Origin of the sequence: Pseudomonas sp. KBN12P06040 (assembly GCF_037574965.1) — a bacterium.
In the GTDB taxonomy this organism is placed as follows: Bacteria; Pseudomonadota; Gammaproteobacteria; order Pseudomonadales; family Pseudomonadaceae; genus Pseudomonas; species Pseudomonas aeruginosa.
On the sequence record NZ_JBBELS010000001.1, the window covers coordinates 4,713,407 to 4,770,482 of the forward strand.

At 67.0% G+C, this 57,076-nt stretch carries 50 protein-coding genes (2 of these 50 cut by a window edge); 23 read left to right on the forward strand and 27 right to left on the reverse strand.

Features of this window, described 5'->3' with window-relative positions; genetic code table 11:
• Positions 1–426: the 5' portion of a class I SAM-dependent methyltransferase gene (locus tag VQ067_RS22190; protein WP_073656955.1), read on the reverse strand. Its footprint begins 225 nt before the window's first position; only the first 426 of its 651 coding nucleotides appear in the window; it begins with the start codon at positions 424–426; its stop codon lies beyond the left edge, outside the window.
• A 117-nt stretch (positions 427–543) separates the two neighbouring features.
• Here VQ067_RS22190 and VQ067_RS22195 point away from each other — a divergent pair, with 117 nt between their 5' ends.
• The 6 genes from VQ067_RS22195 (at position 544) to prpD (ending at position 9,055) form a co-directional block, all read left to right on the forward strand.
• Positions 544–1,266 carry a GntR family transcriptional regulator gene (locus VQ067_RS22195; protein WP_003085635.1) on the forward strand — a complete coding sequence of 241 codons (723 nt, stop codon included), beginning with the start codon at positions 544–546 and terminating at the stop codon, positions 1,264–1,266.
• Positions 1,267–1,276: 10 nt separating this feature from the next.
• Positions 1,277–2,173: a methylisocitrate lyase gene (gene prpB, locus VQ067_RS22200; protein ID WP_003103044.1), complete on the forward strand. Its 897-nt coding sequence runs from the start codon at positions 1,277–1,279 to the stop codon at positions 2,171–2,173.
• Between the two features lie 92 nt (positions 2,174–2,265).
• Complete coding sequence (prpC, locus tag VQ067_RS22205) at positions 2,266–3,393, forward strand: bifunctional 2-methylcitrate synthase/citrate synthase (RefSeq protein ID WP_003085628.1); 1,128 nt, start codon at positions 2,266–2,268, stop codon at positions 3,391–3,393.
• Between the two features lie 130 nt (positions 3,394–3,523).
• The gene (gene acnD, locus VQ067_RS22210) at positions 3,524–6,130 is read left to right on the forward strand and encodes a Fe/S-dependent 2-methylisocitrate dehydratase AcnD (RefSeq protein ID WP_023092178.1); all 2,607 of its coding nucleotides are present in this window, start codon (positions 3,524–3,526) and stop codon (positions 6,128–6,130) included.
• A 118-nt stretch (positions 6,131–6,248) separates the two neighbouring features.
• Positions 6,249–7,436, forward strand: a complete 1,188-nt coding sequence (prpF, locus tag VQ067_RS22215; RefSeq protein WP_034019589.1) for a 2-methylaconitate cis-trans isomerase PrpF — start codon at positions 6,249–6,251, stop codon at positions 7,434–7,436.
• A gap of 134 nt (positions 7,437–7,570) precedes the next feature.
• Positions 7,571–9,055, forward strand: coding sequence for a 2-methylcitrate dehydratase (gene prpD, locus VQ067_RS22220; RefSeq protein WP_003109750.1), 1,485 nt, complete (start codon positions 7,571–7,573; stop codon positions 9,053–9,055).
• Here prpD and VQ067_RS22225 read toward each other — a convergent pair.
• Positions 9,033–9,821, reverse strand: a complete 789-nt coding sequence (locus tag VQ067_RS22225; RefSeq protein WP_009875980.1) for an AraC family transcriptional regulator — start codon at positions 9,819–9,821, stop codon at positions 9,033–9,035. The genes prpD and VQ067_RS22225 overlap by 23 nt on opposite strands.
• Before the next feature lie 106 nt (positions 9,822–9,927).
• Here VQ067_RS22225 and VQ067_RS22230 point away from each other — a divergent pair, with 106 nt between their 5' ends.
• Positions 9,928–10,743 carry a sulfite exporter TauE/SafE family protein gene (locus VQ067_RS22230; RefSeq protein ID WP_023092180.1) on the forward strand — a complete coding sequence of 272 codons (816 nt, stop codon included), beginning with the start codon at positions 9,928–9,930 and terminating at the stop codon, positions 10,741–10,743.
• A 121-nt stretch (positions 10,744–10,864) separates the two neighbouring features.
• Here the strand turns inward: VQ067_RS22230 and VQ067_RS22235 are convergent, their stop codons facing one another.
• The 3 genes from VQ067_RS22235 to VQ067_RS22245 form a co-directional block, all read right to left on the reverse strand.
• Positions 10,865–12,280 (reverse strand): amino acid permease, encoded by a 1,416-nt coding sequence (locus VQ067_RS22235; RefSeq protein ID WP_023092181.1) that lies wholly within the window; start codon positions 12,278–12,280, stop codon positions 10,865–10,867.
• 322 nt (positions 12,281–12,602) lie between these two features.
• Positions 12,603–13,268 carry a class I SAM-dependent methyltransferase gene (locus VQ067_RS22240; RefSeq protein ID WP_023092182.1) on the reverse strand — a complete coding sequence of 222 codons (666 nt, stop codon included), beginning with the start codon at positions 13,266–13,268 and terminating at the stop codon, positions 12,603–12,605.
• A gap of 4 nt (positions 13,269–13,272) precedes the next feature.
• Positions 13,273–13,482, reverse strand: a complete 210-nt coding sequence (locus tag VQ067_RS22245) for a hypothetical protein (protein ID WP_009875978.1) — start codon at positions 13,480–13,482, stop codon at positions 13,273–13,275.
• A gap of 154 nt (positions 13,483–13,636) precedes the next feature.
• Between VQ067_RS22245 and VQ067_RS22250 the strand changes: the two genes are divergently transcribed.
• Positions 13,637–16,762 (forward strand): transglycosylase domain-containing protein, encoded by a 3,126-nt coding sequence (locus VQ067_RS22250; protein ID WP_003140922.1) that lies wholly within the window; start codon positions 13,637–13,639, stop codon positions 16,760–16,762.
• Between the two features lie 4 nt (positions 16,763–16,766).
• Here VQ067_RS22250 and VQ067_RS22255 read toward each other — a convergent pair whose 3' ends face one another.
• Genes VQ067_RS22255 through azoR1 form a run of 3 tightly spaced genes read right to left on the reverse strand, consistent with a single transcriptional unit; the run spans position 16,767 to position 18,939 of the window.
• Positions 16,767–17,930: an AAA family ATPase gene (locus VQ067_RS22255; protein WP_015503444.1), complete on the reverse strand. Its 1,164-nt coding sequence runs from the start codon at positions 17,928–17,930 to the stop codon at positions 16,767–16,769.
• Positions 17,931–17,985: 55 nt separating this feature from the next.
• Positions 17,986–18,291: a DMT family transporter gene (locus tag VQ067_RS22260; RefSeq protein WP_003085598.1), complete on the reverse strand. Its 306-nt coding sequence runs from the start codon at positions 18,289–18,291 to the stop codon at positions 17,986–17,988.
• 9 nt (positions 18,292–18,300) lie between these two features.
• Complete coding sequence (gene azoR1 / locus VQ067_RS22265) at positions 18,301–18,939, reverse strand: FMN-dependent NADH-azoreductase AzoR1 (protein WP_033990003.1); 639 nt, start codon at positions 18,937–18,939, stop codon at positions 18,301–18,303.
• A gap of 126 nt (positions 18,940–19,065) precedes the next feature.
• Between azoR1 and VQ067_RS22270 the strand changes: the two genes are divergently transcribed.
• Positions 19,066–19,995, forward strand: a complete 930-nt coding sequence (locus VQ067_RS22270; protein ID WP_023875769.1) for a LysR substrate-binding domain-containing protein — start codon at positions 19,066–19,068, stop codon at positions 19,993–19,995.
• A gap of 144 nt (positions 19,996–20,139) precedes the next feature.
• On the opposite strand, the gene putP is transcribed toward VQ067_RS22270, so the two are convergent.
• Both putP and putA read right to left on the reverse strand, forming a co-directional pair.
• Complete coding sequence (gene putP / locus VQ067_RS22275; protein WP_003085592.1) at positions 20,140–21,660, reverse strand: sodium/proline symporter PutP; 1,521 nt, start codon at positions 21,658–21,660, stop codon at positions 20,140–20,142.
• Between the two features lie 311 nt (positions 21,661–21,971).
• Complete coding sequence (putA, locus tag VQ067_RS22280; protein ID WP_023092186.1) at positions 21,972–25,154, reverse strand: bifunctional proline dehydrogenase/L-glutamate gamma-semialdehyde dehydrogenase PutA; 3,183 nt, start codon at positions 25,152–25,154, stop codon at positions 21,972–21,974.
• A gap of 463 nt (positions 25,155–25,617) precedes the next feature.
• Between putA and VQ067_RS22285 the strand changes: the two genes are divergently transcribed.
• On the forward strand, positions 25,618–27,681 hold the full coding sequence (locus VQ067_RS22285) for a TonB-dependent receptor (RefSeq protein ID WP_015503446.1): 2,064 nt from the start codon (positions 25,618–25,620) through the stop codon (positions 27,679–27,681).
• A gap of 121 nt (positions 27,682–27,802) precedes the next feature.
• Here VQ067_RS22285 and VQ067_RS22290 read toward each other — a convergent pair whose 3' ends face one another.
• Positions 27,803–28,555 carry an AraC family transcriptional regulator gene (locus tag VQ067_RS22290; protein WP_003085585.1) on the reverse strand — a complete coding sequence of 251 codons (753 nt, stop codon included), beginning with the start codon at positions 28,553–28,555 and terminating at the stop codon, positions 27,803–27,805.
• 190 nt (positions 28,556–28,745) lie between these two features.
• Here VQ067_RS22290 and lon point away from each other — a divergent pair, with 190 nt between their 5' ends.
• The 6 genes from lon (at position 28,746) to cmoB (ending at position 35,025) form a co-directional block, all read left to right on the forward strand.
• Positions 28,746–31,145, forward strand: a complete 2,400-nt coding sequence (lon, locus tag VQ067_RS22295; RefSeq protein ID WP_023092187.1) for an endopeptidase La — start codon at positions 28,746–28,748, stop codon at positions 31,143–31,145.
• A 110-nt stretch (positions 31,146–31,255) separates the two neighbouring features.
• Positions 31,256–31,660 carry a protease inhibitor I42 family protein gene (locus VQ067_RS22300; RefSeq protein ID WP_023092188.1) on the forward strand — a complete coding sequence of 135 codons (405 nt, stop codon included), beginning with the start codon at positions 31,256–31,258 and terminating at the stop codon, positions 31,658–31,660.
• 98 nt (positions 31,661–31,758) lie between these two features.
• Positions 31,759–32,511, forward strand: a complete 753-nt coding sequence (locus VQ067_RS22305; RefSeq protein ID WP_003110243.1) for a substrate-binding periplasmic protein — start codon at positions 31,759–31,761, stop codon at positions 32,509–32,511.
• A 131-nt stretch (positions 32,512–32,642) separates the two neighbouring features.
• Positions 32,643–33,215 (forward strand): hypothetical protein, encoded by a 573-nt coding sequence (locus VQ067_RS22310; protein WP_003085577.1) that lies wholly within the window; start codon positions 32,643–32,645, stop codon positions 33,213–33,215.
• A 104-nt stretch (positions 33,216–33,319) separates the two neighbouring features.
• The gene (gene cmoA, locus VQ067_RS22315) at positions 33,320–34,060 is read left to right on the forward strand and encodes a carboxy-S-adenosyl-L-methionine synthase CmoA (RefSeq protein ID WP_003123029.1); all 741 of its coding nucleotides are present in this window, start codon (positions 33,320–33,322) and stop codon (positions 34,058–34,060) included.
• Positions 34,057–35,025, forward strand: a complete 969-nt coding sequence (cmoB, locus tag VQ067_RS22320; RefSeq protein ID WP_003085573.1) for a tRNA 5-methoxyuridine(34)/uridine 5-oxyacetic acid(34) synthase CmoB — start codon at positions 34,057–34,059, stop codon at positions 35,023–35,025. Before cmoA ends, cmoB begins: the two co-directional genes overlap by 4 nt.
• Before the next feature lie 90 nt (positions 35,026–35,115).
• On the opposite strand, the gene pdxJ is transcribed toward cmoB, so the two are convergent.
• From pdxJ to rpoE, 12 genes are all read right to left on the reverse strand, one after another.
• Complete coding sequence (gene pdxJ / locus VQ067_RS22325; RefSeq protein ID WP_003101974.1) at positions 35,116–35,862, reverse strand: pyridoxine 5'-phosphate synthase; 747 nt, start codon at positions 35,860–35,862, stop codon at positions 35,116–35,118.
• Positions 35,855–36,556: a DNA repair protein RecO gene (gene recO / locus VQ067_RS22330; protein WP_023096058.1), complete on the reverse strand. Its 702-nt coding sequence runs from the start codon at positions 36,554–36,556 to the stop codon at positions 35,855–35,857. Before recO ends, pdxJ begins: the two co-directional genes overlap by 8 nt.
• A 60-nt stretch (positions 36,557–36,616) precedes the next feature.
• Positions 36,617–37,534 carry a GTPase Era gene (gene era, locus VQ067_RS22335; protein WP_003085566.1) on the reverse strand — a complete coding sequence of 306 codons (918 nt, stop codon included), beginning with the start codon at positions 37,532–37,534 and terminating at the stop codon, positions 36,617–36,619.
• On the reverse strand, positions 37,527–38,216 hold the full coding sequence (gene rnc / locus VQ067_RS22340) for a ribonuclease III (RefSeq protein WP_003085565.1): 690 nt from the start codon (positions 38,214–38,216) through the stop codon (positions 37,527–37,529). The genes era and rnc overlap by 8 nt, the downstream gene beginning before the upstream one ends.
• Positions 38,213–38,590 carry a DUF4845 domain-containing protein gene (locus tag VQ067_RS22345; protein ID WP_003085562.1) on the reverse strand — a complete coding sequence of 126 codons (378 nt, stop codon included), beginning with the start codon at positions 38,588–38,590 and terminating at the stop codon, positions 38,213–38,215. Before VQ067_RS22345 ends, rnc begins: the two co-directional genes overlap by 4 nt.
• A 168-nt stretch (positions 38,591–38,758) precedes the next feature.
• Positions 38,759–39,613, reverse strand: coding sequence for a signal peptidase I (gene lepB, locus VQ067_RS22350; RefSeq protein WP_003085558.1), 855 nt, complete (start codon positions 39,611–39,613; stop codon positions 38,759–38,761).
• Positions 39,614–39,618: 5 nt separating this feature from the next.
• A complete protein-coding gene (lepA, locus tag VQ067_RS22355) occupies positions 39,619–41,418 on the reverse strand; it encodes a translation elongation factor 4 (RefSeq protein ID WP_003085555.1) in 1,800 nt (599 codons plus the stop codon).
• Between the two features lie 149 nt (positions 41,419–41,567).
• The gene (mucD, locus tag VQ067_RS22360) at positions 41,568–42,992 is read right to left on the reverse strand and encodes a serine protease MucD (protein ID WP_004364147.1); all 1,425 of its coding nucleotides are present in this window, start codon (positions 42,990–42,992) and stop codon (positions 41,568–41,570) included.
• Between the two features lie 39 nt (positions 42,993–43,031).
• Entirely contained in the window at positions 43,032–43,487 is a 456-nt protein-coding gene (mucC, locus tag VQ067_RS22365; protein WP_033990006.1) for an alginate biosynthesis regulator MucC, read from the reverse strand.
• Positions 43,484–44,434 (reverse strand): sigma factor AlgU regulator MucB, encoded by a 951-nt coding sequence (mucB, locus tag VQ067_RS22370; protein WP_015503450.1) that lies wholly within the window; start codon positions 44,432–44,434, stop codon positions 43,484–43,486. The genes mucC and mucB overlap by 4 nt, the downstream gene beginning before the upstream one ends.
• Positions 44,435–44,442: 8 nt before the next feature.
• Positions 44,443–45,027, reverse strand: coding sequence for an anti-sigma factor MucA (gene mucA / locus VQ067_RS22375; protein ID WP_003101958.1), 585 nt, complete (start codon positions 45,025–45,027; stop codon positions 44,443–44,445).
• A gap of 31 nt (positions 45,028–45,058) precedes the next feature.
• Positions 45,059–45,640 (reverse strand): RNA polymerase sigma factor RpoE, encoded by a 582-nt coding sequence (gene rpoE / locus VQ067_RS22380; protein ID WP_003085543.1) that lies wholly within the window; start codon positions 45,638–45,640, stop codon positions 45,059–45,061.
• A 408-nt stretch (positions 45,641–46,048) separates the two neighbouring features.
• Between rpoE and nadB the strand changes: the two genes are divergently transcribed.
• The gene (gene nadB / locus VQ067_RS22385) at positions 46,049–47,665 is read left to right on the forward strand and encodes an L-aspartate oxidase (RefSeq protein WP_003110247.1); all 1,617 of its coding nucleotides are present in this window, start codon (positions 46,049–46,051) and stop codon (positions 47,663–47,665) included.
• Here the strand turns inward: nadB and VQ067_RS22390 are convergent.
• Both VQ067_RS22390 and VQ067_RS22395 read right to left on the reverse strand, forming a co-directional pair.
• Positions 47,634–48,086 (reverse strand): protein YgfX, encoded by a 453-nt coding sequence (locus VQ067_RS22390; protein ID WP_003454678.1) that lies wholly within the window; start codon positions 48,084–48,086, stop codon positions 47,634–47,636. The genes nadB and VQ067_RS22390 overlap by 32 nt on opposite strands.
• Positions 48,070–48,324 carry an FAD assembly factor SdhE gene (locus VQ067_RS22395; RefSeq protein ID WP_003085532.1) on the reverse strand — a complete coding sequence of 85 codons (255 nt, stop codon included), beginning with the start codon at positions 48,322–48,324 and terminating at the stop codon, positions 48,070–48,072. The genes VQ067_RS22390 and VQ067_RS22395 overlap by 17 nt, the downstream gene beginning before the upstream one ends.
• A 272-nt stretch (positions 48,325–48,596) precedes the next feature.
• Between VQ067_RS22395 and ygfZ the strand changes: the two genes are divergently transcribed.
• Both ygfZ and VQ067_RS22405 read left to right on the forward strand, forming a co-directional pair.
• Positions 48,597–49,541 carry a CAF17-like 4Fe-4S cluster assembly/insertion protein YgfZ gene (ygfZ, locus tag VQ067_RS22400; protein ID WP_033990008.1) on the forward strand — a complete coding sequence of 315 codons (945 nt, stop codon included), beginning with the start codon at positions 48,597–48,599 and terminating at the stop codon, positions 49,539–49,541.
• A gap of 100 nt (positions 49,542–49,641) precedes the next feature.
• Complete coding sequence (locus tag VQ067_RS22405) at positions 49,642–50,478, forward strand: HDOD domain-containing protein (RefSeq protein ID WP_003085528.1); 837 nt, start codon at positions 49,642–49,644, stop codon at positions 50,476–50,478.
• A gap of 6 nt (positions 50,479–50,484) precedes the next feature.
• On the opposite strand, the gene VQ067_RS22410 is transcribed toward VQ067_RS22405, so the two are convergent.
• Positions 50,485–51,867 (reverse strand): sensor histidine kinase, encoded by a 1,383-nt coding sequence (locus VQ067_RS22410; RefSeq protein ID WP_003085526.1) that lies wholly within the window; start codon positions 51,865–51,867, stop codon positions 50,485–50,487.
• Positions 51,860–52,531: a response regulator gene (locus tag VQ067_RS22415; protein WP_003085524.1), complete on the reverse strand. Its 672-nt coding sequence runs from the start codon at positions 52,529–52,531 to the stop codon at positions 51,860–51,862. Before VQ067_RS22415 ends, VQ067_RS22410 begins: the two co-directional genes overlap by 8 nt.
• 210 nt (positions 52,532–52,741) lie before the next feature.
• Between VQ067_RS22415 and VQ067_RS22420 the strand changes: the two genes are divergently transcribed.
• The 4 genes in view from VQ067_RS22420 to VQ067_RS22435 are tightly spaced (at most 48 nt apart) and all read left to right on the forward strand, a layout consistent with a single transcriptional unit that may run on beyond the window.
• Positions 52,742–54,025 (forward strand): OprD family porin, encoded by a 1,284-nt coding sequence (locus tag VQ067_RS22420; RefSeq protein ID WP_003140943.1) that lies wholly within the window; start codon positions 52,742–52,744, stop codon positions 54,023–54,025.
• A 29-nt stretch (positions 54,026–54,054) separates the two neighbouring features.
• Positions 54,055–55,038, forward strand: coding sequence for a tripartite tricarboxylate transporter substrate binding protein (locus VQ067_RS22425; protein WP_003085519.1), 984 nt, complete (start codon positions 54,055–54,057; stop codon positions 55,036–55,038).
• Positions 55,039–55,086: 48 nt separating this feature from the next.
• On the forward strand, positions 55,087–55,557 hold the full coding sequence (locus tag VQ067_RS22430; RefSeq protein ID WP_003085516.1) for a tripartite tricarboxylate transporter TctB family protein: 471 nt from the start codon (positions 55,087–55,089) through the stop codon (positions 55,555–55,557).
• 10 nt (positions 55,558–55,567) lie between these two features.
• Positions 55,568–57,076 carry the 5' portion of a tripartite tricarboxylate transporter permease gene (locus VQ067_RS22435; RefSeq protein ID WP_003110251.1) on the forward strand. Its footprint extends 9 nt past the window's final position, so the window shows 1,509 of its 1,518 coding nt (coding positions 1–1,509); the start codon lies at positions 55,568–55,570; its stop codon lies beyond the right edge, outside the window.

A 57,076-nucleotide genomic window follows, 5' to 3' on the forward strand; every position in this document is an offset into this window, starting at 1 on the left:
GCCACGCTTCAGCACCCGACGCATCTCGCCCAGCGCCGGCAGCGGCGCGGCGATGGAGCAAAGGGTGAAAGTGCAGACGATGGTGTCGAAGCTTTCCGCCTCGGCGCGGATCTCGCCAAGCTCGAGGGCGACCATTTCCACCGGGATGCCGATTTGCGCCGCGCGCTCGCGGGCCAGCGCCTGCATTTGCGCGGCCGGGTCGACGCCGACGATCGCCGACACCTTCGCCGCATCGTAGAAGCCCAGGTTGAGCCCGGTGCCCAGACCGACCTCCAGCACCCGCCCATGGGCGCGCGGCACCAGCAGCGAACGCTGCTTCATCACGTCGCCCATGCCGCAGGCGAAGTCGATCAGGCGCGGCAACACGTAACGGTCATAGATGCCCACGAAACTCTCTCCTGGCACAGCGACTGGAGGGGAAAGCATAGACCAGCGATGCATTAGACGATTGTCGACAATCAAGCGACGAATGATTGACCCCACGCAATCCAGGCGGTAGCTTTCGCAAACATTGTCGACACATCGACCCGGACAGCCAGTACCATGACCCAGAACCCGCCCCCTCTCGAGATTGCCCATGACGACGGCGAGACCTTGTCGGAACACGTCTTCCGCAAGATCCAGAGCGCCATCGTCAGCGGCGAGATCGCGCCGGGCAGCAAGATCTCCGAGCCGGAGCTGGCGCGCACCTACGGCATCAGCCGCGGCCCGCTGCGCGAGGCGATCCACCGCCTGGAAGGCCTGCGCCTGCTGGTGCGGGTGCCGCATGTCGGGGCGCGGGTGGTGTCGCTGAGCCACGCCGAGCTGATCGAACTCTACGAGATCCGCGAGTCCCTGGAAGGCATGGCCTGCCGACTGGCCGCCGAGCGCATGAGCCAGGCCGAGATCGACGAGTTGCGCCGGGTGCTCGACACCCACGAGCGCGACGAGGCGTTCCAGGCCGGGCGCGGCTATTACCAGCAGGAAGGCGACTACGACTTCCACTACCGGATCATCCAGGGCAGCGGCAACGCCACCCTCACCCGCATGCTCTGCGGCGAGCTCTACCAACTGGTGCGGATGTACCGCATCCAGTACTCGACCACACCGAACCGGCCGCGCCAGGCCTTCGCCGAACACCACCGCATTCTCGACGCCATCGCCGACCGTGACGGCGAACTGGCCGAGCTGCTGATGCGCCGCCACATCAGTGCGTCGCGCCGCAATATCGAGCGCCAGCTGGAACCCCAGCCGGCGAAGCTCGCCTCCGCTTCCTCCACCGTCTAAGAGGTCCGTGATGAGCCAGACGTCCCTTACCCCCGGCCAGCGCTTCCGCGAAGCCGTGGCCACCGAGCACCCGCTGCAGGTGGTCGGCACCATCAACGCCAACCACGCCCTGCTGGCCAAGCGCGCCGGCTTCAAGGCCATCTACCTGTCCGGCGGCGGCGTCGCCGCCGGTTCCCTGGGCCTGCCGGACCTGGGCATCAGCGGCCTCGACGACGTGCTCACCGACGTGCGCCGGATCACCGACGTCTGCGACCTGCCACTGCTGGTGGACGTCGACACCGGCTTCGGCTCCTCGGCGTTCAACGTCGCCCGCACGGTGAAGTCGATGATCAAGTTCGGCGCCGCCGCGATGCATATCGAGGACCAGGTCGGTGCCAAGCGCTGCGGCCATCGGCCGAACAAGGAGATCGTCTCGCAGCAGGAGATGGTCGACCGCATCAAGGCCGCCGTCGATGCCCGCAGCGACGACTCCTTCGTGATCATGGCGCGCACCGACGCGCTGGCCGTGGAAGGCCTGCAGGCCGCCATCGACCGCGCCTGCGCCTGCGTCGAGGCCGGCGCCGACATGATCTTCCCGGAAGCCATGACCGAACTGGCCATGTACAAGGAGTTCGCCGCCGCGGTGAAGGTGCCGGTGCTGGCCAACATCACCGAGTTCGGCGCCACCCCGCTGTTCACCACCGACGAACTGGCCTCCGCCGACGTGTCCCTGGTGCTCTACCCGCTGTCGGCCTTCCGCGCCATGAACAAGGCGGCGGAGAACGTCTACACCGCGATCCGTCGCGACGGCACCCAGAAGAACGTGATCGATACCATGCAGACCCGCATGGAGCTGTACGATCGCATCGATTACCACAGCTTCGAGCAGAAGCTCGACGCGCTCTTCGCGCAGAAGAAGAACGCCTGAGCATCGAGCCCGGCGTGCGCCTGAGCGCCGGTCCGCGAACCCCGTGAAACCGAGTTGCAGCATCCAGAAAAAATTCAAGAAAGGAGAGAGCAATGGCTGAAGCAAAAGTACTGAGTGGCGCCGGCCTGCGTGGCCAGGTGGCCGGCCAGACAGCCCTGTCCACCGTCGGCCAGGAAGGCGCCGGCCTGACCTACCGTGGCTACGACGTCCGCGACCTGGCGGCGGCGGCGATCTTCGAGGAAGTCGCCTACCTGCTGCTCTACGGCGAACTGCCGAACAAGCAACAGCTCGACGCCTACCTGAAGAAGCTCCAGGGCCAGCGCGACCTGCCGCAGGCGCTGAAGGAAGTTCTCGAACGGATTCCGAAGGACGCCCACCCGATGGACGTGATGCGCACCGGCGCCTCGGTCCTCGGCACCCTGGAACCGGAGCTGAGCTTCGACCAGCAGCGCGACGTCGCCGACCGCCTGCTCGCCGCCTTCCCGGCGATCATGACCTACTGGTACCGCTTCACCCACGAAGGCCAGCGCATCGACTGCAACAGCGACGAGCCGACCATCGGCGGGCACTTCCTCGCCCTGCTCCACGGCAGGAAGCCCAGCGAGCTGCACGTGAAGGTGATGAACGTCTCGCTGATCCTCTACGCCGAGCATGAGTTCAACGCATCCACCTTCACCGCGCGGGTTTGCGCCTCGACCCTGTCCGACCTCTACTCCTGCGTCACCGGCGCCATCGGCTCGCTGCGCGGCCCGCTGCACGGCGGCGCCAACGAGGCGGCGATGGAACTGATCGAACGCTTCTCTTCGCCGCAGGAAGCCACCGCCGAGCTGCTGAAGATGCTCGAGCGCAAGGACAAGATCATGGGCTTCGGGCATGCCATCTACAAGGATTCCGACCCGCGCAACGAAGTGATCAAGGGTTGGTCGAAGCAGCTCGCCGACGAGGTCGGCGACAAGGTCCTGTTCGCGGTTTCCGAAGCCATCGACAAGACCATGTGGGAGCAGAAGAAGCTGTTCCCCAACGCCGACTTCTACCACGCCTCGGCGTATCACTTCATGGGCATCCCGACCAAGCTGTTCACGCCGATCTTCGTCTGCTCGCGGACCAGCGGCTGGACCGCCCACGTCTTCGAACAGCGCGCCAACAACCGCATCATCCGCCCGAGCGCCGAGTACACCGGCGTCGAACAGCGCGCGTTCGTGCCGCTGGAGCAACGCTGATCCACGCCGTCCGGCGCGCCGAACGCGAGCGCGCCGGACGGTTGCCGCACCCAGAATTCGAAAGGCCGGCGTGGGCTGCGCCACGGCGCGAGCGACACGCTTCCGAACACCCCGTGATTGAGTCCGAGCCATGAACAGCGCACACCGCAAACCGCTCCCCGGCACCCGCCTGGACTACTTCGACGCCCGCGAGGCGGTCGAGGCGATCCAGCCCGGCGCCTACGCCAAGCTGCCCTATACCTCCCGCGTGCTCGCCGAGAACCTGGTGCGCCGCTGCGCCCCGGCGACCCTGGAGGCTTCGCTGCGCCAACTGGTCGAGCGCAAGCGCGACCTCGACTTCCCCTGGTACCCGGCGCGGGTGGTCTGCCATGACATCCTCGGGCAGACCGCTCTGGTCGACCTCGCCGGCCTGCGCGACGCCATCGCCGACAAGGGCGGCGACCCGGCCCAGGTCAACCCGGTGGTGCCGGTGCAACTGATCGTCGACCACTCGCTGGCGGTGGAATGCGGCGGCTACGACCCCGAGGCCTTCGCCAAGAACCGCGCCATCGAGGACCGCCGCAACGAGGACCGCTTCCACTTCATCGACTGGACCAAGCAGGCCTTCCGCAACGTCGACGTGATCCCGCCGGGCAACGGCATCATGCACCAGATCAACCTGGAGAAAATGTCGCCGGTGATCCAGGCGCGCGACGGCGTGGCCTTCCCCGATACCTGCGTGGGTACCGACAGCCATACCCCGCACGTCGACGCCCTGGGCGTGATCGCCATCGGCGTCGGCGGCCTGGAAGCGGAGAACGTGATGCTCGGCCGCGCCTCCTGGATGCGCCTGCCGGACATCGTCGGCGTCGAGCTGAGCGGCCGTCGCCAGCCGGGCATCACCGCCACCGACGTGGTGCTGGCCCTGACCGAGTTCCTGCGCAAGCAGAAGGTGGTCGGCGCCTACCTGGAGTTCTACGGCGAAGGCGCCTCCAGCCTGACCCTCGGCGACCGCGCGACCATCTCCAACATGGCTCCGGAATACGGCGCCACCGCGGCGATGTTCGCCATCGACCAGCAGACCATCGACTACCTGCGCCTCACCGGCCGCGACGACGAGCAGGTCGCCCTGGTGGAGGCCTATGCGCGCACCGCCGGGCTCTGGGCCGACAGCCTGGTCGACGCCGAGTACGAGCGGGTGCTGAAGTTCGACCTGTCCAGCGTGGTGCGCAACATGGCCGGCCCGTCCAATCCGCACGCCAGGGTCGCCACCAGCGAACTGGCGGCGAAAGGCATCGCCGGCAACCTCGAGCGGGCCCGCGCCGAGGAAGCCGAGGGCCTGATGCCGGACGGCGCGGTGATCATCGCCGCGATCACCAGTTGCACCAACACCAGCAACCCGCGCAACGTGATCGCCGCCGGCCTGCTGGCGCGCAACGCCGACCGCCTCGGCCTGGTCCGCAAGCCATGGGTGAAGACCTCGCTGGCACCCGGCTCCAAGGTGGTCACCGAATACCTGCGCGAAGCCGGCCTGCTGCCGCACCTGGAAGCCCTCGGCTTCGGCGTGGTGGCCTACGCCTGCACGTCTTGCAACGGCATGTCCGGCGCCCTCGACCCGGCGATCCAGCGGGAGATCGTCGAGCGCGACCTGTACGCCACCGCGGTGCTCTCCGGCAACCGCAACTTCGACGGGCGCATCCACCCCTACGCCAAGCAGGCCTTCCTCGCCTCGCCGCCGCTGGTGGTGGCCTACGCCATCGCCGGGACCATCCGCTTCGACATCGAGCGCGACGTGCTCGGCGTGGCGGACGGCAAGGAGATCCGCCTGAAGGACCTCTGGCCGAGCGACGAGGAGATCGACGCGGTGGTCAGGGCGGCGGTGAAGCCCGAGCAGTTCCGCCAGGTCTACATCCCGATGTTCGACATCACCCACGGCGAGCGCGAGAAGGTCGACCCGCTCTACGCCTGGCGCCCGACGAGCACCTACATCCGCCGCCCGCCGTACTGGGAAGGCGCCCTCGCCGGCGAACGCACCCTGCGCGGCATGCGCCCGCTGGCGGTGCTGCCGGACAACATCACCACCGACCACCTGTCGCCGTCCAACGCGATCCTCGCCGACAGCGCGGCAGGCGAATACCTGGCGAAAATGGGCCTGCCCGAGGAGGACTTCAACTCCTACGCCACCCACCGCGGCGACCACCTCACCGCGCAACGCGCGACCTTCGCCAACCCGAAGCTGTTCAACGAGATGGTGCGCAACGCCGACGGCAGCGTGAAGCAGGGTTCGCTGGCGCGGGTCGAGCCGGAAGGCAAGGTGATGCGCATGTGGGAAGCCATCGAGACCTACATGGAGCGCAAGCAGCCGCTGATCATCGTCGCCGGCGCCGACTACGGGCAGGGTTCTTCGCGCGACTGGGCGGCCAAGGGCGTGCGCCTGGCCGGGGTGGAGGCGATCGTCGCCGAGGGCTTCGAGCGCATCCACCGCACCAACCTGATCGGCATGGGCGTGCTGCCGCTGGAGTTCAAGCCGGGTACCACCCGCCTGACCCTGGGGATCGACGGCAGCGAGACCTTCGACGTGCTCGGCGCTCGCCGGCCACGCGCCGACCTGACCCTGGTCATCCACCGGCGCGACGGAGAGCGGCTCGAAGTGCCGGTGACCTGCCGCCTGGACAGCGACGAGGAAGTCTCCATCTACGAAGCCGGCGGCGTACTGCAACGCTTCGCCCAGGACTTCCTGGAGGCGGCCGGCGCCTGATGGCGCCGGCGAAACACCCTGGTAGGACGGACGACGCGTAGCGTCATCCGCCGACGACCGGCAGCGGCTGTCGAACGCAGCCGCTGCCCTTGAATTCGATTGCCGAGGACGACGACGCATGGCCCACCCACCCCAGATCCGCATCCCCGCCACCTACCTGCGCGGCGGCACCAGCAAGGGCGTGTTCTTCCGCCTGGAAGACCTGCCGGAATCCTGCCGGGTCCCCGGCGAGGCGCGCGACCGGCTGTTCATGCGGGTGATCGGCAGTCCCGACCCCTATGCCGCGCACATCGACGGGATGGGCGGCGCCACCTCCAGCACCAGCAAGTGCGTGATCCTCTCGAAGAGCAGCCAGCCGGGCCATGACGTCGACTACCTCTACGGCCAGGTCTCCATCGACAAGCCCTTCGTCGACTGGAGCGGCAACTGCGGCAACCTCTCCACCGGGGCCGGCGCCTTCGCCCTGCACGCCGGGCTGGTGGATCCGGCGCGGATACCGGAAGACGGCATCTGCGAGGTGCGCATCTGGCAGGCCAATATCGGCAAGACCATCATCGCCCACGTGCCGGTGAGCGGCGGCCAAGTCCAGGAAACCGGCGACTTCGAACTGGACGGAGTGACCTTCCCGGCGGCCGAGATCGTGCTGGAGTTCCTCGACCCGTCCGAGGACGGCGAGGACGGCGGCGCCATGTTCCCCACCGGCAACCTGGTGGACGACCTGGAGGTGCCGGGGGTCGGTACCTTCAAGGCGACCATGATCAACGCCGGGATTCCCACGGTGTTCGTCAATGCCGAGGACATCGGCTACCGCGGCACCGAGCTGCGCGAAGAGATCAACGGCGACCCGCAGCAACTGGCGCGCTTCGAACGGATCCGCGTCGCCGGCGCCCTGCGCATGGGCCTGATCAAGACCCCCGAGGAAGCCGCGACCCGCCAGCACACGCCGAAGATCGCCTTCGTCGCCCCGCCCCGCGACTACCGCACCGCCAGCGGCAAGCTGGTGGAGGCCGGCGATATCGACCTGCTGGTCCGCGCGCTGTCCATGGGCAAGCTGCACCACGCGATGATGGGTACCGCGGCGGTGGCCATCGGCACCGCCGCGGCCATTCCCGGCACCCTGGTGAACCTCGCCGCCGGCGGCGGCGAACGCAGCGCGGTACGCTTCGGCCATCCCTCCGGCACCCTGCGAGTGGGCGCCGAGGCCAGCCAGGCGAACGGCGAATGGACGGTGACCAAGGCGATCATGAGCCGCAGCGCGCGAATCCTCATGGAAGGCTGGGTGCGCGTACCCGGCGAGGCCTTCTGAACCGACCTATCCTTGCTCCGGCCTTCCGCCACCGCGAAAGGCCGGGGCGTCTTGCAGCCACGACAAGAAAAACCATCCCCGAACCAGCCTGACCCGAGAGGAAACCCACCACTTACGAACCACTGGAGTACGCGATGAGTGCCAACGTCGATCTCAACCAACGTCCCGACTACGACGCCGTCCTGCAGGACATCGCCGACTACGTGCTGGACTACCGCATCGATTCCGCGGAGGCCCTGGACACCGCCCGCAACTGCCTGATGGATACCCTCGGCTGCGGCCTGCTGGCGCTGCGCTTCCCGGAATGCACCAAGCACCTCGGCCCGCTGGTCGAGGGCACCCTGGTCCCGCACGGCGCGCGGGTGCCGGGCACCTCCTTCCGGCTCGACCCGGTCAAGGCCGCCTGGGACATCGGCTGCATCGTCCGCTGGCTGGACTACAACGACACCTGGCTGGCCGCCGAGTGGGGCCATCCCTCGGACAACCTCGGCGGCATCCTCGCCGTCGCCGACCACCTCTCGCAGAAACGCCTGGCCAACGGCGAAGCGCCGCTGAGCATGCGCCAGGTACTGGAAGCGATGATCATGGCCCACGAGATCCAGGGCGTGATCGCCCTGGAGAACTCGTTCAATCGCGTCGGCCTCGACCATGTGCTGCTGGTCAAGGTCGCGTCCACCGCCGTCTGCGCCAAGCTGATGGGGGCCGACCGCGAGCAACTGCTGGCCGCCCTCTCCCACGCCTTCGTCGACGGCCAGGCCCTGCGCACCTACCGTCACGCACCGAACGCCGGCTCGCGCAAGTCCTGGGCCGCTGGCGACGCGACGAGCCGCGGCGTACGCCTGGCGGACATCGCCTTGCGCGGCGAGATGGGCATCCCCGGCGTGCTCAGCGCGCCGCAGTGGGGTTTCTACGATGTCCTGTTCAGCCACACCAGCAAGGACCTGGCGACCAAGCCCGAGGACAAGCGGCGCTTCAGCTTCCCCCAGGGCTACGGCAGCTACGTGATGGAAAACGTGCTGTTCAAGATCAGCTTCCCCGCCGAATTCCACGCGCAGACCGCCGCCGAGGCCGCCGTGCGCCTGCATCCGCTGGTGAAGGACCGCCTGCAACGGATCAGCCGCATCGTCATCACCACCCACGAGTCGGCGATCCGCATCATTTCCAAGGTCGGCCCGCTGGCCAACCCCGCCGACCGCGACCATTGCCTGCAGTACATGACCGCCGTGCCGCTGATCTTCGGCGACCTGGTGGCCGAGCACTACGAGGACGCTTTCCACGCCGCCCACCCGCTGATCGACCGCTTGCGCGAGAAAATGGAGATCGTCGAGGAGCCGCGCTACAGCCGTGAATACCTGGAGGCGGACAAGCGCTCCATCGCCAACGCCGTGGAAGTGTTCTTCGACGACGGCAGCAGCACCGGCCAGGTCGCCGTGGAGTACCCGCTCGGCCATCGCCGCCGGCGCGCCGAGGGCATTCCGCTGCTGCAGGAGAAGTTCAAGGCCAACCTGGCCACGCGCTTCCCGCCGCAGCGCTGCCAGAGGATCTTCGACCTGTGCAGCCACCAGGCGTCACTGGAAGCCACGCCGGTGAACCGCTTCATGGACCTCCTGGCGATCTGAGCGCGCCCGCCTGGAAGGCGCTGGGCGGCTGGCCGAGGACCCGGCGGAACATGGTCGAGAAGGCTGCCGGGCTCTGGTAGCCGCAGTCCAGGGCGATGGCGGTGACCGTTTCGCCGCCGGCCAGCCGCGCCAGTGCCTGCACCACGCAGGCGCGCTGCTTCCAGGCCCCGAAGCTGAGGCCGGTGTAGCGACGGAAGGTGCGGTTGAAACTGCGCAGGCTGGTATGCAGCAGCCCGGCCCAGCGCTCGGCGCTGGCGCGGATGTCGGGCTCGACGAGGAACGCCTCGCAAAGCGCCAGCCAGCGCGGCTCGGGCGGCAAGGGCACGTGCAGCGGCAGCGTCTCGGCCGCCGCCAGCTCATGGAGCAACAGCGTCGCCAGCGCGCCGTCGCGACCTTCGGTGTCGTATTCCAGGGGCATGTCCACCGCCGCCAGCAACAGTTGCCGCAGCAACGGCGACACCGCCAGCACCTGGCAGTGCGCCGGCATCGCCGTGGCGCTGCCGGGCTCGATGTACAGGCTGCGGGTGCTCACCCCGAGCATTCGCACCTCATGCTCGACGCCCGGCGGAATCCACACTGCGCGCTGTGGCGGCACCACCCAGCCGGCGTCGCCGGTACGCACCTGCATCACCCCGCTGGCACCGTACAGCAATTGCGCGCGACGGTGCCGATGGCGCGGCAGCAGGTAGCCGTCGGGATAGTCGGTACCCATGGCCACCACGGCCCGGGGCGTGGCGTCGTACTGCTCGATGGAAGCGTTGCGCATGGTCGAAGTACCTGGCCGAAAGGCGAATAGTATTGGCCAACCTCGCAAAGCGGGCCAACCCCGGGACACCTAAGCTGGCCTTCCGCTCTCGCTCCGGAAACCCGCCATGTTCTATCTCCTGCTCTTTCTCTGCGGCTGCCTCACCGGGGTCAGCGCCGTGTTGTTCGGCTTTGGCGGCGGCTTCGTGGTGGTGCCGCTGCTCTATCACCTGCTGCAACTCGGTCGCGCCGCCGACGACCCGCTGGCCCAGGCGGCCATGCAGGTCGCGGTGGCCACCTCGACCTGCGTGATGATCGTCAACGCCGCCCTCGCCACCTATCGCCACCGGCGCGCCGGCAGCCTGCTGCGCGCCTATGTCTGGCCGCTGGGCGCGTACATCGGTGTCGGCGCGGTGCTCGGCGCGGCGCTGGTCGGCCTGGCCAGCGGCGACTTCATCCGCCTGGCCTTCGTCGCCTACCTCGCCATCACCATCCTCGACTGCCTGTTGCGCCGCGGCTTCCTCAGCCGCGCCGAGGAGCGCCAGGCGCGGCCGCTGGGTGTCGGCGAGACGCGCCTGGGCGGAATGCTGATCGGTGCGATCGCCACCTTCCTCGGCGTCGGAGGCAGCGTGATGACCGTACCGCTGCTGCGCCGCTGCGGGCTGAGCATGACCCAGGCGACCTCCATGGCCAACCCGCTGAGCCTGCCGGTGGCTCTTGGCGGCACCCTTACCTACCTGGTCCTGGCCGGCTACCAGGAGCAAGGCCTGGGCCGAGGCTTCGTCGGCTACATCGACCTGCTGGCCTTCGCCACCCTGGCCGGCGGCGGCTGGCTCGGCATCCGCCTGGCGACCCCGCTGATCGGGCGGATTCCCGATGCGCTGCATGCACGGGTGTACGTCGGCCTGCTGGCGGCGGTGATGCTGAGCATGCTGGCGGGCTGATGCCCCAGCCTGGGTAGGGCGAATAACGCCAACGGCGTTATCCGCCGCACCGGGCCGGATATCGGCGCAACGAAAAAAGGGCCTCGTCCGAGGCCCTTCTTCCTTTCCGGCGCTACACCGCTCAGGACGCCGCGCGGCTTACCGCGCCGGCGCCGGCAGGCTCCTTCGGCGCCAGGTTGAAGGCGTAGTACAGGACGGTCAGCAGCAGGATGAACGGCGGGCCGATGTAGAGGGCGATGCGGGTGTCCTCGAAGAAGGCCATCAGCACCACCACCATCACCAGGAACGCCAGCGCCAGGTAGGAACTGAGCGGGTACAGCCACATGCGGTATTGCAGCTTGTCGCACTCGGCCGGGCTGAGCGTCTTGCGGAAGCGCAACTGGGCCAGCAGGATCATCGCCCAGGTCCAGATCGCGCCGAAGGTGGCGATGGAGGTCACCCAGACGAACACCTTCTCCGGCACCAGGTAGTTCAGCAACACGCCCAGCAGCAGCGCCAGGATCGACAGGATCAGCGCCCGGCGCGGTACGCCGCTGCGCGAGGCCTTGCCGAAGAAGGCCGGGGCCTGGCGATGCTGGGCCAGGCTGTAGAGCATGCGCCCGGTACTGAAGATGCCGCCATTGCAGGACGACAGTGCGGCGGTGATCACCACGAAGTTGATGATCCCGGCGGCGGTCTTGATGCCCATGCGCTCGAAGGTCATCACGAAGGGGCTGCCCTGGGTGCCGATCTCGTTCCACGGATAGAGCGACATGATCACGAACAGCGAGCCGACATAGAACAGCAGGATGCGCCAGAACACCGAGTTGATCGCGCTGGGAATGGTCTTGGTCGGGTTACGCGCTTCGCCGGCGGTGAGGCCGATCATTTCCACCCCGAGGTAGGCGAACATCACCATCTGCAGCGACATCAGCACGCCCTGGATGCCATTGGGCATGAAGCCGCCGTGGGCCCAGAGGTTGGAGATGCCGGTGGCGATGCCGTCGTTGCCGAAGCCGAAGACGATCATGCCGATGCCGACCACCACCATCGCCAGGATGGTGACGATCTTGATCAGGGCGAACCAGAACTCGAACTCGCCGAAGGCACGCACCGCGATGAGGTTGATCGTGCCCATGCTCGCCAGGGCCGCCAGGGCCCAGATCCAGCGCGGCACGTCGGGGAACCAGATGCCCATGTAGACGGCGACGGCGGTGATCTCGGCGACACAGGTCACCAGCCAGAGGAACCAGTAGTTCCAGCCGGTGATGAAGCCCGCCAGCGGGCCCAGGTAATCCTTGGCGTACTGGCTGAAGGAACCGGCCACCGGATTGTGTACCGCCATCTCGCCGAGGGCGCGCATGATCACCAGGATCGCCAGGCCGCCGAGGATGTAGGAGATCATGATGGCCGGGCCGGCCATCTGGATGGCCTTCGCCGAGCCCAGGAACAGGCCGACGCCGATACAGGCGCCGAGCGCCATCAGGCGGATGTGTCGCTCACCGAGCTCGCGCTTCAGGGAGCCGTCTTGAACCTTCTGTTCGCCGACAGACGACATGGGAACAACCTCATTTTGTTATTGAGATAGATCAGTTGCGGACTCGCTCGTGCGGTCGGGGTAGGGAAGCGGATTTCACCAACGGCGCGGCCCCTGCGCGATACCGCACAGCGGGCGACGACGGGGCGTCATAGGTTCCAGGACTGCACACCGGAAGAGGCTGTCCGCTCTCGTGGAGCGAACGTGGGCATTGCGGGAGTCGACTACAACTGAGGTCGGGCCGGAGTTTTACACAAGATTTCGAGGCCGTCATGCCCCGCAACAGGGCAACTGGACCAAAGGCGTAAGCGCTCTGCAACGCCCATTGCGGGGCTGAAAGGTTTCACTCGGCGAGTCCCGCCCGCAGCAACAGGGACAGCGGCCTGCCGAGCCGGGGATGGACGGTTTCGCTCAGGCCCCGCAGGCGCCAGCCGCTGCCGTCGAGCAGCGCCAGCCAGGACTCCAGGGTGCGGAAATACCAGGGCATGCTGTCGCGGAAGCCTTCGCCGAAGCCGTCGAAGCGCTCCTCGCGCCAGCCGTCGCGGTAGTCCTCGTCGCCGGCGGCCCAGGGATGCAGGGTCTGGATCAGCAACTCGCCGCCGCTTTCCAGCAGCGCCGGCCAGGCCGCCAGGCAACCGGCAAGGTCTTCGTCGAGCAGGGAGAAATTGCACACCAGGGCGTCGAAACGACCGAGCCCCGAGGCCGCATCCAGCTCGCGGTAGGCCAGGCGCCGGAAGCTACCTCCGCCCGCAGCGCGGGCGAGTTCGATCAGTTCCGGCGAGGCGTCGATGCCGACGCATTCGCCGACCTCGCCGGCCAGCGCCCGGCACAGCCAGCCCTCGCCGCAGCCGATATCCAGCAGGCGCCGCGGCGCGCGCTGGCGCAGCGCCTGGAGAATCGCGTCGTCGGTGGCCTGGCGGCGGCTTTCCAGGCGTCCCTCGCGCACGGCGCGAGCCCAGGCCTCGGCATTGCCGCGCCAGCTGCGTTCGAGCCGTCGGCTGCGCTCCATGGGGTCAGCGCAGGGGTTCGCGGCAGCGGAGGTCGCGGTAGGGGCCGTCGAGCCTGACCCAGCCGTCTCCCGGCGAGGTCTGCATGCAGGCGACCTGGCCGTCGAGCTTACTCTGCCATTTGTAGAAGGGCGCCGGCGCGGCCTGCGCCGCGAGGCCGGAGAAACCCGCCAGGACGACACCGACGAGAAGGGGGAAAAGTGTGCGCATCGACATTCCGGACCCGAAACACAAGGAACTCAGACAGACACTCTAACCCCTGCGCCACGCCGCTCCAATCCTCGGTCGTCCGATTGCCGCCGGGGAGATTTTCCTTGCACGAATGACAGCAGGGTTGCAGCGGGACAACTAGACTTCCCCCCAGGTGCGGATGAATTGCGCAGCTACAGGCGGTGCGAGCATGGGTGCATCAGAACGATCCACGAACGACCCTTCCGAGCTGCAACCCTGCAGTCTCCCTGCCTCCGCTTCTCCTCGAAAAAGCCGTCTCCGCCAACGCCTGATGCTGATCGGCTTCGCCTTGCCGATCCTCGCCGCGGTGGGCATCGTGGTACTTCACGAAGCGCACACCTCGCGGCTGCAGGCACGCGAGCTGGCACGCTACGCCGCGACCCTGGACTACGAGGTGCGCCAGGGTCCCAGCGAGGCCATCCTGTTCCCGGCGGACGGCCCCTTCGACCGCCGCCTCGGCTACCAGTTGCTGCCTTCGTTCATGCAGCGCCTGTACGACCGCGACTACGCCATCACCCGCCAGGCGCACTTCTCCCCGGCGCTGATGCGCTACGCCGAACACCGGCTGTTCCCGCCCTACGCGGAAAAGGCCCAGGCCGGGCTGGACATCGCCGATTGCCGCGGCGTGCCGATCTACGACTTCCGCTATCCGCAACGGCGCTACGCGAACTTCGCCAGCCTGCCGCCGCTGGCGGTGCAGAGCCTGCTGTTCATCGAGAACCGCGACCTGCTCGATCACGAACGCCCCTACCTCAACCCGGCGGTGGACTGGGGTCGCTTCACCCAGGCGGCGCTGTCGCAGGTCGGCAAGATGCTCGGCTTCAGCGCGCACTCCTCCGGCGGCAGCACCCTGGCGACCCAGATCGAGAAATACCGCCACTCTGCCGAAGGGCGCACCGGCAGCATCGGCGACAAGCTGCGGCAGATGCTCTCGGCCAGCGTACGCAGCTATCGCGAAGGCCCGGCCAACTTCGCCGCGCGCCAGGACATCGTGCTCACCTACCTCAACTCGGTGCCGCTATCGGCGGCGCCGGGCTACGGCGAGGTCACCGGCCTGGCCGATGGCCTGTGGGTCTGGTACGGCGCCGACTACCGGCAGGTCGGCGAGGCCCTCGACGGCAAGGCCGGACTCGCCGCCCAGGGCCTGGCCCTGCGCCAGGTGCTGGCGCTGATGATCGCCCACCGCCGGCCTTCCTTCTATCTGGCGCCGCGCGGCCGCGACGAGCTGGACCGGATGACCGACAGCCACCTGCGGGTCCTGACCCAGGCCGGCGTCATCGAGGCGCCGTTACGCGATGCGGCGCTGGCGCAGAAGCTGGCGTTCCGCGACCCACGCAGCCAGCCGACGGTGCAACCGCTGCCGACCAACAAGGGCGTGACCCTGGCTCGCACCCGCCTGGCCGGGATGCTCGGCGTGCCACTGTACGACCTCGACCGTCTCGACCTGCGGGCCAATACCACCCTCCAGCACGAGTTGCAGGAAAGCGTCACCGCCTACTTGCAGAAACTCGCCGACCCGGACTACGCCGCCCAACTCGGGCTGATCGGCGAACGCCTGCTGACCCCGACCTCGACCCGCTCGGTACGCTACAGCTTCACCCTGTTCGAACGTACGCCGAGCGGCAACCAGGTGCGGGTGCAGACCGACAACACCGACCAGCCCTTCGACATCAACGAAGGCAGCAAGCTGGAGCTGGGCTCCACCGCCAAGCTACGGGTGCTGGCCAGCTACCTGGAGACCGTCGCGCAGATCCACCGCGACTATGGCGGCATGAGCGTCGCCGAGCTGCGCAAGGTGGAAGTGGAGCCGCTCGATTTCATCCTCCGCTGGGGCATCGACCACCTGGTCGCCAGCCGCGACCGCGATCTTTCCGCGATGCTCCAGGCGGCCATGGAACGGCGCTATTCGGCCAGCCCCTACGAGAGCTTCTTCACCGGCGGCGGGCTGCACACCTTCAACAACTTCCGCAAGGAAGACAACGGCCGCCGGCCGATGCTGCTGGAAGCCCTGCGCGAATCGATCAACCTGCCCTTCGTGCGCCTGCTGCGCGACCTGATCCGCCACGACATCTACCAGAACGCCGGGAGCAAGGTGCAATTGCTGGCCGACGACAAGGACCCGCGCCGCGCCGACTACCTCGACCGTTTCGTCGACAAGGAAAGCCAGGTCTACCTGCGCCGCTTCTGGGTCAAGTACCGCGACAAGGACGCCAACCAGCGCCTGGAGACCTTCCTCGACGGCCTGCGTCCCTGGCCGGTGCGGCTGGCTGCGATCCATCGCTACCTGCAGCCACAGGCCGACCTGGCGAGCTTCAGCGCCTTCCTCCGCGAACGCCTGCCCCGCGGCAGCCTGACCGACAAGCGCGCCGCCGAGCTGTACGAGCGCTACGGCCCGGGCAAGTTCAACCTCAACGACCAGGGCTACGTCGCCCGCGTGCACCCGCTGGAGCTATGGCTGCTCGGCTATCTGCAGAAGCAGCCGCAGGCGACCTTCGGCGAGGCGGTGGCGGCCAGCGGCGCCGAGCGCAAGGAGGTCTACGGCTGGCTGTTCAAGTCGCGGCACAAGAACGCCCGCGACAAGCGCATCCGCATCCTGCTGGAGGTGGAGGCCTTCCTCGACCTGCACCAGCAATGGAAGAAACTCGGCTATCCCTTCGATCACCTGGTGCCGTCCTACGCCACCGCCCTGGGCAGCTCCGGCGACCGCCCGGCGGCGCTGGCCGAACTGATGGGGATCATCGTCAACGATGGCGTGCGCATGCCGACCCTGCGCCTGGAGCACCTCGACTTCGCCCTGGGTACGCCCTACGAGACGCGCTTCGCCCCGGAAGCCACCCTCGGCCAGCGGGTGATGACCTCGGAGGTCGCCGCCACCCTGCGCAACGCGCTGTCCCAGGTGGTCGACGCCGGCACCGCGCGGCGCCTGCAAGGCACCTTCAGCCGTCCGGACGGCGCGCCGCTGGTGATGGGCGGCAAGACCGGCACCGGCGACAACCGCCTGCAGACCTTCAGCGCCGGCGGCCACGTGCGCAGTTCGAAGGCACTGAACCGCACCGCCACTTTCGTCTTCTACATCGGCCCGCGGCACTTCGGTACCCTCACCGCCTACGTCGACGGCAGCGAGTCGAGCCAGTTCAAGTTCACCTCGGCCCTGCCAGTGCAGGTGCTCAAGGGCATGGCACCGCTCCTCAGGGACTACCTCGACCCACGCACCGCCACCCGCTGCCAGGTACCGTTGTCGCCGCAACAGATCGGCCGCCTGTAGCGGTTCAGCGCACCGGCCAGTACCAGGCCGGCCGGTCCAGCTCGCGCAGCCCCTGGATGCGGGTCTCGCCGAAGTCCTTCTCCAGCCCCAGCGAATGGCATTCCGGGTGTTCTTCGAGCGTCGCGACAAGCCGCGCGGCGTGCGACACCACCAGCACCTGGGAGTGCTGCGCGGCCTGGCCGACCAGGCGCCCGAGGGCCGGCAGCAGGTCGGGATGCAGGCTGGTTTCCGGTTCGTTGAGCACCAGCAGCGCCGGCGGCCGCGGCGACAACAGGGCGGCGATCCACAGCAGGTAGCGCAGGGTGCCGTCCGACAGCTCCGCGGTGCGCAGCGGCCGCAGCAGGCCGGGCTGCTCGATCAGCACTTCGAAGCGCCCTCCCGGGTTGTCGATGTACAGGCGGCTGCCGGGAAAGGCATCGTCCACCGCTTCGTCCAGCGCCGCCGCATCGCCGATCTCGCGGATGGTCTGCAGGGCCGCCGCCAGGTCGGCGCCGTCGGCGCCCAGCACCGGTGTATGGGTGCCGATCTGCGGACGCCGCGCCGGCGCCTCGGCGTCGCTGCGGAAATGGTCGTAGAAGCGCCAGGAGCGGATCCGCTCGCGCAGGCCGAGCAGTTCCGGCACCTGTCGCGGGTCCACCGCCGCGCCCAGCATGCTGTCGAAGGTGGCGAGGTGCTGCGCCGCCACTTCCCAGCGACCGCCGCCGCCGCGTGCGCGCAACAACGGCCCGCGACGGTCGACCAGGACATTGGCCGGGCGCAGGAATGGGCCGGCCCAGATGCATTCGCGCTTGATCACCGGGTCGAGACCGAACTTGCTCTGGCTTGGCTCCGGCAGGCCGAGGTCGATGCAATAACCGAAATCCTCCCCGGCGAAGCCCAGGCGCAGATTCACCGACTGCCGGCGCACGCTGCCTTCGATCGGCTGGGCGCCACTGCGCATGGCCCGGCTGATGTCCTCCGGTCCCGCCCACAGGGTCGATGGCAGGCCGCCCTCGCGCGCCAGCGACGGGATCACTTCGCCGCGCGCGCTGTCCGCCAGCAGGCGCAAGGCCCGGTAGACGTTGGACTTGCCGGCGCCGTTGGCGCCGGTGATCAGGTTCAGGCGCCGCAGCGGCATCACCAGGTCGCGCAGGGTGCGGTAGTTGGACACCGCCAGGGTGGTCAGCATGGCTGCTCTCGAAGGAACGGAAACGCGGCCGATTGTAGGCCAAATGCCGCATCGCTTACTTGAGCCCGGCCACCCCGGCGACGATCAACCCGACAGAAATCAGCTTCACCGCCGTCAGGCTCTCGCCAAGCAGCAGGACGCCGAGGAACACCGTGCCCAGCGAACCGATCGCGGTCCAGATCGGATAGGCGACGCTGACCGGCAACTCGCGCAGCGCCAGGGTCAGGAAATAGATCCCGCCGATCGCCGCGACCACCGTCAGCAGCGATGGCCAGAGCCTGCCGAAGCCGTTGGAGAACTTCATGCCCATGGCGAAGGCGACCTCGAAGGCCGCCGCCACCAGCAGATGGAACCAGGCCATGGCGGCTCCTCAGGCCGACCGCGCCAGCGCCAGCAGGCGCTGTTCCGCCTCGGCGCAGGAGTCCTCGAAGGACCTGCCGCCGGATTCCTCGCCTTCCGCCGCGACCACCGTGACCTCGTCGATGCCGATGAAACCCAGCGCGGTGCGCAACCAGGGATCGGCGTGGTTCATCGCCTGGTTCTCGCCGCCCGGGCCGAAGCCATGGCCACCGCGACTGGTGACGATCAGCGCACGCTTGCCACGCAGCAGCGGCCGGTACTGGGCGACGCCATTGTCGAGGACGAAATCGAAGGTCACCCCGAGGCGCACGATCTGGTCGATCCAGGCCTTCAGGCCGCTGGGCACGCTGAAGTTATACATCGGCGTGGAGATCACCAGCAGGTCGCTGTCGAACAGTTCGCCGACCAGTTGGTCGCTCAGCGCCAGGTCGGCCTGCATCGCCAGCGAACGCTGTTCCGGCTGGGGATGGAAGGCGGCGGCGACGAAGGCCTCGGTGACCGCCGGAAGCGGTACCCGGCCGACTTCGCGGCGCGCCACGCGGGCCTGTGGATGGGCTTCGCGATAGGCCTTCAGGAAAACCTCGGTGAGACGCCGGGATTGCGAGCGATCGCCTCGCGGGCTGGCATGCACTGCAAGAATTCTACTCATCTGTATCTCCTTGGATTCGGCTAGACTCGAATGACCTCAAGGCCCTTCGCCTGGAGCCAGAAATTATTGGCAGCGGGGGTTCCCGACAAATGAGCAATAGTTGTTCAGGGTGAATTCAGTTCACCCATGGAGATTCCCATGTTCGCTTCCCTGCCGCTGACCGCGTTGCGCACCTTCGAATCAGCGGCCCGTCAGTCGAGCTTCAAGGCCGCCGCCGAGGAGCTTGCGGTAACGCCAACCGCGGTTTCCCATCAGATCCGTTCGCTGGAAGCCTGGCTAGGCGTTCCGCTGTTCCAGCGCCTGCCACGGCAAGTGCGCCTGACCGACTGCGGCGAACGGCTGTTCCGCAGCCTGCACGGGGCCCTGCTGGAAATTTCGCAGAGTGTCGACACGCTGCGTCCGCAGCGCAGCGGCGGCAACCTGACGGTCTCCACCACCCCGGCCTTCGCCGCCCTCTGGCTGGTGCCGCGTCTCGGCCGCTTCTACACCGCACACCCACAGATCAACCTACGCCTGGACACCAACTGCGAAGTCCTCGACCTGCACCAGGACGCCAGCATCGACCTGGTGATCCGCTACAGCCTCGACGACTACCCGAACTTCTACGGTCTCTGCCTGTTCGACGAATGCTTCGCGGTCTATGGCTCGCCGGCCCAGGTCGCCCTGGCCGGAGAACGGCAGCCGACCCTGATCAGCGTGCGCTGGCACAACTCCAGGCTCTACGCCCACGGCTGGGAGGCCTGGTGCGCGCAGGCCGGCGAAAACTGGATGGAGGGCCAGCCGGTGATCCGCCAGTACGACGAGGAGCACTATGCCCTGCAGGCGGCCATCGCCGGCCAGGGACTGGTGCTGGCCAGTTCGATCCTGGTTTCGGAAAGCGTCGCCAGCGGCCTGCTGCAACCCTACAGAGCGGATATCAGTGTCGACGGCGCCGGCTACAGCGCGCTATGCGTGCCCGGACGGGAACGTCATCCGCCGGTGAAGGCATTCTTCGAATGGCTGAGGCTGGAGGCACGACAGTCGGGGCACGCTTGCCGGCTGGAGCGGGACGCCTGAGCGGCGCGGCGGGACAGGAACAACGCGGCTGCCGTTATCCGTCCTGCGCGGCCAGGCGCAGCAGCCGCCGGAAAAAACGACGGCCCGCACCTTGCGGGGCGGGCCGTCTCCATGCGCGGGCGCTTCACGCGCCCACAGGCTCGATCAGCGCTGGGTTACCGGAGCGGCAGAACCCTGGTGCGCCTCGCGGTACTCCTGCTCCGCATCGTCGAAGCGCTTGAGCATGCTCGTCGAAGGCGCCTTGCCGAGCAGGCTGAAGACGACGATGGCGACGCTGGCGAAGAGGAAGCCGGGGATGATCTCGTACAGGCCGGTCCAGCCCAACAGGTTCTTCCACAGGATCACTGTCGCTGCGCCGACGATCATGCCGGCCAGCGCACCGTTGCGGGTCATCCGCTTCCACAGCAGGGAGAACAGCACCAGCGGGCCGAAAGCGGCGCCGAAGCCGGCCCAGGCATAGGACACCAGGCCGAGCACGCGGTTTTCCGGGTTGGCGGCCAGCCAGATGGCGATCACCGCCACCAGCAGCACCATGGCGCGACCGACCCAGACCAGTTCCAGCTGGCTGGCGCCCTTGCGCAGGAAGGCCTTGTAGAAGTCCTCGGTGAGCGCCGAGGAGCAGACCAGCAGTTGGCAGCTCAGGGTGCTCATGACCGCGGCGAGGATGGCGGACAGCAGCACGCCGGCGACCCACGGGTTGAACAGGATCTTGGCCAGCTCGATGAACACCCGCTCGGGGTTGTCGCTGACCGCGCCGGCCTGCTCCGGATGCGCCTGGAAGTAGGCGATGCCGAAGAAGCCCACGGCCACCGCGCCGCCGAGGCAGAGGATCATCCAGGTCATGGAGATGCGGCGCGCGGCCGGGATCGATTTCACCGAATCGGCGGCCATGAAGCGCGCCAGGATGTGCGGCTGGCCGAAGTAGCCCAGGCCCCAGGCCATCAGCGAGATCACGCCGATGAAGGAGGCGCCCTTGAGCATGTCGAAGCTGGTCGCGTCCTTCAGCTCGATGGCGGTGAAGGTCGGCTCGACGCCGCCGGTGGCGAGCATCACGATCACCGGGGTGAGGATCAGCGCGAAGATCATCAGCGAGGCCTGCACGGTGTCGGTCCAGCTCACCGCGAGGAAGCCGCCGATGAAGGTGTAGGCGATGGTCGCCGCGGCGCCGGCCCACAGCGCGGTCTCGTAGGAGAGGCCGAAGGTGCTCTCGAACAGGCGCGCACCGGCGACGATGCCGGAAGCGCAGTAGATGGTGAAGAACACCAGGATCACCAGGGCCGAGAAGATCCGCAGCAGGCGGCTGTTGTCCTCGAAGCGGTTGGTGAAGTAGTCGGGCAGGGTCAGCGCGTTGCCGTTGTGCTCGGTCTGCACCCGCAGGCGGCCGGCGACGAACAGCCAGTTGAGGTAGGCGCCGACGATCAGGCCGATGGCGATCCAGCTTTCGGACAGGCCGGACAGGTACACCGCGCCGGGCAGGCCCATCAGCAGCCAGCCGCTCATGTCGGAGGCGCCGGCGGACAGCGCCGTGACGAAGCTGCCGAGGCTGCGGCCACCGAGGATGTAGTCGGAGAAGTTGTTGGTGGAGCGATATGCCGCCAGGCCGATCAGGACCATGGCCGCGATGTAGATCACGAAGGTGATCAGCGTGGGCGTATTGACACTCATAGGGACTCCCCTATTGCTTGTTTTTATCCGGGCCCTTGCGTGTGCAAGCAACGGGTAGCGGGCCCTTGGTTGGCAGAATGGCGCTTGTGGCGTCACTCCGTGAGCGCTTGCCGGAGCAAGCCGGAAACGTGGGTGGCCTCAAACGAGTCCGAACAGGCCCACGCCTCACGATCCCTCCCCTGTCGGGCAGGGAAAATCGTCCTTTATGGTCCGCTCCGGGCACGCACCGGAACGGCGGTCATTTCCCTCGGCGTCCGCCACGGCGAACCCCGGAAACCGACCCGGGCGCCAAGGCGCCCGGGAACGGAGTATCACTCGGCGTCGGCCAGCGACAGCAGCGACGCGTTGCCGCCCACCGCGGTGGTGTTCACCGACGTGGTGCGCTCGCTGACGAAACGCAGCAGGTAGTTCGGCCCGCCGGCCTTGGGACCGGTGCCGGACAGCCCGTGGCCGCCGAACGGTTGCACGCCCACCACCGCGCCGATCTGGTTGCGGTTGATGTAGAGGTTGCCGACCCGCGCCAGCTCTTCGATGCGACGGGCGGTTTCCTCGTTGCGGCTATGGACCCCCATGGTCAGGCCGAAACCGGTGGCGTTGATCGCCTGCACGACCTTTTCCAGGTCCTGCGCGGCATAACGCACCACGTGCAGCACCGGGCCGAAGTTCTCTTTCTTCAGCTCGTCGATGCCGCTGATCTCGAACGCGACGGGAGCGACGAAGTGACCGTTCAGGTTGCCCGGCACCTTGGTCTCGGCGATCAGCTTGCCGGCGGCCTTCAGCGCGGCGATGTGCTGCTCCAGGCCGGCCTTGGCCTCGGCGTCGATCACCGGGCCGACGTCGCTGACGCGCACGTCGGTCGGGCCGACCTTCAGCTCGGCCATGGCGCCCTTGAGCAACTCGATCACCCGCTCGGCGATGTCCTGCTGCACGTACATCACGCGCAGCGCGGAGCAGCGCTGGCCGGCGCTGGTGAACGCGGATTGTACCGCATCCTTGATCACCTGTTCCGGCAAAGCGGTGGAATCAACGATCATCGCGTTCTGCCCGCCGGTCTCGGCGATCAGGGTGGCGATGGCGCCGGGCTTCTCGGCCAGTTGGCGGTTGATGATGCGGGCGGTGTCGGTGGAGCCGGTGAAGGCCACCCCGGCGACCCGCGCGTCACGGCAGAACACGCCGCCGAGGGTGGCGCCGTCGCCCGGCAGTAAGGCGATAACGTCCTTCGGCAGGCCGGCTTCGAACATCAGTTCGACGGTGCGCGCGGCGATCAGGCTGGTCTGCTCGGCCGGCTTGGCCAGCACGGTGTTGCCGGCTACCAACGCGGCACTGATCTGGCCGAGGAAGATCGCCAGCGGGAAGTTCCACGGGCTGACGCAGGCGAAGATGCCGCGGCCTTCGTAGAACAGTTCGTTGCGCTCGCCGGTCGGGCCGCGCAATTCCTCGCGGACCAGGCGCTGGCGGGCCTGCTGGGCGTAGTAACGGCAGAAGTCGACCGCCTCGCGGATCTCGTCGATACCGTCCTGCAACGACTTGCCGGCTTCCAGGGTGCACAGCGCCATCAGCTCGCCGCGCTGGGCTTCCAGCAGGTCGGCGAGACGCTCGAGGATGCCGGCACGCTCGTCCACCGGGGTGGCGCTCCAGCGCGGCCAGGCCGCCTGCAACACGTCGAGGGCCTTGCCGGCCTGCTCGGCGGACGCGTACTGGACGCTGCCGACCAGCCTCTCCAGGTCGTACGGGCAACGCACTTCGTGGGCCGGGCCGGAAAGTTTCTCGCCGTTGACGATCGGCGCGGCTTGCCACTGGCGGGTCAGGTGCGGCTTGTAGGCGAGCTCCAGCTCGTTCCACTGGTTCTGGATGTTCATGTTGATGCCCTGGGAGTTTTTCCGCCCGGCGCCGAAGATCGCCTGGGGCAGAGGGATACGGTCGTTGGCCAGCGTCTTGAACTGGCGCAGTTGGGTAACCGGGTGCTGGATCAGCGTCTCCACCGGCACGCGCGGGTCCACCAGCTTGTGCACGAAGGAAGAGTTGGCGCCGTTCTCCAGCAGGCGGCGGACCAGGTACGGCAGCAGGTCCTTGTGCGCGCCGACCGGGGCGTAGATGCGCACGTTGCGGCGGTACTTCTCGATCACCGTGTCGTACAGCGCGTCGCCCATGCCGTGCAGGCGCTGGAACTCGAAGTCGCGCTCCTCGCCGCCGGCGGCCCTGGCTTCGTCGGCCAGGGCGAGGATGGCGGTCACGGTGTGGGCGTTGTGGCTGGCGAACTGCGGGTAGATCACCTCGCGGGTGTGCTCGCTGAGCAGGTAGCGGGCGCAGGCCAGGTAGGAAGTGTCGGTGCCTTCCTTGCGGGTGTAGACGGGGTAGCCATCGGCGCCCTGCACCTGGCACTGCTTGATCTCGCTGTCCCAGTAGGCACCCTTCACCAGGCGCAGCGGGATGCGTGCGCCAAGCTCGCGGCCGAGCAGGGTCAGCCATACCAGCACCGGCAGGCAGCGCTTGGAGTAGGCCTGGATGACCAGGCCGAACTCGCCCCAGCCGGCGATGGCCGGGTCGCGCATCAGCTTCTCGTAGAGTTCGAGGGACAGCTCCAGGCGATCGGCTTCCTCGGCGTCGATGGTGATGCCGACGTTCAGCTTGCGCGCGCGCACCGCCAGTTCCAGGACGTTGGCGAACAGCTCGCTGAGCACCCGCTCGCGCTGCGCCACTTCGTAGCGCGGATGCAGCGCCGAGAGCTTGATCGAGATCGACGGCCGCGGCCCCGGACCGACCTGCGGCTCGGCGCCGACGGTGTCGATGGCCTGGCGGTAGTCGGCCATGTATTTCTCGGCGTCGGCGGCGGTCAGCGCGGCCTCGCCGAGCATGTCGAAGGAATAGGTGTAGCCCTGCTCGCGGCATGGACGACCGTTCTTCAGCGCTTCGGAGATGGTCCGGCCAAGCACGAACTGCTTGCCCATCAGCTTCATCGCCTGGTTCATCGCGGCGCGGATCACCGGTTCGCCGGAGCGCTGCACCAGCCGGCTGATGACGCTCGGGGCGCGGCCGTCGGTGCGTTCGTCGATGTTCACCACCTTGCCGGTCATCACCAGGCCCCAGGCGGCGAAATTGACCAGAACGTTGTCGCTCTGGCCGAGATGGCGCTGCCAGTCGGCGGCGGACAGCTTGTCGCGGATCAGCGCGTCGGCGGTCGCCGCGTCAGGCACACGCAACAGCGCCTCGGCCAGACACATCAGCATCAGGCCTTCCTGGGTGTCCAGGCTGTATTGGCGCAGGAGTGCGTCGAGGGTATCGACGGCGTTGTCCCGGCTGCGCACGGTTTCGATCAGTGCGCGGGCGTTGCGGCGGATAGCCTCGATGCCGTCGGGACCGGGGTCGGCGAGCTGCAGCAGTTCGCCCAGGTAGGCTTCCTCGTCGACCGCGTAGTTGGCGCTGATGACAGGGAAGAATTCGGCTGCGGACCGGGTCTGGTCCTCGCCCTGCAAGACGTGACTGGCTTTGAACATCACGCCCTCCTCTTGTGGAGCCATTGTTATTGAAAGAAGTCCGGCCAGGCGTCCATTGCCCGGGGCACCGCCGCCGACGGGTTGTGCCGGCGGCGCGGCACGTCCTGTGGCGCGGGAATACGGATCAGTATGGGTCAGGCCCATTCCGCCGGCGCGAGGCACCAGCGGATAGCGGAATGTAGTGGCTGCGAGAGGGGCGATTCTTGCGAAAGACTCTGGAGTTTTTGCGGAAAACTCCTGGCCGCGGAACTTTCCCGTTCCTCTTCGCCGGCAGGCATGCGGACATTGCCGCTGCTCGTCGGCACGACGCCATGCAGAGTGGCTACGCGGGTCTATCGACACAAAAAGAAATAATATAACATCCCAATAAATACGCCGATCCGACCCCGTCGCCCCTCCTCCGGGAAGGGCCTGTGTTCGCTTTGGCCTGAAAAAAGTCCGACCCATGACCATGGAGCCCGCAATGTCCTCTTCCGGCCTTTTCCCTTCCCGTCCGCTCTGGCCTCTCACGCCACTGGCGCTGGCCTGCCTGATCGTTTCGGGGGAAACGCTCGGCGCCGACGGCCGCACCAGCGAATTGCCCTCCCAGGTGATCACCGCCAACCCGCTGGGCAACGAATCTCCCGCCACGCCCAGCAGCGTGCTCGAAGGCGACGAGCTGACCCTGCGTCAGAAAGGCAGCCTCGGCGAAACCCTCAACGGCCTGCCCGGGGTGTCCTCCACCTACTTCGGACCGGGCGCCAGCCGACCGGTGATCCGCGGCATGGACGGCGACCGCATCCGCCTGCTGCGCAACGGCGTCGGCGCGCTCGACGCCTCGTCGCTGTCCTACGACCACGCGGTGCCGGAAGACCCCAACAGCGTCGAGCGCCTGGAAGTGGTACGCGGCCCGGCCGCCCTGCTCTACGGCGGCAATGCCATCGGCGGGGTGGTGAACAGCTTCGACAACCGCATCCCCAGCGAACCCGTCGACGGCATCCACGGCAGCGGCGAACTGCGCTACGGCGGCGCCGACACCACCCGTAGCCGCTCCGGCGCACTGGAGGCCGGCGACGGCAACTTCGCTCTGCACGTGGACGCCGCCAGCCGCGAGTTCAACGACGTCAGGATTCCCGGCTACGCCCATTCCAGCCGCCAGCGGCAGATCGACGGCGACACCGGCAAGCATCGGGTGCAGAACAGCGACGGCCGCCAGGACGGCGGCGCCGTCGGTGGCTCCTATCACTGGGAGCACGGTTACGCCGGCCTCTCCTACAGCGGCTATGACAGCAACTATGGCTCGCCGGCCGAGGACGACGTGCGCCTGAAGATGCAGCAGGACCGCTACGCCTTCGCCTCCGAGATCCGCGACCTCGAAGGCCCGTTCACCTCGCTGAAGCTGGACGCCGCCTATACCAAGTACGAGCACAAGGAAATCGAGGACGGCGAGACCGGCACCACCTTCAAGAACGAAGGCTACGAAGGCCGCATCGAGGCCCGCCACCGCCCGCTCGGCCCGCTGAACGGGGTGGTCGGCGCGCAGTTCGCCAACAGCCGCTTCTCCGCCCTCGGCGAGGAAGCCTTCGTGCCGCACACGGAAACCGACAGCGCCGCGCTGTTCGCCCTGGAGGAATGGAAGCTCAGCGACCGCCTCGACCTCAGCTTCGGCGCCCGCCTGGAGCACACCCGCGTGGACCCCGACGCCAAGGGCAACGAGCGCTTCGCCGAGAACGACGGTTCACAGAGCTTCACCACCGGCAGCCTGTCCACCGGCGCGGTGTACAAGCTGACGCCGATCTGGTCGCTGGCCGCCACCCTCAGCTACACCGAGCGCGCACCGACCTTCTACGAGCTGTACGCCAACGGTCCGCACGCCGCCACCGGCACCTACGAGGTAGGCGATGCCGACGCGGACAAGGAAAAGGCGGTCTCCACCGACCTCGCCCTGCGCTTCGACAACGGCGTGCACAAGGGCAGCGTCGGGGTGTTCTACAGCCGCTTCTCCAACTACATCGGCCTGCTCGCCAGCGGTCGCCATCGCAACGAGGAAGGCGAAGTGGTCGCCGCCAGCGACGACGAGGCGCTGCCGGAATACCTCTACAGCGGCGTTCGCGCGGACTTCTACGGCGTCGAGGCGCAGGACCGCATCCACCTGCTGGAAAGCCCGTACGGCAACTTCGACCTGGAACTCTCCGGGGACTACACCCGCGCCAAGAACAAGGACACCGGCGAACCGCTGCCACGCATCGCCCCGCTGCGCCTGAACACCGCGCTGATCTGGGAGTTGCAGCAGTGGCAGGCGCGGGTCGACGTCGAACACGCCGCCTCGCAGCACCGCGTGCCGGAGGAAGAACTCTCCACCGACGGCTACACCACCCTCGGCGCCAGCCTCGGCTACAACTTCGACCTCGGCGAGAGCCGCTGGCTGGCCTTCGTCAAGGGCACCAACCTGACCAACCAGACCGTGCGCTACGCCAGTTCGATCCTGCGCGACCGGGTGCCGGCGGCGGGACGCGGCATCGAGGCGGGGGTGAAGGTGGCGTTCTGAGACAGGCCGTGCGGGACGAATTCGCTCGGCGGATGACGTCCGCGCCGTTATCCGTATATGGACTCCTGCCGGTAGGGCGAATAACCGCCTGCGGTTATCCGCCGAAGGTGGCGGACGGCGCTCAGCCCTTGCGCAGCGACTTCGGCGTCAGCCCTAGGTAGCGGCGCATCGCCGTGGTCAGCGCGCTCTGGCTGGAGAAGCCGCATTCCTCGGCGATCCGCACCAGGGGCAGGCGGCTTTCCCTCAGCAACCGCGCGGCGCAGTCGAGGCGGACCTTGAGCAGGTACTGGTGTGGGGTCAGGCCGACGCTGTCCTTGAACTGCGCATGGAAATGGCTCGGGCTGAGACAGGCGACCTGGGCCAGTTCGGCGACCGTGATGCGTCGCGCCAGGTTCCGCACGATATGCGCGTCCAGGCGCTCCAGGTCGAGCGGCCCGCTGGCCGCCAGGGGCTGCTGCTCGCCGAACAGGCGCAGGTGCAGGGCGCGGATCAGCACTCCGCCGAGGGCACGGGTCAGCAACGGGTCGCTGCCGTAGCGGGCCAGTTCGGCGCCGGCGTAGCTGAGCAGGTTCTGGAAGTCGGCGTCCAGGGTCGGGTAGCGCGGCGCCTCGAACAGGCGCGCGAGCAGGTCGGGGTCTTCCGGGGTCGGGTTGTCCTCGCCCAGGTCGATGATCAGCATGCGGTTGTCGCCCACCCCGGCGAACACGTGGCCCGCCTCGCCCGGCACCAGGCAGGCGCGCATCCGGCAGACTTCCCCGCCACAGCCATTGACCTCGAATTCGGCGCGCCCGGCCAGCGACATCACCAGTTGGTGATGTTCGTGGGCGTGGGTGTGCGACTGGTCGGGCAGACGGATGAGGCGGGTGTCGAACATGAACGGCAACTGCTCAATTTTTGCGCACTCTACTCGACTTGCCCGACGCTGCCCAGCACCTTGCCGCAAGTGGTACCCGCGTACCGCGTGCTGCGTGGAAACCTTCGGCAACATCCTTGAACGGACAGGGATTGAAACCCGCCCCCGGGGCCCCATCTAGACTCTCATGTTTCAGTCAGTCAGGTGCCTCATGAGCGACCAGGACGTTAATCCCGAACACATCAGCGACGCGCAGCCCGCCGGCACCGGCCTGGTGCTGCCCGGCCAGACCCTGCCGACCACCCTCTACGTGATCCCGATCCACAACCGCCCCTTCTTCCCGGCGCAGGTGCTGCCGGTGATCGTCAACGAAGAACCCTGGGCGGAAACCCTCGAACTGGTGGCCAAGACCGACCACCATTCGCTGGCCCTGTTCTTCATGGACAATCCTCCGGAAGATCCGCGCCACTTCGACGTCAACAGCCTGCCCGAGCACGGCACGCTGGTCCGGGTGCACCATGCCTCGCGCGAGGGCGGCAAGCTGCAGTTCGTCGCCCAGGGCCTCTCGCGGGTGCGTATCCGGGGCTGGATCAAGCGCCATCGTCCGCCGTTCATGGTGGAGGTGGACTATCCGAAGACCCCGATCGATCCCAGTGACGAAGTGAAGGCCTACGGCATGGCCCTGATCAACGCGATCAAGGAGCTGCTGCCGCTCAACCCGCTGTACAGCGAGGAACTGAAGAACTACCTGAACCGCTTCAGTCCCAACGACCCCTCGCCACTCACCGACTTCGCCGCGGCCCTGACCACCGCGCCCGGCGGCGAACTGCAGGAAGTGCTGGACACCGTGCCGATCCTCAAGCGGATGGAGAAGGTCTTGCCGCTGCTGCGCAAGGAGGTGGAAGTCGCGCGCCTGCAGAAGGAGCTGTCCGCCGAGGTCAACCGCAAGATCGGCGAACACCAGCGCGAATTCTTCCTCAAGGAACAGTTGAAGATCATCCAGCAGGAGCTGGGCATCACCAAGGACGACAAGAGCGCCGACGCCGACGAATTCCGCGCCCGCCTGGAAGGCAAGGTGCTGCCCGAGCAGGCGCGCAAGCGTATCGACGAAGAGCTGAACAAGCTGTCGATCCTCGAGAGCGGCTCGCCCGAGTACGCCGTCACCCGCAACTACCTGGACTGGGCCACAGCCCTGCCCTGGGGCGTGTACGGCAAGGACAAGCTCGACCTCAAGCATGCGCGCAAGGTCCTCGACAAGCATCACGCGGGCCTCGACGACATCAAGGATCGCATCCTCGAATTCCTCGCCGTGGGTAGTTTCAAGGGCGAGATCGCCGGTTCCATCGTGCTCCTGGTCGGCCCGCCGGGGGTGGGCAAGACCAGCATCGGCAAATCCATCGCCGAGAGCCTCGGCCGGCCGTTCTACCGTTTCAGCGTCGGCGGCATGCGCGACGAGGCGGAGATCAAGGGCCACCGCCGCACCTACATCGGCGCCCTGCCCGGCAAGCTGGTGCAGGCGTTGAAGGAAGTCGAGGTGATGAACCCGGTGATCATGCTCGACGAAATCGACAAGCTCGGCGCCAGCTACCAGGGCGACCCGGCCTCGGCGCTGCTGGAAACCCTCGACCCGGAGCAGAACGTCGAATTCCTCGACCACTACCTGGACCTGCGCCTGGACCTGTCCAAGGTGCTGTTCGTCTGCACCGCCAACACCCTCGACTCGATCCCCGGACCGCTCCTCGACCGGATGGAAGTGATCCGCCTGTCCGGCTACATCTCCGAGGAAAAACTGGCCATCGCCAAGCGTCACCTGTGGCCCAAGCAGTTGGAAAAGGCCGGCGTGCCCAAGGGCCGCCTGAGCATCAGCGATGCCGCGCTGCGTGCGGTGATCGAGGGCTATGCGCGGGAAGCCGGGGTGCGCCAGTTGGAGAAACAGCTCGGCAAGCTGGTGCGCAAGTCGGTGGTCAAGCTGCTGGAGGATCCCGAGTCGAAGGTGAAGATCGGTCCCAGGGACCTCGAGGACTACCTCGGCATGCCGGTGTTCCGCAGCGAGCAGGTGCTTTCCGGGATCGGCGTGATCACCGGGCTGGCCTGGACCAGCATGGGCGGCGCCACCCTGCCGATCGAGGCGACCCGCATCCACACGCTGAACCGTGGCTTCAAGCTCACCGGCCAGCTCGGCGAGGTGATGAAGGAATCCGCCGAGATCGCCTATAGCTACATCGGCTCGCACCTGAAGAAGTATGGCGGCGACCCGACCTTCTTCGACCAGGCCTTCGTCCACCTGCACGTGCCGGAAGGCGCCACGCCCAAGGACGGCCCCAGCGCCGGCGTCACCATGGCCAGCGCCCTGCTCTCCCTGGCGCGCAACCAGGTGCCGAAGAAAGGCGTGGCGATGACCGGCGAACTGACCCTGACCGGCCAGGTCCTGCCCATCGGCGGGGTCCGCGAGAAGGTGATCGCCGCGCGCCGGCAGAAGATCTTCGAGCTGATCCTGCCGGAAGCCAACCGCGGCCACTTCGAAGAGTTGCCCGACTATCTCAAGGAAGGGCTCACCGTGCATTTCGCCAAGCGCTACGGCGACGTGGCCAAGGTGCTGTTCCCGGCCTGAGCCGGCGGCGGATGGCCGACCGGTTCGGCCATCCGCCGCGCCAACCTTGGCGCTCGGGCGCCGGCAGGGTTTATGCTGGCGCCCTTTCCATTCGAGCCGAGGAGCGCTGCATGTCCTTTTCCCCCTCCCGTCTGCTGCTGCCATTGTCCATCGTGGTCCTGGCCGGCTGCGCCGGGCAACAGAAGCCGGTGGTCACCCTGGACGACGCCGACGACTGTTCGCCGCTGAAGCTGACGCAAGGCCAGGAACTGGTGCTGACCCTGCCGAGCAATCCCACCACCGGCTTCCGCTGGGAACTGCACAACCCCGCCGCCAGTGTGCTCAAGCGCCTTGGCCCGGAGGTCTACAGCAATTCCGAAGAAGACAGCGGCCTGGTTGGCAGCGGCGGCGAATCGACCTGGCGCTTCCGCGTCGCCGCCAGCGGCGACGACCGCCTGGAACTGGTCTACCGGCGGCCCTGGGAAAAGGACGCGGAACCGGCGGAAAGCTTTTCCTGCGCGATCCAGGTGCGCTGAAACCGCTGCCCCCGGCGGACACATTCTGTACGAAGACCGACGTCCTGCGCCGTGGCGACCTGGCCTATCCTGACAGGCCCCGTCGCCCCGAGGACTCCATGCTCCGCGCCTCCTTCGTCCTGCTCGCCCTGTCCTGCGCCGCTCCGCTGCCCACGCTGGCCGAACCGTTGCGCTTCGCAGGCGACGACGGCTGCCCCTACCTGTGCCCTGGCACGCCGCAGCGGCCCGGCTACCTGGTCGAAGCGCTCAGCCAGGTCCTTCGGGAGCCACCGCACTTCGACAGCCTGCCCTGGCCGCGCGCCGTGCAGATGGTCCGCGACGGCCATCGCGACGGCCTGGTCGGCGCCTATGGACTCGACGGCCTGCGGGTCGGCAGCGAGCCCATCGGCTGGGTCGAGCTGGCCTTCTACACCCGCCACGACAGCGACTGGCGCTACTCCGGCGATGCATCCCTGCTCGGCCAGCGCCTGGGCCTCGCCCAGGGCTACGTGAACAATCCGCGCTTCGAAGCCTGGCGCAGCCAGGCCGGCGACGACGACCTGCACCTGCAGGTCCTCGGCGGCGAGCGCGTGCTGCCGCGCAACCTGCAGAAACTGCTGCTCGGCCGCATCGACGTGCTATTGGAAGACCGCGACATCATCGAGCACTACCTGGAGCATCATCCGCAGCTCGCCGGACAGGTCCGCCGCGCTGGCGAACTGCCCGGGCGGCAGCCGCTGCACGTCGGCCTCAGTCCGCACCTGCCGGAGGTCGACGCGCGTCTCGCGGAACTCGACGAAGGGCTGCGCCAACTGCGTCGCGAAGGCACCCTGAAGGTCCTCGGCGAGCGCTATAGGCTTTCTTTCGAATGACTTTCCGGGCCGCCGGAAATCCGCCGCCAGACCAGCAACCACGCTGCTTTCAGCCGATTGAATAAATTCCGGCAGGCCTTTTTGGCGTCGTCTATTACTCAATCTACGACGGCACCGAAAGGAGGCGCGTCATGGGCACCGCTCTTCGTTACTCACTGCTCTGGGCATCCACTGTCTTCGTTTCCTCCTGCGGCAGCCTGCTGCCCAGCGAACGAGCGGAAGTCCAATCCCCCTTCGTCGACTACCTCGATGCCGAACTGCGCTATTCCCAGGCGCAACCCGGCAGCACGACCCGTTCGCAGCTGTTCGGGTTGGGTTTCGATCCATTGACCCAGGGCAACGGCCGCATGCTGTCGTTCATCGACGTGCGGCTCATGTTCATCCAGCCGAACATCCCCATCGATTACCTGCCGGGCGGCCTGGTGCAATGCCTGGAAGCGAAGGACCGCTGCATCGGCTACGCCTTCGATTTCAGCAAGACCGACACCCAGCGGGTCGGCAGCTTCTGGGCGGACGTGTTCAACTTCCGCAAGAAACGGGAGTTGCAGGGCTGGTCGTTCAAGGCAGTGTTCGTCTTCGTCAACGACGTGCTGGTGCACAAGGTCAGCAACGGCGAACCGAACATCCATCGCCTGGAAGACAAGAAGAACCCGCTGGGTCCGCTGCAGGGGGCGGGAGAGTACTTCTCCGACAAGCTCAGGTGATTCGCCTGCGCGCATGGGTGAATCGTCGCCGCGCAGTTGGGCGACGCTCGTCCCTCGGCTACAATTCGGCCCCCTGAAAAGCCGTGATGCCCGAGGTCACCCGCGTGAGCGAGTCCGATCGCCTGTTCGCCCAACCCCAGCAACGTGTCGCCGACTTCGTGTTCAACGAAGACGTGGTGCGCGTGTTCCCCGACATGATCAAGCGCTCCGTGCCGGGCTACCCCACCATCGTCGAGAACATCGGCGTACTCGGCGCGCAGTTCGCCCAGCCGAACAGCGTGCTCTACGACCTCGGCTGCTCGCTCGGCGCGGTCACCCAGTCGCTGCGCCGCCACGTCCGCAACGACGGCTGCCGGGTGATCGGGGTGGACAACTCGCACGCGATGATCGAGCGCTGCAGTGAATACCTGCATGCCCAGGACGCCATGTACCAGGAGCTGCTGCCGGTCGAGCTGATCGAGGCCGACATTCTCGCCCTGGACCTGCAACCCACCTCGCTGGTGGCGATGAACTTCACCCTGCAGTTCGTCGCCCCCGACCAGCGCCTCGGCCTGCTGCGCAGGATCCGCCAGGCACTGCTGCCCGGCGGCGCGCTGATCCTCTCGGAGAAACTGCGCTTCGCCGATGCGCAGGAGCACGCGCTGCTCACCGACCTGCACATCGCCTTTAAGCGTGCCAACGGCTACAGCGAGCTGGAGATCGCGCAGAAGCGCAGCGCGCTGGAAAACGTCATGCTCCCCGACACCTTCGAGGAACACCGTGAACGGCTGCTGGCCGCCGGCTTCAGCCGGGTCAGCCAATGGTTCCAGTGTCTCAACTTCGCCTCGATGATCGCCCTGCCATGATCCAGCACCTCGCCCTCGACGCCCTCCAGCGACACCTCGCCGGCTCGCCGCTGTACGGCTGGGCGACCAGCCTGCCCGCGCAGATCGCCGCGCGCATCGAGGAAGGCCACGGCGACCTGGCCCGTTGGTGGAGCGCGGTCCAGCGCCTGCCCCAGGTGCCCGCGCCGAAGGTCGAACTGGCCCAGCGCTTCGCCCTGCACAGCGACCACGATGCGGCGCTGCAAGCGCAGGTGAAGGAAGCGCTGCAAGGGCTGATTCCCTGGCGCAAGGGGCCCTTCGACTTCTTCGGCGTGCAGGTCGACACCGAATGGCGTTCCGACTGGAAATGGGAGCGTGTCTCGCCGCATGTCGAACTGCGTGGCAAACGCGTCCTCGACGTCGGCTGCGGCAACGGCTACTACCAGTGGCGCATGCTCGGCGCCGGCGCGGAAAGCGTGGTCGGGGTCGATCCGAACTGGCTGTTCCTCTGCCAGTTCCTCGCCGCCAAGCGCTACCTGCCGGAGCTGCCGGCCTGGCACCTGCCGCTGGCCCTGGAAGACCTGCCGGAGAAGCTCGAAGGCTTCGACACGGTATTCTCCATGGGCGTGCTCTATCACCGTCGCTCGCCCATCGACCACCTGCTGGCGCTCAAGGACTGCCTGAAGCGCGGCGGCGAACTGGTCCTGGAGACCCTGGTGGTGGAAGGCGACGCCAGCACCGTGCTGGTGCCCGAGGACCGCTACGCGCAGATGCGCAACGTCTGGTTCCTGCCCTCGGTGGCGGCCCTGGAGCTCTGGCTGCGCCGCGCCGGGTTCGCCGACGCGCGCTGCGTCGACGTCAGCCTGACCAGCGTCGAGGAACAACGCTCCACCGAATGGATGCGTTTCCAGTCGCTGCCGGAATTCCTCGATCCGCAGGACCGTTCGCGAACCGTCGAAGGCCTGCCGGCACCGATGCGCGCGACGCTGGTGGCGCGCAAGCCCTGACAGCGGATAGGGAAAAGCCCATCCTCGGATGGGCTTTTTTTCATGGCTTCATCCGCCCCGCAGGTCGACGGCAAGCGGGGCGCGATTGCCTCAGCGCTTGGTCGCCGCGGCCAGCATCAGCGCTTTCATCTCAGCCACCGCCTGCCTGAAGCCGACGAACAGGGCGTGGGCGACGATGGCGTGGCCGATGTTCAGCTCGTTGATGCCGTCGATGGCCGCGACCGGCTCGACATTGTGGTAGTGCAGGCCATGCCCGGCGTTGACGATCAGGCCGAGGGAACGCCCGAGGGCCACGCCCTCGCGTACCCGCTGCAGCTCGCGGGCCTGCTCCTCGGGGTCTTCGGCGTCGGCGTAGCGACCGGTATGCAGTTCGATAGCCGGCGCGCCGACCCGGGCGGAGGCCTCGATCTGCCGCGGATCGGGATCGATGAACAGCGACACTTCGCTGCCCACCGCAGCCAGGCGTCGTACCGCGTCGCGGATGCGCTGTTCCTGGCCGGCGACGTCGAGGCCGCCCTCGGTGGTCAGTTCCTCGCGGCGCTCGGGGACCAGGCAGCTATGCGCCGGCCGGATCTCCTCGGCGAAGGCGAGCATTTCCTCGGTGACCCCCATCTCGAAGTTCATCCGCGTCTGCAGCACTTCCTTGAGCACCCGCACGTCGCGTTCCTGGATATGCCGGCGGTCCTCGCGCAGGTGCACGGTGATACCGTCGGCGCCGGCTTCCTCGGCGTCCAGGGCGGCCTTCACCGGGTCCGGATAGCGGGTGCCCCGGGCCTGGCGCAGGGTGGCGACGTGATCGATGTTCACGCCGAGCAGAATTCGAGTGGCTTCAGTCACGGGGTGACTCCTTACGGTTCATGAACAGCTCGCGGCTGACCAGCGGCCGGCCGCCCAGATGGGGAGCGAGCGCCTGGCGCATCAGGCGCTTGGCCGCCGCCAGGGCGCCGGGGGCGCTCCAGTCGGCGTCGGCCATGGATAACAGTTCGGAGCCCTGGAACAGCCCGGGTTGCAGTTGCGCCACCGGCTCCAGGCCGGCCTCTGGCAAAAGCTGGTACAACGCCTGCGGCTCGATCGGGCGCCCATCGATGTCGACATCGAGAGCGAAACCATAGCCCAGTTGCTCCAGCAGGCGCCATTCGAACGCGCGCAGCAGCGGTTCGATGGGTCGCCCCGCCGCCAGCAGCGGCAGGGTCGCGGCGTAGTGGGCGAAGATTTCTGGCTGCGGGTCTTCCACCGGCAACAGGCGGATCAACAGCTCGTTGAGATAGAGACCGCTGAACAGCGCCTGGCCATTGAGCAGGTTGGGAATGCCGGCGCTTTCCAGGCGGGCCACAGTCTTCAGTTCGCCGCGTCCGCGCCACTCCGCTTCCAGCGGCACGAATGGCCGCGCCAGGGCGCCGGCCTTGCCGCGGGCGCCGCGCAGAACCGCGCGCAGGCGACCCAGCGGGGTGAAGAAGTCCACCAGGGCGCTGGTTTCCTTGTACGGCCGGCTATGCAGCACGTAGGTGGCTTGGGCGGCGGCGAAGGACATGGCGGGTCGACCGGGCGCGAGAGGGATGGCGCCCGGCTGGCGCCGGGCTGCCGGGAACGGTCAGAGGTCGCCGTAGCCCAGCGAGCGCAGGGCGCGCTCGTCGTCGGACCAGCCGCCCTTGACCTTGACCCAGAGGTTGAGCATGACCTTGGAGTCGAACAGCACTTCCATGTCCTTGCGCGCGTTCTGGCCGATGCTTTTGATCCGCTCGCCCTTGTCGCCGATGATGATCTTCTTCTGCCCCTCGCGCTCCACCAGGATCAGCGCATGGATATGCAGGATGCGACCTTCCTGCTTGAACTCCTCGATCTCCACGGTGATCTGGTAGGGCAGCTCGGCGCCGAGCTGGCGCATGATCTTCTCGCGGACCAGCTCGGCGGCCAGGAAGCGGCTGCTGCGGTCGGTGATCTGGTCTTCGGGGAAGAAGTGCTCGCTTTCCGGCAGACGCTCGGCGACCAGCTTCTCCAGCACGTCCAGGTTGGTCCCGTGCTGCGCCGAGATCGGTACTACCTCAGCCTTCGGCAACTGCTGGGTGAGCCATTCGAGGTGCGGCAGCAGGTCGGCCTTTTCCTCGATGCGGTCGGTCTTGTTCACCGCGATCAGCACCGGGCAACTGACGTACTGCACGCGCTCCAGGACCATCTGGTCCTCTTCGGTCCAGCGGGTGCGGTCGACCACGAAGATCACCACGTCGACATCCTTCAATGCCGCGCTGGCGGTACGGTTCATGTAGCGGTTGAGGGCCTTCTCGCCGCTCTTGTGCAGGCCGGGCGTATCGACGTAGACGGCCTGCACCTCGCCCTCGGTCTTGATCCCGAGCATGTTGTGGCGGGTGGTCTGCGGCTTGCGCGAGGTGATCGCCAGCTTCTGCCCGAGGATGTGGTTTAGCAGGGTGGACTTGCCCACGTTGGGGCGGCCCACGATCGCCACGTAGCCGCAACGGCTGCCGGCGGGGATGTCGTCGTGCATGTCAGTCATGGCCATTCTCCACGCCCAGGGCCACCAGCGCGGCGGCCGCGGCCACCTGCTCGGCGATGCGGCGGCTGCCGCCGTGCCCGTGGGTCTTGTCGCTCAGCAGGGCCACTTCGCAATCGACGAAGAAGGTCCGGCAATGGGGTTCGCCCTGGATATCCACCACCTCGTAGCGCGGCAGGTCGCAGCCACGCGACTGCAGGAACTCCTGCAGGCGGGTCTTGGGGTCCTTGTTGGTGTCCACCGGGGTCAGCTCGCGCAGTTGCGGTCCGAGCCAGGCGATGATCCGCTCGCGCGCGGAGTCCATGCCGGTATCCAGGTAGATGGCGCCGATCAGGGCTTCCATCGCATCGGCGAGGATCGACTCGCGGCGGAACCCGCCGCTCTTCAGCTCGCCCGAGCCCAGCCGCAGGTAGTCGCCCACCTCGAAGCCGCGCGCCAGCAGGGCCAGGGTCTCGCCCTTGACCAGTCGCGCGCGCAGGCGCGAAAGCTGGCCTTCGCGAGCCTGCGGGAAGTGGTGGAACAGCGCCTCGCCGATGACGAAGTTGAGAATGGCGTCACCGAGGAACTCCAGGCGCTCGTTGTTGCGCCCGGCGTAGCTGCGATGGGTCAGGGCCAGGACCATCAGGTCCCGGTCTTTGAAGGTATAGCCGAGCTTGCGCTCGAGTCGGTCCAGCGAATTACTCACGGCATGCGTACACGGAATTCTTTGTCGAAGTGGACCACCAGGTCGATGTTGCTGATCAGTGGCTCGCGTTTTTCATATTTCAGGTGCGCCCGGAATTGGTTGTCTTCCAGTTGCACCTCCAGGGCCTTCTCCAGGTCCAGGTTGCGGATGCCGTTGATCTGCATCCCCTTGCCGACGTAGCTGTAGAACTCCGGCACGGAACGCACCTCGGCCGCCTTGTCGGTCTCCACGGAAGTGATCACCTTCTCCAGCGAGTAGTAATCCATGTAGTGCGGGATGATCTTGAATGCGGCGCTGGCGAAGAACGCCACCACGCCCAGCACCACCAGCCACCCCAGCAGGGACATCCCCTTCTGCGAACGCGCGAACCTCATGTCGGACCTCATGTCAGTGTAGTTATTCCGTCCAGCGAGCGGTAACGCCATCGGGCAGGGCCCTGCGGCGGCGTTCGCGGAAGTGAAAGCGGGGCTGCCCTCGGGAGCAGCCCCGCTTCGCGATTATTCAGCAGGAGCGCCCTTCCGCGTGGCGAACCTGCGCACAGGTCAGTGAATCACGCCGACCCGGGAGAAGTTCGGCAGGTTGCTCATCTTCGGATCGGGCCAGCTCATCCACACGGCGAAGGCCTTGCCGACGATATTGCGGTCCGGAACCATGCCCAGCAGATCCTTGGGGATCTTCGGATCGTTCCAGTAGCGGCTGTCGTTGGAGTTGTCGCGGTTGTCGCCCATCATGAAGTAGTGGCCGGCGGGAATGGTCCACTGGCGGTCGGGCTCGATGCGATAGCGGCTCATTTCCTTGCGGATCAGGTGCTCGGCCTGGCCCAGCTTCTCCTGGTACAGGGTCACGCTGCCCAGGGTGCCCGGTTCCTCGCCGACCAGTTTCTCCGCCACCAGCTCGCCGTTGACGTACAGGCGCTTTTCCCTGGTGTAGCGCACGGTGTCGCCGGGCAGGCCGACCACGCGCTTGATGTAGTTGATGTTCGGTTCGCTGGGATAGCGGAACACCATGACATCGCCGCGCTGCGGATCGCCGATCGGGATCACCTTGGTGTCCAGCACCGGCAGGCGGATGCCGTAGGCGAACTTGTTGACCAGGATGAAATCGCCGACCTCGAGGGTAGGTTTCATCGACCCCGAGGGAATCTGGAACGGCTCGACCAGGAAGGAACGCAGCACCAGCACGATGAACAGCACCGGGAAGAACGACTTGCCGTACTCCACCAGCAGCGGTTCCTTGTTGAGCTTCTCCAGCACCGCCGGATCAGGCTCGTTCACCTGCCCTTCGTAGGAAGAGATCGCGGCCCGCCGACGCGGCGCGAACAGCACCAGGTCGACCAGGGCCAGGGCGCCGCATACAGCCACGGCGATGACCAGCAACAACGGGAAATTGAGTGTCATGGGTTCTAGCTATCCACTTTGAGCACGGCGAGGAAGGCTTCCTGGGGAATTTCCACGCTACCGACCTGCTTCATCCTTTTCTTACCAGCCTTCTGCTTCTCCAGCAGCTTGCGTTTACGGCTCACGTCGCCACCGTAACACTTGGCCAGCACGTTCTTCCTGAGCGCCTTGACCGTCGAGCGGGCGATGATCTGCCCACCGATGGCTGCCTGGATCGCCACGTCGAACATCTGCCGCGGGATCAGTTCCTTCATTTTCTCCACCAGTTGGCGACCCTTGTAGGGGGCGTTGTCGCGGTGGACGATCAGGGCGAGGGCGTCGACCTTCTCGCCATTGATCAGCACGTCGAGACGAACCAGGTTGGACGGCTCGAAACGATCGAAGCTGTAGTCCAGGGAAGCATAGCCGCGGCTGGTGGACTTGAGGCGATCGAAGAAGTCGAGCACCACCTCGTTCATCGGCAGGTCGTAGACCACCTGCACCTGGCCGCTGAGGAAGTGCATGTCGCGCTGCACGCCGCGCTTCTCGATGCACAGGGTGATCACGTTGCCCAGGTGGTCCTTGGGCACCAGGATGGTGGCGCGGCAGATCGGTTCGCGCATTTCCTGGATGGACGCCAGGTCCGGGAGCTTGGACGGGTTGTCGACGTAGATGATCTCGCCGTTCTTCTGCACGATCTCGAAGACCACCGTGGGCGCGGTGGTGATCAGGTCCAGGTCGTATTCGCGCTCCAGGCGCTCCTGGATGATCTCCATGTGCAGCATGCCGAGGAAGCCGCAACGGAAGCCGAAGCCCAGGGCTTCGGAGCTTTCCGGCTCGTATTGCAGCGACGAGTCGTTGAGGGTCAGCTTCTGCAGGGCGTCGCGGAAGTCCTCGAAATCGTCCGAGCTGACCGGGAACAGGCCCGCGTAGACCTGCGGCTTGACCCGCTTGAAGCCCGGCAGGACCTCGACGTCCGGCGTGTTGTTAAGGGTCAGCGTATCGCCCACCGGCGCGCCGTGGATATCCTTGATACCGGCGATGATGAAGCCCACCTCGCCCGCCTTCAGGTCGACGGTCTCGGTGTGCTTCGGAGTGAATACCCCGACGCTGTCCACCTGGTGGACCTTGCCGGTGGACTTCACCAGGATCTTGTCGCCCTTCTTCACCCGGCCGTTCTTCACCCGCACCAGCGAGACCACGCCGAGGTAGTTGTCGAACCAGGAGTCGATGATCAGCGCCTGCAGCGGCGCCTCGATCTCGCCTTCCGGGGCGGGGATGGCGGTCACCAGGCGCTCCAGCACCTCCAGCACACCCATCCCGCTCTTGGCGCTGCAGGCCACGGCGTCGGTGGCGTCGATGCCGATGATGCTCTCGATTTCCTCTTTCACCCGCTCCGGCTCGGCCTGGGGCAGGTCCATCTTGTTCAGCACGGGCATCACTTCCAGCCCCTGCTCGATGGCGGTGTAGCAGTTGGCGACGGACTGCGCCTCGACGCCCTGGCCGGCGTCCACTACCAGCAGCGCGCCCTCGCAGGCGGCCAGCGAGCGGCTGACTTCGTAGGTGAAGTCGACGTGGCCGGGGGTATCGATGAAGTTGAGCTGGTAGGTCTTACCGTCCTGCGCCTTGTAGTGCAGGGTCACGCTGTGGGCCTTGATGGTGATCCCGCGCTCGCGCTCCAGGTCCATGGAGTCCAGGACCTGGGCCTCCATTTCGCGATCGGAGAGACCGCCGCACATCTGGATGAAGCGATCGGCCAGCGTCGACTTGCCATGGTCGATATGGGCAATGATGGAGAAATTGCGGATATGGCTCAGGTCGCTCACGGCTCAACACACTCGAAAAGGGCAAGGGCGGCAATCCGCCGAAAAATAGCCGGGGAGTTTACCTGATGCTCGGGCAAGGCGTCACGCAGGTAACGGATTGACGGGCATGAAAAAGGGCGGTGGAAACCGCCCTTTTTTCGCCAGCCGGCTTATTCGGCCAGCTTGAAGGTGATGAAGCTCGCGCGCCCCTGGCGCAGTACCCGCATCGAAACCGAACGGTTCTTCGGCAGGGCCTTGGCCACGTCGGCGAAGATCTTGGTCGAGGTCACCGCCTTGTTGTCCAGGTGGGTGATGACATCGCCCGGACGCAGGCCGATGACCGCGGCCGGACCGTCCTGGACTTCCTTGATCACCACGCCGCCCTGGATATCCAGGCTCTTGCGCTGCTCGGCGGTCAGGTCGGCGACGGTCACGCCCAGGCGGTTGCTGCTGCGCTCGGCGCCCGGAGCGCCCATCGAGGCGATTTCCTCGTCGTCGTCCGGAAGGCTGCCTACCGCCATGCTCAAGGACTTGCGCTGGCCGTTGCGAATCACGTCCAGGTTGATCTTGTCGCCCGGCTTCATGTTGCCCACCAGGTGCGGCAGGTCGGCGGACTCGTTGATCGACTGGCCGTTCAGGCTGAGGATCACATCGCCCACCTGCAGGCCGCCCTTGGCCGCCGGGCCGTCTTCCACCAGTTGCGCCACCAGCGCGCCGGACGGCTTGTCGAGGCCGAAGGACTCGGCGAGATCCTTGTTCACTTCCTGGATCACCACACCCAGCCAGCCGCGGCTGACCTTGCCGGCTTTCTTCAACTGGTCGGCGACGTTCAGCGCGACATCGATCGGGATGGCGAAGGACAGGCCCATGAAGCCGCCGGAACGGGTGAAGATCTGCGAGTTGATGCCGACCACTTCGCCCTCCAGGTTCAGCAGCGGACCGCCGGAGTTGCCCGGGTTGATCGCCACGTCGGTCTGGATGAAGGGTACGTAGCTCTCGTTCGGCAGGCTACGCCCCTTGGCACTGACGATACCGGCGGTGACCGAGTGATCGAAGCCGAACGGCGAACCGATGGCCAGGACCCATTCGCCCACTTTCAGCTTGTTCGAATCGCCCAGTTTCAGGGTCGGCAGGTTCTTCGCCTCGATCTTCAGCACCGCCACGTCGCTGCGCGGGTCCGCGCCGACCAGCTTGGCCTTGTGCTCGCTACGGTCGGACAGGCGCACCAGGATCTCGTCGGCATCGGCCACGACGTGATTGTTGGTGAGGATGTAGCCGTCGTTGGAGATGATGAAGCCGGAGCCCAGCGATTGCGCCTCGCGCTGCTGGCCGCGCGGATTGCGCGGAACCTGCGGGATGCTGCGCTCGAGGAAGTCGCGGAACATCGGCGGCAGCCCTTCGAGGTCGGGGATCGACAGCTGCCCGCGCGCCATGGCGCGATCCGGCAGCTTCTGCCGCGTACTGATATTCACCACCGCCGGCGACGCCTGTTCGACCAAAGGCGTGAAGTCCGGCAGTTCTGCCCGGGCCGTCATCGCCAGGCTCAAGGCCAGCAAGGCCACCATCGCAGCCATACAGCGTTTTAGGGTATGCATCGACTACAGCTCCCGTGATGTTCGAGGGAAGAGAAAGACTCAGGCCGAATCGGACGGCCCGGAAATCAGCGCTCGCAGAACCACCGGCTGCGAGGCTGGATCATCGGCATGACGACGAGCATGCCGACGCACCAATAGCCAGGCCGCCAGCAAACCCACCAGCCCGGACACGATGATCAGAGGTTCGACAAGGCCCGCCCGGGTCGCCAGCAATGCTGCCACGAAAAACCCGAGCAGAGGGAAAAGATAGAAGAGGACGGAGGCACGCAACAACAGGTCTTCATGAATTCCTAGGACGACCGCATCGCCGACCCGCAGGCTCAGGTCGCTCAACGCGCGCACCCGGGCACGCCCCGCGCCGACGCCCAGGCGCTGCATCAGCCCCTGGCCGCAACCGGTATTGGCCGAGCAGGACGAGCAGGTACTGCGGCGCACGGTCTCGACCCATACCGCTCCCGGCTCGGTCGCCACCACTCGCCCCTGCTCCTCGATCATTTCTGGGCGGCGGCCTCGGGCCGGATGGACAGCGCCACCCGCTCGGCGGTGCCCAGCGGCACTTCGCCGACGACGGTCACCATCTGGCCGCCGTCATCGGTCTGCAGGCGCTTGGAAACCACCACGGTCGGGCCGAGCTGGCTGCGCGCGTCGCCAACCATGGCACCGTGCAGCGGCTCGATGAACACCGAGAATCGTGCCAGGCCATCGCCATAGGTCAGGCAGGCGACCGGATCGGGGGTGACCGGACTGCGACGCATGAAACTGCGGGTCAGGGTGAAACCTGGCGGCAGCCACTCCGAGCGCCAGGCCACGGCCTTCTCGCCATCGGCCTTGGCCGGGCCGACGACCTGGCATTCGGCGCCCGCCTGCAACTGGTCTTCGGCAGGTGCCGCGCCGGTATTCAACTGGGTGAACTGGAAGCGCTCGAGCAACTGCCCCTTCTCGTTCAGCAGCAGCGATTTCAACGGCAGGCCGGTCTCGCGGTCCAGGTGCAGCTCGAAGCCGTAGCGATGCTGGTCGCGCGGGGTCACCGCGAGGACCACTGCCGGGCGGCCGGCGACACGGGATTCGCCGACCAGGCGCAGGTCGTACCAGGAAGCCAGTTGGGAAGGATCGAACTTGCGCACCGGCCACAGCTGGGCATCGGCCAGTTGGTCGGCAAGGCCGCCGCTGATGCACTGGGTGCGCCCATCGACCCGGACCACTTCCTGGCGCGCGCCGTCGAGCTGGAGCAGGCGCTCGCGAACCGCGCCATCGCTCTCCACGCGATGCCAGATCTCATGGGTGGAGAAGCTGCCATTGCGCTCGTAGACGAAGGTGCCTTGGAAACTGTTCTGGCGATCGGCCTCGGCGAGGCGATTCAGCCAGTCGGAAGCGTCGGCAGCCTGAGTGGCGGGAACCGCCATCAGGCTGCCAAGCAAAAGCAACAGGGAGGTGGTGCGCATGTCTCTCCTCAGCGGTTTTCCAGGCTGGCTGCCCGAGCGTAGGGCAGCGCGCTCTCTGTACCACTGACGGCGGATTGTTGCACGTGCTGACGCAGGTAGATCGGCAGACGCTGCTCATGCCAGCGGGTATCGCTGGACGAGGAGTTGGTGATCACCTGCGGCGCCCCCTGCTCTTCGCTGTAGCCGGCCAGCACGGCCGGGCCTTTCACCTGCGGCAGGGCGATCTGCGGGGTGGTCCCCTGTTGCGCCATCTGCGGCAGGGCGTCGTTCTGGTTGTACAGACGCACGCCGGCCAGCACCGCCAGGGTCACCGAGGCAGCGACCGCCAGGCGACCGACCATCCGCCACGGCCCCTTCTCCGCTTTCGGCGGAGCGGCCTCGTCGGCCAGGGCAGCCGAGACCGCCGCAGCGATATCCAGCTTCGGCAGGGTAGGCTCGCGGTGCATGACGGACCGCGCCAACTGGTAGCGCGACCAGGTGGAACGCAGCTCGGCATCCTCGCCGCAAGCTGCGAGCACCCGCCGCAACTCGAGTTCATCCGCTTCGTTATCCATCACAGCGGACAGAGTTTCCTGCAGGGCTTCACGACTCATAGCGATACCTCTCTTGGCATTTGCCGCTGTGTCAGGCTTCTCGCAACAAAGGCTGCAGAGCTTTGTCGATTGCTTCACGAGCGCGGAAGATCCGCGACCGCACCGTCCCCACCGGACACTGCATCACGGTGGCGATATCTTCGTAACTCAAACCTTCGAACTCGCGCAGGGTCAGGGCCGTGCGCAAATCCTCGGGCAACTGCTGGATGGTCTGGTGCACGGTGGCCTCGATCTCATCCCGCAACATCGCCCGTTCCGGCGACTCGATGTCCTTCAGGGCGTGGTCGCCCTCGAAGAACTCCGCATCCTCTGCGGTCACATCGCTGTCCGGTGGCCGACGCCCGCGAGCGACCAGATGGTTCTTCGCGGTGTTGATGGCGATCCGATACAGCCAGGTATAAAAAGCACTATCGCCGCGGAAATTGCCGAGCGCGCGGTATGCCTTGATGAAGGCTTCCTGCGCTACGTCCTGGGCTTCCTGGGCGTCGTGCACGAACCGCACGATCAATCCCAGTATCTTGTGCTGGTATTTCAGTACCAGCAGATCGAAAGCCCGCTTGTCTCCGCGCTGTACCCGTTCAACCAGTTGCTGATCCTGTTCCTGGGTTAGCATGAAAGCTCCTCTTCGAACCTGGAGGAGCTTCGAGCGTCCCAGCGAATCGTCTTGCCAAGATAGACTCGGGCTTCTTGCAAAAGTTCTCCCCTCCAAGCATGCGTCACGAGTTTTTTCCTCGCTCGTGACGTGCGGCCCCGGACATCGTGTCCGGGCCCCGCGAAAATGGATTGCATCGGGCTCAGGGCCCGGCCTCTGTGCCGCTGGGTAGGCCAACCGGACGAGGTCTTCAGGCATCCTGCTTTGGAACCGATGCGTCTAAGAAAGTTCCAGCACTACATCGCCCCGCTCTGATGACGCCTGCCGATGACAGGCCCGCAGCTCATCCGCCGGACCGGCAGCGGGGGTGCGCTATTGTGCCGCCAGGCCCTTCTATATACTAGGGCTCCACCACGGGGAAATGCGGGCATGAGCCAACATTATCAACACGATGTACTGGTCATCGGCAGCGGCGCCGCCGGCCTGAGTCTGGCCCTGACCCTTCCGGAACACCTGCGCATCGCCGTCCTCAGCAAGGGCGAACTGTCGCAGGGCTCGACTTACTGGGCCCAGGGCGGCGTGGCCGCCGTGCTGGACGATACCGACACCGTGGAATCCCACGTCGAGGACACCCTGGTCGCCGGTGGCGGCCTGTGCCGCGAGGACGCGGTGCGCTTCACCGTGGAGCATAGCCGCGAAGCGATCCAGTGGCTGATCGAACAGGGGGTGCCCTTCACCCGCGACGAGCAGCACAACCACGAGGAAGGCAGCTTCGAATACCACCTGACCCGCGAAGGCGGGCACAGCCACCGGCGCATCATCCATGCCGCCGACGCCACCGGCGCTGCGATCTTCAATACCCTGCTGGCCCAGGCTCGGCGGCGACCGAACATCGAGCTGCTGTCGCAGCGGGTGGCGGTCGACCTGATCACCGAGCGCAAGCTCGGCCTGCCGAGCAAGCGCTGCCTGGGCGCCTACGTGCTGAATCGGGAAAGCGGCGAAGTCGATACCTTCCGTGCCCGCTTCAGCGTGCTGGCCTCCGGCGGCGCGAGCAAGGTCTACCTTTATACCAGCAATCCCGACGGCAACTCCGGCGACGGTATCGCCATGGCCTGGCGCGCCGGCTGCCGGGTCGGCAACCTGGAGTTCAACCAGTTCCATCCGACCTGCCTGTACCACCCGCAGGCCAAGAGTTTCCTCATCACCGAGGCATTGCGCGGCGAAGGCGCCCTGCTCCGCCTGCCCAATGGCGAGCGTTTCATGCCGCGCTTCGACCCGCGTGGCGAACTGGCGCCCCGGGACATCGTGGCCCGCGCCATCGACCATGAAATGAAGCGCCTGGGGATCGACTGCGTCTACCTGGACATCAGCCACAAGCCGGCCGAGTTCATCAAGGCGCACTTCCCCACCGTCTACGAGCGCTGCCTGGACTTCGGCATCGACATTACCCAGCAACCGATCCCGGTAGTGCCGGCCGCGCACTATACCTGCGGCGGCGTGCTCGTCGACCAGCACGGGCATACCGACGTGCCGGGCCTCTACGCCATCGGCGAGACCACCTTCACCGGCCTGCACGGCGCCAACCGCATGGCCAGCAATTCGCTGCTGGAATGCTTCGTCTATGCCCGCTCTGCCGCCGCCGACATGCTCCAGCGCCTGCCCGGCACGCCCCTGCCGGAAAGCCTGCCGAGCTGGGACGCCAGCCAGGTCACCGACTCCGACGAGGACGTGATCATCGCGCACAACTGGGACGAACTGCGGCGTTTCATGTGGGACTACGTCGGTATCGTGCGCACCAACAAGCGCCTGCAGCGCGCCCAGCACCGGGTGCGCCTGCTGCTCAGCGAGATCGACGAGTTCTACAGCAACTACAAGGTCAGCCGCGACCTGATCGAGTTGCGCAACCTGGCACTGGTCGCCGAACTGATCATCCGCTCGGCCATGCAGCGCCGCGAAAGCCGGGGCCTGCACTACACGCTGGATTATCCGGACCTGCTGCCCGAAGCCCGCGACACTATCCTGGTGCCGCCCATCTACGGCGACTGAAGCGCAGGCGGACACGCAGGCGCCGATGGCTGTCGGCCCCCAACGCATCGGCCGGGATACAGCAGCCAAGGATGCGCCAGCGGCCCGGCAGGCGCACGCGCAGTACGATCAGCCAGGGCAGCGCCAGGCTGTCAGGGCGCAATTGCACCGCTTGCCAGCCGCTTCCGGCGCTCCACAGCTGCCAGCCCCGCTCGTCATGGCGCAAGCCGCGGAAGGCCCGCGAGCCGCGCAGCAGTACCTGGCGGTACAGCCCCCAGGCACCGTAGGCCAGGCAGACCAGCGCCAGCGGCGGCTTCAGCCAGACCGGCAGCGCCGCCAACAGGATCGACAGCAGCGCCAGGGCCCACAGTGCCAGGCTCGCCGCCAGCAGGATCGGAGAGACCCGCCAGCGGCATTCGAACGGCTCAATCCGGCTGGACACGGTCCAGGATCATCCGCACCATCCGCCGCAGGTCGGCGTCTTCCGGCTCGCCGCGCTGCATGAACCAACCGAACATGTCCTGGTCCTCGCACTCCAGCAGCTTGCGGAAGCGCGCCTGATCCTCGGCGTCCAGGCCCGGGTAAACCTCCTGCACGAAAGGCACCAGCAGCACATCCAGTTCCAGCATGCCGCGACGGCTGTGCCAGTAGAGTCGTTTCAGTTCGGTTTCATCTGCCATGTTCGGGCTCCTCGAAAACGCCCGGCATTATAGGGCGGTTGCGCTCGAATGGCGCGGCCCGATGACGAGGCGTCGCTCCGCCGGCGTCCGCCCTTGGTCGTATTGCCCGGCAAACCAAGGGTATCCGCGCGGGACGCAGGCCCATGCCGACGGCGGCCTCGGAAGTGTCCGACAACCGTCAAGGCGGATGCGCCAGGCATTCGTGCCCGCTGACAAGCCTCGGACCGAGTTCTATGATGACGGTCCTGACTGACTGACCGCGCAGCATCGCAATGGCCGACCCCGCTTTCCACACCCCGCTAGTCCATGAAGGCATCCTCGCCGTCCGCGGCCCGGACGCCGCCAAGTTCCTCCAGGGCCAGCTGACCTGCAACCTCGCCTACCTGAACGACGAGACCTCCAGCCTCGGCGGCCGCTGCAACATCAAGGGCCGCCTGCTATCGAGCTTCCGCATCCTGCCCGAGGGCGACGGCCTGCTGCTGGCGATGGCCGGCGAGCTGCTCGAGGCCCAGTTGGCGGACCTGAAGAAATACGCCGTATTCTCCAAGGCCAGCCTTGCCGACGAGAGCGCGGCCTGGCTCCGCATAGGCTTGCGCGACGCCAGCGAGGCACTGCGCGCCCTGGGGATAGACACCCCGGCGGAGAGCGGCAGGATCGCCCGCCACGGCGACCTGCTCGCCGTCGCCCTGGGCGACGCCCGCGTCGAGCTGTGGATTCCGGCGCAGCGCGCCGAGACGGTGCTTGCCACGCTCCGCGAGCACAGCCGCGAGGCGCCGCTTGACGATTGGCTGCTCGGCCAGGTGCGCGCCGGCGTCGGCCAGGTGTTCGGCGCTACCCGCGAGCTGTTCATCCCACAGATGATCAACCTGCAGGCGGTCGGCGGGGTCAGCTTCAAGAAGGGCTGCTATACCGGCCAGGAAATCGTCGCCCGCATGCAGTATCTCGGCCGCCTCAAGCGCCGCCTGTATCGCCTGGCGCTGGGCGGAGACGAGGTGCCGGCGCCCGGCACCGGGCTGTTCTCGCCGGTCCATTCCACCAGCGTCGGCGAAGTGGTACTGGCCGCCCGTACGCCGGAGAACAGCGTGGAATTGCTCGCCGTGCTGCAAGACGACGCCGTCGCCGACGGCCGGATCAGCCTCGGAAGCGCCGAAGGAGCGCCGCTCGTCCTCCTCAATCTGCCTTACACGCTGGACAGCGACCGCGAAATCCAGCGCTGACCGTAAACTGTGCCTCGCCGTCCGCGGACGGCCCGCCAGTATTCCCATGGCCGGTGCACGTAGAGCGTGCTCCGGCCATTGCGTTTTCAAAGGAAATGCCATGAGCAAGCTTGCCGACAAAGTCCAACAGGACCTGATCCGCGCCATCGATCAGGATGAACTGGTGCTGCCGACCCTGCCCGAGGTGGCCCTGCAGGTCCGCGAGGCGGCGGAGGACCCGGATGTCAGCATCCAGGCCCTGAGCAAGGTGATCGGCAACGACGCGGCGCTGACCGCGCGCATCATCCGCGTGGTGAACAGTCCGCTGCTGCGCAGCCCGAAGGAAATCACCGACCTGCAGATGGCGATCAGCCGGCTGGGCATCAACTACACCTGCAACCTGGCCACCGGCCTGGCCATGGAGCAGATGTTCCAGGCCACCACCGACGTGGTCGACCGCAAGATGCGCGAAGTCTGGAACAAGAGCACCGAGATCGCCGGCATCTGCCACGTGCTGGCCCGTCACTACACCCGCCTGGCGCCGGACCAGGCGACCCTGGCCGGGCTGGTGCACCAGATCGGCGTGCTGCCGATCCTCACCTACGCCGAGGATCACAACGAGCTGCTGTCGGACTCCATCAGCCTGAGCCACGTGATCGAGCGCATCCATCCGCTGATCGGCGAGCGCATCCTCAAAGCCTGGGATTTCCCCGCGCCGATCGCCGAGGTCCCGCGCCAGCACCTGGACTTCACCCGCAACTCGCCGCGCGCCGACTATACCGACCTGGTCCAGGTCGCCACCCTGCAGAGCTACCTTGGCAGCGAGCATCCCTATACCCGCCTGGACTGGAGCCAGATCCCGGCGTTCGCCAAGCTCGGCCTCGAACCGACCGTCGACATGAAGGAAGACGAGGACCTCTCCAGCGCCCTGGAAGCCGCCACCAGCATGCTGCAATAGGCCGCCCTACTCCGCCGGGAAGCGCACCCGCACCAGCAAGCCGCCCAGTTCGCCCTGGTCGAGCTGGATCTGCGCCCGGTGCGCCCGGCAGACCTCGCCGACGATCGCCAGCCCCAGGCCGCTGCCGGGGCTGTCGCCGCGCCGGTAGAAGCGCTGGAAGACCCGCTCGCGGTCGGCGGCGGGAATTCCCGGGCCATCGTCTTCCACTTCCAGCACGCCTCCCTCCAGCACCCTGAGGATCACGTTGCCGCCCTGCGGGGTGTGCGCCAGCGCGTTGTCCAGGAGGTTGCTGAGCAATTCGTTGAGCAGCGTCGGTTCACCCTGGATCCACACCGGCCCGGCGCTTTCCAGCGCCAGCGAGGCTCCCCGCGCATAGGCCAGCGGCGCCAGCGCCAAGCCCAGTTCCCGGGCCAGGGCGGTCAGGTCGATACGCTCGGCGCCACCCTCAGCGATGGCCTGGGCGCCGCTTTCGATGCGCGCCAGGGAGAGCAACTGGTTGGCCAGGTGGATCAGTCGGTCGGTGTTCTTCGCCGTGGTCTCCAGGGTCGAACGCCAGGCTTCCGGCTCCTGCTCGCGCAGGCCCAGTTCCAGGCGCGCCTTGAGCGCCGCCAGCGGGGTGCGCAACTCGTGGGCGGCATCGGCGATGAACTGCGACTGCCGCTCGAACAGGCTGCGCAGGCGCTGGGTGAAGTGGTTCAGCGACTCCACCAGCGGCCGCAATTCATGCTGGACCTCGAGCATCGGCAACGGCCGCAGGTCGTCCGGCTGGCGCTCTTCCACCTCGCGGCGCAGGCGATCCAGCGGACGCAGCGCGGCGCTCACCGCCAGCCACACCAGCACCAGCGCGCCGACGCCGAGGACGCCCAGGCGCAGCAGGGTATCGGTCATCAGGCTGCGCGCCATGCGCTCGCGGGCGCCTTCGGTCTCCGCCACGCGGATCTCCGCCATGCCGCTCATGCTCGGTTCGCTGACCGGTTGCAGCAGGCTCACCACGCGTACGTCGACGCCCTGGTAGACGCCGTCGTAGAACTTCGCCAAGGCCGGGTAGTCGTCGGTGCGCAGGGTCTCGGCGGGTGCTGCCGGAAGATTCTCGTAGCCGGAGATCATCCGACCATGGATGTCGTTGACCTGGTAGAAGATCCGCCCGGCGCTGTCGTAGGCGAAGGTATCCAGCGCCACGTAGGGGACGTCGGCGCGCAGGGTGCCGTCCTTCTCGTAGAGCCCGTCGGCGATCGCCCGCGCCGAGGCCAGCAAGGTCCGGTCGTAGGCGGTGTCGGCCACCTCGCGGCCGTTCCAGTAGGCGCTCAGGCCGCTCGCCAGGAGCACCAGCAGCAGGAGCAGGGCCAGCCACAGCAGCAGCCGTCCGCGCAGACTGCCGGCATCAGTCACCCTGCGCCTCCAGCAGGTAGCCGAGGCCGCGGAAGGTGACGATGCGCACGGCGCCGCCTTCCAGCTTCTTGCGCAGGCGGTGGACGTAGATCTCGATGGCGTCGGCGCTGGCCTCCTCGTCCAGGCCGAAGACCTGGGCGGCCAGTTGCTCCTTGCTCATCACCCGCCCCGGACGGGCGATCATCGCTTCCAGCACCGCCTGTTCCCGCGAGGTCAGGGTCAGCGGCTGCTCGTCGAGGCTGAAGCGCCGGGTGCCGAGGTCGTAGACCAGGGCGCCGCAGCGCTGCAACTGTTCGCCGCCGAGCACGCTGCGGCGCAGCAGGGCCTTGACCCGCGCCTCCAGCTCGGACAGTTCGAAAGGCTTTGCCAGGTAGTCGTCGGCGCCGAGATTGAGGCCGTGCACCCGGTCCTTCACCTCGCCGCGCGCAGTCAGCATCAGCACCGGCAGGGTCTTGCCGCGCCCGCGCAGGCGCGCCAGCACCTCGAAGCCGTCCATCCGCGGCAGGCCGACGTCGAGGATCGCCAGGGCGTACTCCTCGCTGGCCAGGGCCAGGTCGGCGGCCACCCCGTCCTGCAGCAGGTCTACCGTCCAGCCAGCGCCCTTGAGCGCCTGGACCACGCTTTCGGCGAGCTGCGGATGATCTTCCACCAGAAGGATGCGCATGGACGGTTCTCCACCACCGGATGAGGGCACAAGAGGCGAAGTGTACCGGGGAAAACCCTCCGGTAAATGGCTTCTCTGCCACCGGGGATTGCTGAAAGCCTGGCGAAAGCTTGGCGTCTTAGGATCAGTCGATGGACGGCGCAGATCGTCCGCCAAAACGCCCTGCAGCGTGGTGCTCGGCGTACAAGAACAAGAATCGGAGACCACTGCATGTCGACTTCCCTGCCGCAGGCCGCAAGGTCTGTACGTTTGTCCCGCAGCACCACCCTGACCACCACCGCCGTCGTGCTCGCCGGCATCGCGCCCCTGGGCAACGCCGCCGGCTTCCTCGAAGACAGCAAGGCCAGCCTGGAAACCCGCAACTTCTACATGAACCGCGACTTCCGCGACGGCCCCGGCCAGTCCAAGCGCGAGGAGTGGGCGCAAGGCTTCATCCTCAACCTGCAGTCCGGCTACACCCAGGGCACCGTCGGCTTCGGCCTCGACGCCATGGGCATGCTCGGCGTCAAGCTCGACTCCGGCCGCGGCCGCAGCGGTACCGGACTGCTGCCGAAGGATTCCGACGGCCGCGCACCGGACACCTACTCGAAACTGGGCCTGACCGCCAAGGTCAAGGTCTCGCAGAGCGAGCTGAAGGTCGGCACGCTGATTCCGAAGCTGCCATCGGTACAACCGAACAACGGGCGGATCTTCCCGCAGATATTCGAAGGCGCGCTGCTCACCTCGAAGGAGATCAAGGACCTCGGCTTCACCGCCGGGCGCCTGGAAAAGACCAAGATCCGCGACTCCAGCGACTCCGAGGACCTCGCGCTGAACGACAAGAACGGCCGCTTCGCCGGGGTCAGCGCCGATCACTTCGACCTCGGCGGACTGGACTACAAGCTCACCGACCAACTCACCGCCAGCTATCACTACAGCAACCTGCAGGACGTCTACCGCCAGCACTTCGTCGGCCTGCTGCACAGCTGGCCGATCGGTCCCGGCGAACTGACCAGCGACCTGCGCTTCGCCCGCAGCACCGACAGCGGCTCGGCCAAGGCCGGCGGCATCGACAACAAGTCGCTCAACGGCATGTTCACCTACAGCCTTGGCAACCATGCCTTCGGCGCGGCCTGGCAGCGAATGAACGGCGACGACGCCTTCCCCTACCTGGAAGGCAGCAACCCCTACTTGGTCAACTTCGTCCAGGTCAACGACTTCGCCGGCCCCAAGGAGCGTTCCTGGCAACTGCGCTACGACTACGACTTCGTCGGCCTCGGCATTCCCGGCCTGACCTTCATGACCCGCTACGTCAAGGGCGACAATGTCGAACTCGCCGGGCAGAGCGGCGAAGGCCGCGAATGGGAACGCAACACCGAACTGCAGTACGTGTTCCAGAGCGGCGCGCTGAAGAACCTCGGAATCCGCTGGCGCAACGCGACCTTCCGTTCCAATTTCACCCGCGACATCGATGAGAACCGCCTGATCGTCAGCTATACCCTGCCGATCTGGTAAGCCAGAACAAGAACTCCACAGGAGCACCGATGATGATGAAACTGTCTTTTCGTCCCCTCGCCTTGGTTGCCGCCGGCCTGCTGCTGGCCGGCGCCGCCGTGGCCGAACCCAAGCGTCCCGAATGCATCGCCCCGGCGTCCCCCGGCGGCGGTTTCGACCTCACCTGCAAGCTGGCGCAGAGCGCCCTGGTCGAGGCCAAGCTGCTGAGCAAGCCGATGCGCGTCACCTACATGCCCGGCGGCGTCGGCGCGGTCGCCTATAACGCGGTGGTCGCCCAACGCCCGGGCGACGCCGGCACCATCACCGCCTTCTCCAGCGGCTCGCTGCTGAACCTGGCCCAGGGCAAGTTCGGCCGCTTCGACGAGAACGCGGTGAAATGGCTGGCCGCCATCGGCACCAGCTACGGCGCCATCGCGGTGCGCACCGATTCGCCCTACAAGAACCTCGACGACCTGGTGAAGGCGCTCAAGGCCGACCCGAGCAAGGTGGTGATCGGCTCCGGCGGCACCGTCGGCAGCCAGGACTGGATGCAGACCGCGCTGATCGCCAAGGCCGCCGGGATCAATCCGCGCGACCTGCGCTACGTGGCCCTGGAAGGCGGCGGCGAGATCGCCACCGCGCTGCTCGGCGGGCACATCCAGGTCGGCAGCACCGACATTTCCGACTCCATGCCGCACATCCTCAGCGGCGACATGCGCCTGCTCGCGGTGTTCTCCGAAGAACGCCTGCCGGAGGCGGCGATGGCCAACATCCCCACCGCCAAGGAACAGGGCTACGACATCGTCTGGCCGGTAGTTCGCGGGTTCTACCTCGGGCCGAAGGTCAGCGACGAAGACTACGCCTGGTGGAAGAACGCCTTCGACCAACTGCTGGCCTCCGAGGACTTCGCCAAGCTGCGCGACCAGCGCGAGCTGTTCCCCTTCGCCATGACCGGCGAGGAACTCGACGGCTACGTGAAGCAGCAGGTCCAGCAGTACAAGCAACTGGCCAAGGACTTCGGCCTGATCCAGTAAGCCAGCCCGCGCGCGGCCGGGCCCCGGCCGCGCCACGAGGATAGTCCCATGACCCGTTCCAACCTGTACCAGCGCCTGTTCGCCGGGCTCTGGCTGCTCGCCTGCGTCGGCCTGGCGGTCGCCGGCTGGCGTTACCAGGCGCCGTTTTCCTACGAACCGGTCGGCCCGCGCGCCTACCCGCTGCTCTGCCTGGCGCTGATGGGCGCCGGCCTGGCCTGGTTGATCGTGCGGCCGACGCCGATCCGCCACGCCGAGGACGAACAGCCGCTGAGCGGCGCCGTGCTGCTCAAGGTGCTCGCCTGCATCGCCCTGCTTCTGGTGTTCGCCGGTCTGTTCGAAGCGCTCGGTTTCATCCTCAGCGCCGCCCTGGTCGGCTCCTGCATGGCCATTCTCTACGGCGCCCGGCCACTGCCCGCGGTGATCACCGCGAGCCTGCTCGGGATCGGCCTCTACTGGCTGTTCGACCGCGCCCTGGACGTCCCGCTGCCGCTGGGCGTTCTCGACTTCCTGCCGCTGTGAGGACTTCGCGATGGAAACCTTGAACTACCTCGGCCAGGGCTTCGGCGTCGCGATGACCCCGACCAACCTGATCACCGCGCTGATCGGCACCCTGATCGGCACTATCGTCGGCCTGCTGCCGGGCCTCGGCCCGATCAACGGCGTGGCGCTGCTGATCCCGGTGGCCTTCGCCCTGGGCCTGCCGCCGGAAACCGCGCTGATCCTGCTCGCCGCCGTGTACCTGGGCTGCGAGTACGGCGGGCGGATCAGCTCGATCCTGCTCAACATCCCCGGCGAAGCCTCGACCGTGATGACCACCCTCGACGGCTACCCGATGGCACGCAAGGGCCTGGCCGGCGTGGCCCTGTCGCTGTCGGCCTGGAGTTCCTTCATCGGCGCCTTCATCGCCACCTGCGGGATGGTCCTGTTCGCCCCGCTGCTGGCCAAGTGGGCGATCGCCTTCGGTCCGGCGGAATACTTCGTACTGATGGTCTTCGCCATCGTCTGCCTCGGCGGCATGGCCGGCGACAAGCCACTGAAGACGCTGCTGGCGGCGTTGCTCGGGCTGTTCCTGTCCTGCGTCGGGATCGACGCCAACAGCGGCGTGTACCGCTTCACCGGGGACAGCATCCACCTCGCCGACGGCATCCAGTTCGTGGTCCTGGTACTGGGTCTGTTCTCGGTCAGCGAGATTCTCCTGTTGCTGGAAAAGACCCACCACGGCCAGGAAGCGGTCAAGGCCACCGGGCGGATGATGTTCAACTTCAAGGAAGCCGCCAGCGTATTCCTGGTCAACCTGCGCTGCGGCGTGCTCGGCTTCGTCATGGGCGTGCTGCCCGGCGCCGGCGCGACCCTGGCCAGCGCCGTGGCCTACATGACCGAGAAGAAGCTGGCCGGCGCCAAGGGCGAGTTCGGCAAGGGCGACATGCGCGGCCTCGCCGCCCCGGAGACCGCCATTGGCGGCGCGGCCTGCGGCGCCATGGTGCCGATGCTGACCCTCGGCGTGCCCGGTTCGGGCACCACCGCGGTGATGATCGGCGCCCTGACCCTGTACAACATCACTCCCGGCCCGCTGCTGTTCCAGCAGCAACCGGACATCGTCTGGGGCCTGATCGCCTCGCTGTTCATCGCCAACGTCATGCTGATCATCCTCAACGTGCCGATGGTCCGTGTGTTCACCCGCATCCTCGCGGTGCCGAACTGGGCCCTGGTGCCGGCCATCGCGATCATCACCGGGATCGGCGTGTACGGCGTGCACGCGACTACCTTCGATCTGTTCCTGATGGTCGGCATCGGCGTGCTCGGCTACATCCTGCGCAAGCTCGACTTCCCGCTCTCGCCGCTGCTGCTGGGCTTCATCCTCGGCGGGCTGATGGAACAGAACCTGCGCCGCGCGCTGTCGATCTCCAACGGCGAACTGGGCATCCTCTGGTCGAGCCCGATCAGCCTGGTGACCTGGGCCCTGGTGGTGGTGATGCTGCTGTTGCCGCTGGTCCGCGCCTGGCGCCGCCGCGCGGCCCGTCGCACGACAGGGCTGGCC

Coding starts and splice junctions, on each gene's coding strand:
- VQ067_RS22195 (WP_003085635.1), top strand. CDS start 544: ATGACCCAGAACCCGCCCCCTCTCGAGATTGCCCATGACGACGGCGAG.
- prpB (WP_003103044.1), top strand. CDS start 1,277: ATGAGCCAGACGTCCCTTACCCCCGGCCAGCGCTTCCGCGAAGCCGTG.
- prpC (WP_003085628.1), top strand. CDS start 2,266: ATGGCTGAAGCAAAAGTACTGAGTGGCGCCGGCCTGCGTGGCCAGGTG.
- acnD (WP_023092178.1), top strand. CDS start 3,524: ATGAACAGCGCACACCGCAAACCGCTCCCCGGCACCCGCCTGGACTAC.
- prpF (WP_034019589.1), top strand. CDS start 6,249: ATGGCCCACCCACCCCAGATCCGCATCCCCGCCACCTACCTGCGCGGC.
- prpD (WP_003109750.1), top strand. CDS start 7,571: ATGAGTGCCAACGTCGATCTCAACCAACGTCCCGACTACGACGCCGTC.
- VQ067_RS22225 (WP_009875980.1), bottom strand. CDS start 9,821: ATGCGCAACGCTTCCATCGAGCAGTACGACGCCACGCCCCGGGCCGTG.
- VQ067_RS22230 (WP_023092180.1), top strand. CDS start 9,928: ATGTTCTATCTCCTGCTCTTTCTCTGCGGCTGCCTCACCGGGGTCAGC.
- VQ067_RS22235 (WP_023092181.1), bottom strand. CDS start 12,280: ATGTCGTCTGTCGGCGAACAGAAGGTTCAAGACGGCTCCCTGAAGCGC.
- VQ067_RS22240 (WP_023092182.1), bottom strand. CDS start 13,268: ATGGAGCGCAGCCGACGGCTCGAACGCAGCTGGCGCGGCAATGCCGAG.
- VQ067_RS22245 (WP_009875978.1), bottom strand. CDS start 13,482: ATGTCGATGCGCACACTTTTCCCCCTTCTCGTCGGTGTCGTCCTGGCG.
- VQ067_RS22250 (WP_003140922.1), top strand. CDS start 13,637: ATGAATTGCGCAGCTACAGGCGGTGCGAGCATGGGTGCATCAGAACGA.
- VQ067_RS22255 (WP_015503444.1), bottom strand. CDS start 17,930: ATGCTGACCACCCTGGCGGTGTCCAACTACCGCACCCTGCGCGACCTG.
- VQ067_RS22260 (WP_003085598.1), bottom strand. CDS start 18,291: ATGGCCTGGTTCCATCTGCTGGTGGCGGCGGCCTTCGAGGTCGCCTTC.
- azoR1 (WP_033990003.1), bottom strand. CDS start 18,939: ATGAGTAGAATTCTTGCAGTGCATGCCAGCCCGCGAGGCGATCGCTCG.
- VQ067_RS22270 (WP_023875769.1), top strand. CDS start 19,066: ATGGAGATTCCCATGTTCGCTTCCCTGCCGCTGACCGCGTTGCGCACC.
- putP (WP_003085592.1), bottom strand. CDS start 21,660: ATGAGTGTCAATACGCCCACGCTGATCACCTTCGTGATCTACATCGCG.
- putA (WP_023092186.1), bottom strand. CDS start 25,154: ATGTTCAAAGCCAGTCACGTCTTGCAGGGCGAGGACCAGACCCGGTCC.
- VQ067_RS22285 (WP_015503446.1), top strand. CDS start 25,618: ATGTCCTCTTCCGGCCTTTTCCCTTCCCGTCCGCTCTGGCCTCTCACG.
- VQ067_RS22290 (WP_003085585.1), bottom strand. CDS start 28,555: ATGTTCGACACCCGCCTCATCCGTCTGCCCGACCAGTCGCACACCCAC.
- lon (WP_023092187.1), top strand. CDS start 28,746: ATGAGCGACCAGGACGTTAATCCCGAACACATCAGCGACGCGCAGCCC.
- VQ067_RS22300 (WP_023092188.1), top strand. CDS start 31,256: ATGTCCTTTTCCCCCTCCCGTCTGCTGCTGCCATTGTCCATCGTGGTC.
- VQ067_RS22305 (WP_003110243.1), top strand. CDS start 31,759: ATGCTCCGCGCCTCCTTCGTCCTGCTCGCCCTGTCCTGCGCCGCTCCG.
- VQ067_RS22310 (WP_003085577.1), top strand. CDS start 32,643: ATGGGCACCGCTCTTCGTTACTCACTGCTCTGGGCATCCACTGTCTTC.
- cmoB (WP_003085573.1), top strand. CDS start 34,057: ATGATCCAGCACCTCGCCCTCGACGCCCTCCAGCGACACCTCGCCGGC.
- recO (WP_023096058.1), bottom strand. CDS start 36,556: ATGTCCTTCGCCGCCGCCCAAGCCACCTACGTGCTGCATAGCCGGCCG.
- era (WP_003085566.1), bottom strand. CDS start 37,534: ATGACTGACATGCACGACGACATCCCCGCCGGCAGCCGTTGCGGCTAC.
- VQ067_RS22345 (WP_003085562.1), bottom strand. CDS start 38,590: ATGAGGTTCGCGCGTTCGCAGAAGGGGATGTCCCTGCTGGGGTGGCTG.
- lepB (WP_003085558.1), bottom strand. CDS start 39,613: ATGACACTCAATTTCCCGTTGTTGCTGGTCATCGCCGTGGCTGTATGC.
- mucD (WP_004364147.1), bottom strand. CDS start 42,992: ATGCATACCCTAAAACGCTGTATGGCTGCGATGGTGGCCTTGCTGGCC.
- mucC (WP_033990006.1), bottom strand. CDS start 43,487: ATGATCGAGGAGCAGGGGCGAGTGGTGGCGACCGAGCCGGGAGCGGTA.
- mucB (WP_015503450.1), bottom strand. CDS start 44,434: ATGCGCACCACCTCCCTGTTGCTTTTGCTTGGCAGCCTGATGGCGGTT.
- mucA (WP_003101958.1), bottom strand. CDS start 45,027: ATGAGTCGTGAAGCCCTGCAGGAAACTCTGTCCGCTGTGATGGATAAC.
- rpoE (WP_003085543.1), bottom strand. CDS start 45,640: ATGCTAACCCAGGAACAGGATCAGCAACTGGTTGAACGGGTACAGCGC.
- nadB (WP_003110247.1), top strand. CDS start 46,049: ATGAGCCAACATTATCAACACGATGTACTGGTCATCGGCAGCGGCGCC.
- VQ067_RS22395 (WP_003085532.1), bottom strand. CDS start 48,324: ATGGCAGATGAAACCGAACTGAAACGACTCTACTGGCACAGCCGTCGC.
- ygfZ (WP_033990008.1), top strand. CDS start 48,597: ATGGCCGACCCCGCTTTCCACACCCCGCTAGTCCATGAAGGCATCCTC.
- VQ067_RS22405 (WP_003085528.1), top strand. CDS start 49,642: ATGAGCAAGCTTGCCGACAAAGTCCAACAGGACCTGATCCGCGCCATC.
- VQ067_RS22415 (WP_003085524.1), bottom strand. CDS start 52,531: ATGCGCATCCTTCTGGTGGAAGATCATCCGCAGCTCGCCGAAAGCGTG.
- VQ067_RS22420 (WP_003140943.1), top strand. CDS start 52,742: ATGTCGACTTCCCTGCCGCAGGCCGCAAGGTCTGTACGTTTGTCCCGC.
- VQ067_RS22425 (WP_003085519.1), top strand. CDS start 54,055: ATGATGATGAAACTGTCTTTTCGTCCCCTCGCCTTGGTTGCCGCCGGC.
- VQ067_RS22430 (WP_003085516.1), top strand. CDS start 55,087: ATGACCCGTTCCAACCTGTACCAGCGCCTGTTCGCCGGGCTCTGGCTG.